The 57,671-nt window shown below is 38.9% G+C and carries 55 protein-coding genes and 1 tRNA gene (2 of these 56 only partly in view); 36 read left to right on the forward strand and 20 right to left on the reverse strand.

Features of this window, described 5'->3' with window-relative positions; translation table 11 throughout:
• Positions 1-4: the start of a CPXCG motif-containing cysteine-rich protein gene (locus HYD28_10060; GenBank protein ID QLE09264.1), read on the reverse strand. The gene continues 200 nt to the left of window position 1, outside the view; 4 of the gene's 204 nt are visible here — the first part of the coding sequence; its start codon is at positions 2-4; its stop codon lies beyond the left edge, outside the window.
• Positions 5-234: 230 nt separating this feature from the next.
• A complete protein-coding gene (locus HYD28_10065; protein QLE09265.1) occupies positions 235-1,101 on the reverse strand; it encodes a fructosamine kinase family protein in 867 nt (288 codons plus the stop codon).
• Positions 1,102-1,213: 112 nt separating this feature from the next.
• On the opposite strand from HYD28_10065, the gene HYD28_10070 reads away from it, so the two are divergent.
• A complete protein-coding gene (locus tag HYD28_10070) occupies positions 1,214-1,909 on the forward strand; it encodes a DUF445 domain-containing protein (GenBank protein QLE09266.1) in 696 nt (231 codons plus the stop codon).
• Positions 1,910-1,959: 50 nt separating this feature from the next.
• Here HYD28_10070 and HYD28_10075 read toward each other — a convergent pair whose 3' ends face one another.
• The gene (locus tag HYD28_10075) at positions 1,960-2,322 is read right to left on the reverse strand and encodes a DUF3718 domain-containing protein (GenBank protein QLE09267.1); all 363 of its coding nucleotides are present in this window, start codon (positions 2,320-2,322) and stop codon (positions 1,960-1,962) included.
• A 358-nt stretch (positions 2,323-2,680) separates the two neighbouring features.
• Between HYD28_10075 and HYD28_10080 the strand changes: the two genes are divergently transcribed.
• The 3 genes from HYD28_10080 to HYD28_10090 all read left to right on the forward strand — a co-directional run bounded on the left by HYD28_10080 (position 2,681) and on the right by HYD28_10090 (position 6,199).
• Positions 2,681-3,466, forward strand: a complete 786-nt coding sequence (locus HYD28_10080; protein QLE09268.1) for a hypothetical protein — start codon at positions 2,681-2,683, stop codon at positions 3,464-3,466.
• A 112-nt stretch (positions 3,467-3,578) separates the two neighbouring features.
• Positions 3,579-4,961, forward strand: coding sequence for an amidohydrolase (locus HYD28_10085; GenBank protein ID QLE09269.1), 1,383 nt, complete (start codon positions 3,579-3,581; stop codon positions 4,959-4,961).
• Positions 4,962-4,972: 11 nt separating this feature from the next.
• A complete protein-coding gene (locus tag HYD28_10090; protein QLE09270.1) occupies positions 4,973-6,199 on the forward strand; it encodes an amidohydrolase family protein in 1,227 nt (408 codons plus the stop codon).
• A 67-nt stretch (positions 6,200-6,266) separates the two neighbouring features.
• Here HYD28_10090 and HYD28_10095 read toward each other — a convergent pair whose 3' ends face one another.
• Positions 6,267-7,466, reverse strand: a complete 1,200-nt coding sequence (locus tag HYD28_10095) for an Nramp family divalent metal transporter (protein QLE09271.1) — start codon at positions 7,464-7,466, stop codon at positions 6,267-6,269.
• 305 nt (positions 7,467-7,771) lie between these two features.
• On the opposite strand from HYD28_10095, the gene HYD28_10100 reads away from it, so the two are divergent.
• Complete coding sequence (locus tag HYD28_10100) at positions 7,772-8,188, forward strand: MAPEG family protein (GenBank protein QLE09272.1); 417 nt, start codon at positions 7,772-7,774, stop codon at positions 8,186-8,188.
• A gap of 61 nt (positions 8,189-8,249) precedes the next feature.
• Here HYD28_10100 and HYD28_10105 read toward each other — a convergent pair whose 3' ends face one another.
• The 3 genes from HYD28_10105 to HYD28_10115 form a co-directional block, all read right to left on the reverse strand.
• Positions 8,250-9,542, reverse strand: a complete 1,293-nt coding sequence (locus HYD28_10105) for an Ig-like domain-containing protein (GenBank protein ID QLE09273.1) — start codon at positions 9,540-9,542, stop codon at positions 8,250-8,252.
• Positions 9,543-9,564: 22 nt separating this feature from the next.
• Positions 9,565-10,077: a hypothetical protein gene (locus HYD28_10110; protein ID QLE09274.1), complete on the reverse strand. Its 513-nt coding sequence runs from the start codon at positions 10,075-10,077 to the stop codon at positions 9,565-9,567.
• A 171-nt stretch (positions 10,078-10,248) separates the two neighbouring features.
• A complete protein-coding gene (locus HYD28_10115; GenBank protein QLE09275.1) occupies positions 10,249-12,096 on the reverse strand; it encodes an ABC transporter ATP-binding protein in 1,848 nt (615 codons plus the stop codon).
• A gap of 157 nt (positions 12,097-12,253) precedes the next feature.
• On the opposite strand from HYD28_10115, the gene HYD28_10120 reads away from it, so the two are divergent.
• The 5 genes from HYD28_10120 (at position 12,254) to HYD28_10140 (ending at position 15,958) form a co-directional block, all read left to right on the forward strand.
• The gene (locus tag HYD28_10120; protein ID QLE09276.1) at positions 12,254-12,613 is read left to right on the forward strand and encodes a hypothetical protein; all 360 of its coding nucleotides are present in this window, start codon (positions 12,254-12,256) and stop codon (positions 12,611-12,613) included.
• A gap of 51 nt (positions 12,614-12,664) precedes the next feature.
• A complete protein-coding gene (locus HYD28_10125) occupies positions 12,665-13,084 on the forward strand; it encodes a hypothetical protein (protein ID QLE09277.1) in 420 nt (139 codons plus the stop codon).
• 3 nt (positions 13,085-13,087) lie between these two features.
• Entirely contained in the window at positions 13,088-13,483 is a 396-nt protein-coding gene (gene vanZ / locus HYD28_10130) for a VanZ family protein (GenBank protein QLE09278.1), read from the forward strand.
• 61 nt (positions 13,484-13,544) lie between these two features.
• Complete coding sequence (locus HYD28_10135; GenBank protein QLE09279.1) at positions 13,545-14,453, forward strand: diguanylate cyclase; 909 nt, start codon at positions 13,545-13,547, stop codon at positions 14,451-14,453.
• A gap of 119 nt (positions 14,454-14,572) precedes the next feature.
• The gene (locus tag HYD28_10140; GenBank protein ID QLE09280.1) at positions 14,573-15,958 is read left to right on the forward strand and encodes a M28 family peptidase; all 1,386 of its coding nucleotides are present in this window, start codon (positions 14,573-14,575) and stop codon (positions 15,956-15,958) included.
• Here the strand turns inward: HYD28_10140 and HYD28_10145 are convergent, their stop codons facing one another.
• Positions 15,959-18,115 carry a hypothetical protein gene (locus tag HYD28_10145; protein ID QLE09281.1) on the reverse strand — a complete coding sequence of 719 codons (2,157 nt, stop codon included), beginning with the start codon at positions 18,113-18,115 and terminating at the stop codon, positions 15,959-15,961.
• 223 nt (positions 18,116-18,338) lie between these two features.
• Between HYD28_10145 and HYD28_10150 the strand changes: the two genes are divergently transcribed.
• The 3 genes from HYD28_10150 (at position 18,339) to gdhA (ending at position 22,435) form a co-directional block, all read left to right on the forward strand.
• Positions 18,339-20,525 carry an LruC domain-containing protein gene (locus tag HYD28_10150; protein QLE09282.1) on the forward strand — a complete coding sequence of 729 codons (2,187 nt, stop codon included), beginning with the start codon at positions 18,339-18,341 and terminating at the stop codon, positions 20,523-20,525.
• Between the two features lie 2 nt (positions 20,526-20,527).
• A complete protein-coding gene (locus HYD28_10155) occupies positions 20,528-21,001 on the forward strand; it encodes a hypothetical protein (GenBank protein ID QLE09283.1) in 474 nt (157 codons plus the stop codon).
• Between the two features lie 81 nt (positions 21,002-21,082).
• Positions 21,083-22,435: an NADP-specific glutamate dehydrogenase gene (gene gdhA, locus HYD28_10160; GenBank protein QLE09284.1), complete on the forward strand. Its 1,353-nt coding sequence runs from the start codon at positions 21,083-21,085 to the stop codon at positions 22,433-22,435.
• 256 nt (positions 22,436-22,691) lie between these two features.
• Here gdhA and HYD28_10165 read toward each other — a convergent pair whose 3' ends face one another.
• From HYD28_10165 to HYD28_10180, 4 genes are all read right to left on the reverse strand, one after another.
• The gene (locus HYD28_10165) at positions 22,692-23,666 is read right to left on the reverse strand and encodes a transposase (GenBank protein QLE09285.1); all 975 of its coding nucleotides are present in this window, start codon (positions 23,664-23,666) and stop codon (positions 22,692-22,694) included.
• A gap of 251 nt (positions 23,667-23,917) precedes the next feature.
• Entirely contained in the window at positions 23,918-25,633 is a 1,716-nt protein-coding gene (locus HYD28_10170) for an AMP-binding protein (GenBank protein ID QLE09286.1), read from the reverse strand.
• 222 nt (positions 25,634-25,855) lie between these two features.
• Positions 25,856-26,302 (reverse strand): DUF3010 family protein, encoded by a 447-nt coding sequence (locus HYD28_10175; protein QLE10530.1) that lies wholly within the window; start codon positions 26,300-26,302, stop codon positions 25,856-25,858.
• A 64-nt stretch (positions 26,303-26,366) separates the two neighbouring features.
• Complete coding sequence (locus HYD28_10180) at positions 26,367-27,380, reverse strand: endonuclease/exonuclease/phosphatase family protein (protein ID QLE09287.1); 1,014 nt, start codon at positions 27,378-27,380, stop codon at positions 26,367-26,369.
• Positions 27,381-27,629: 249 nt separating this feature from the next.
• Here HYD28_10180 and thrS point away from each other — a divergent pair, with 249 nt between their 5' ends.
• From thrS to HYD28_10230, 10 genes are all read left to right on the forward strand, one after another.
• The gene (thrS, locus tag HYD28_10185; protein QLE09288.1) at positions 27,630-29,540 is read left to right on the forward strand and encodes a threonine--tRNA ligase; all 1,911 of its coding nucleotides are present in this window, start codon (positions 27,630-27,632) and stop codon (positions 29,538-29,540) included.
• A 57-nt stretch (positions 29,541-29,597) separates the two neighbouring features.
• The gene (infC, locus tag HYD28_10190; GenBank protein ID QLE09289.1) at positions 29,598-30,161 is read left to right on the forward strand and encodes a translation initiation factor IF-3; all 564 of its coding nucleotides are present in this window, start codon (positions 29,598-29,600) and stop codon (positions 30,159-30,161) included.
• Positions 30,162-30,367: 206 nt separating this feature from the next.
• Positions 30,368-30,568: a 50S ribosomal protein L35 gene (gene rpmI, locus HYD28_10195; protein QLE09290.1), complete on the forward strand. Its 201-nt coding sequence runs from the start codon at positions 30,368-30,370 to the stop codon at positions 30,566-30,568.
• A 15-nt stretch (positions 30,569-30,583) separates the two neighbouring features.
• On the forward strand, positions 30,584-30,943 hold the full coding sequence (rplT, locus tag HYD28_10200) for a 50S ribosomal protein L20 (GenBank protein QLE09291.1): 360 nt from the start codon (positions 30,584-30,586) through the stop codon (positions 30,941-30,943).
• A gap of 359 nt (positions 30,944-31,302) precedes the next feature.
• Positions 31,303-33,099: a peptidase M14 gene (locus HYD28_10205; protein ID QLE09292.1), complete on the forward strand. Its 1,797-nt coding sequence runs from the start codon at positions 31,303-31,305 to the stop codon at positions 33,097-33,099.
• Position 33,100: 1 nt separating this feature from the next.
• Complete coding sequence (locus HYD28_10210) at positions 33,101-33,742, forward strand: MBL fold metallo-hydrolase (protein ID QLE09293.1); 642 nt, start codon at positions 33,101-33,103, stop codon at positions 33,740-33,742.
• Positions 33,743-33,888: 146 nt separating this feature from the next.
• Positions 33,889-34,347 carry an Lrp/AsnC family transcriptional regulator gene (locus HYD28_10215; GenBank protein QLE09294.1) on the forward strand — a complete coding sequence of 153 codons (459 nt, stop codon included), beginning with the start codon at positions 33,889-33,891 and terminating at the stop codon, positions 34,345-34,347.
• A gap of 144 nt (positions 34,348-34,491) precedes the next feature.
• Positions 34,492-36,048, forward strand: coding sequence for a SulP family inorganic anion transporter (locus HYD28_10220; GenBank protein QLE09295.1), 1,557 nt, complete (start codon positions 34,492-34,494; stop codon positions 36,046-36,048).
• A 155-nt stretch (positions 36,049-36,203) separates the two neighbouring features.
• Positions 36,204-37,277 (forward strand): histidine kinase, encoded by a 1,074-nt coding sequence (locus tag HYD28_10225; GenBank protein QLE09296.1) that lies wholly within the window; start codon positions 36,204-36,206, stop codon positions 37,275-37,277.
• Complete coding sequence (locus HYD28_10230; GenBank protein QLE09297.1) at positions 37,274-38,098, forward strand: response regulator transcription factor; 825 nt, start codon at positions 37,274-37,276, stop codon at positions 38,096-38,098. Before HYD28_10225 ends, HYD28_10230 begins: the two co-directional genes overlap by 4 nt.
• Positions 38,099-38,161: 63 nt before the next feature.
• On the opposite strand, the gene pyk is transcribed toward HYD28_10230, so the two are convergent.
• Entirely contained in the window at positions 38,162-39,595 is a 1,434-nt protein-coding gene (gene pyk, locus HYD28_10235; protein QLE09298.1) for a pyruvate kinase, read from the reverse strand.
• A gap of 423 nt (positions 39,596-40,018) precedes the next feature.
• Here pyk and gndA point away from each other — a divergent pair, with 423 nt between their 5' ends.
• Positions 40,019-41,392 (forward strand): NADP-dependent phosphogluconate dehydrogenase, encoded by a 1,374-nt coding sequence (gene gndA / locus HYD28_10240; protein QLE09299.1) that lies wholly within the window; start codon positions 40,019-40,021, stop codon positions 41,390-41,392.
• 60 nt (positions 41,393-41,452) lie between these two features.
• On the opposite strand, the gene ansA is transcribed toward gndA, so the two are convergent.
• Positions 41,453-42,463 carry an asparaginase gene (ansA, locus tag HYD28_10245; protein ID QLE09300.1) on the reverse strand — a complete coding sequence of 337 codons (1,011 nt, stop codon included), beginning with the start codon at positions 42,461-42,463 and terminating at the stop codon, positions 41,453-41,455.
• A gap of 59 nt (positions 42,464-42,522) precedes the next feature.
• A complete protein-coding gene (gene sppA, locus HYD28_10250; protein QLE09301.1) occupies positions 42,523-44,388 on the reverse strand; it encodes a signal peptide peptidase SppA in 1,866 nt (621 codons plus the stop codon).
• Positions 44,389-44,587: 199 nt separating this feature from the next.
• On the opposite strand from sppA, the gene HYD28_10255 reads away from it, so the two are divergent.
• From HYD28_10255 to HYD28_10285, 7 genes are all read left to right on the forward strand, one after another.
• A complete protein-coding gene (locus HYD28_10255; protein ID QLE09302.1) occupies positions 44,588-46,549 on the forward strand; it encodes an FAD-dependent oxidoreductase in 1,962 nt (653 codons plus the stop codon).
• Between the two features lie 61 nt (positions 46,550-46,610).
• Positions 46,611-47,321 (forward strand): DoxX family protein, encoded by a 711-nt coding sequence (locus HYD28_10260; protein QLE09303.1) that lies wholly within the window; start codon positions 46,611-46,613, stop codon positions 47,319-47,321.
• 63 nt (positions 47,322-47,384) lie between these two features.
• Positions 47,385-47,933 carry an NAD(P)H nitroreductase gene (locus tag HYD28_10265; GenBank protein QLE09304.1) on the forward strand — a complete coding sequence of 183 codons (549 nt, stop codon included), beginning with the start codon at positions 47,385-47,387 and terminating at the stop codon, positions 47,931-47,933.
• A gap of 199 nt (positions 47,934-48,132) precedes the next feature.
• Positions 48,133-48,510: a hypothetical protein gene (locus HYD28_10270; GenBank protein ID QLE09305.1), complete on the forward strand. Its 378-nt coding sequence runs from the start codon at positions 48,133-48,135 to the stop codon at positions 48,508-48,510.
• 83 nt (positions 48,511-48,593) lie between these two features.
• Positions 48,594-48,684 (forward strand) — tRNA-Ser (locus HYD28_10275).
• Positions 48,685-48,735: 51 nt separating this feature from the next.
• Positions 48,736-49,137, forward strand: coding sequence for a hypothetical protein (locus HYD28_10280; protein ID QLE09306.1), 402 nt, complete (start codon positions 48,736-48,738; stop codon positions 49,135-49,137).
• Positions 49,138-49,210: 73 nt separating this feature from the next.
• A complete protein-coding gene (locus tag HYD28_10285; protein ID QLE09307.1) occupies positions 49,211-49,828 on the forward strand; it encodes an FKBP-type peptidyl-prolyl cis-trans isomerase in 618 nt (205 codons plus the stop codon).
• Positions 49,829-50,055: 227 nt separating this feature from the next.
• Here HYD28_10285 and fur read toward each other — a convergent pair whose 3' ends face one another.
• The 5 genes from fur to HYD28_10310 all read right to left on the reverse strand — a co-directional run bounded on the left by fur (position 50,056) and on the right by HYD28_10310 (position 52,598).
• Positions 50,056-50,499 carry a ferric iron uptake transcriptional regulator gene (gene fur, locus HYD28_10290; GenBank protein QLE09308.1) on the reverse strand — a complete coding sequence of 148 codons (444 nt, stop codon included), beginning with the start codon at positions 50,497-50,499 and terminating at the stop codon, positions 50,056-50,058.
• Positions 50,500-50,689: 190 nt separating this feature from the next.
• Positions 50,690-51,217, reverse strand: coding sequence for a flavodoxin FldA (gene fldA / locus HYD28_10295; GenBank protein ID QLE09309.1), 528 nt, complete (start codon positions 51,215-51,217; stop codon positions 50,690-50,692).
• A 14-nt stretch (positions 51,218-51,231) separates the two neighbouring features.
• On the reverse strand, positions 51,232-51,510 hold the full coding sequence (gene ybfE, locus HYD28_10300; GenBank protein ID QLE09310.1) for a LexA regulated protein: 279 nt from the start codon (positions 51,508-51,510) through the stop codon (positions 51,232-51,234).
• Between the two features lie 2 nt (positions 51,511-51,512).
• Positions 51,513-51,734: a DUF2788 domain-containing protein gene (locus HYD28_10305; GenBank protein ID QLE09311.1), complete on the reverse strand. Its 222-nt coding sequence runs from the start codon at positions 51,732-51,734 to the stop codon at positions 51,513-51,515.
• Between the two features lie 99 nt (positions 51,735-51,833).
• Positions 51,834-52,598, reverse strand: a complete 765-nt coding sequence (locus HYD28_10310) for an alpha/beta fold hydrolase (GenBank protein ID QLE09312.1) — start codon at positions 52,596-52,598, stop codon at positions 51,834-51,836.
• 131 nt (positions 52,599-52,729) lie between these two features.
• On the opposite strand from HYD28_10310, the gene seqA reads away from it, so the two are divergent.
• The 5 genes from seqA to HYD28_10335 form a co-directional block, all read left to right on the forward strand.
• Positions 52,730-53,332 (forward strand): replication initiation negative regulator SeqA, encoded by a 603-nt coding sequence (gene seqA, locus HYD28_10315; protein ID QLE09313.1) that lies wholly within the window; start codon positions 52,730-52,732, stop codon positions 53,330-53,332.
• 16 nt (positions 53,333-53,348) lie between these two features.
• The gene (locus tag HYD28_10320) at positions 53,349-54,986 is read left to right on the forward strand and encodes an alpha-D-glucose phosphate-specific phosphoglucomutase (GenBank protein ID QLE09314.1); all 1,638 of its coding nucleotides are present in this window, start codon (positions 53,349-53,351) and stop codon (positions 54,984-54,986) included.
• Between the two features lie 79 nt (positions 54,987-55,065).
• Positions 55,066-56,121 (forward strand): succinylglutamate desuccinylase, encoded by a 1,056-nt coding sequence (gene astE, locus HYD28_10325; GenBank protein ID QLE09315.1) that lies wholly within the window; start codon positions 55,066-55,068, stop codon positions 56,119-56,121.
• 269 nt (positions 56,122-56,390) lie between these two features.
• Entirely contained in the window at positions 56,391-57,605 is a 1,215-nt protein-coding gene (locus HYD28_10330) for a thiamine pyrophosphate-dependent dehydrogenase E1 component subunit alpha (protein QLE09316.1), read from the forward strand.
• Positions 57,605-57,671: the beginning of an alpha-ketoacid dehydrogenase subunit beta gene (locus HYD28_10335; protein QLE09317.1), read on the forward strand. 911 nt of this gene lie beyond the right edge of the window; 67 of the gene's 978 nt are visible here — the first part of the coding sequence; it begins with the start codon at positions 57,605-57,607; its stop codon lies beyond the right edge, outside the window. The genes HYD28_10330 and HYD28_10335 overlap by 1 nt, the downstream gene beginning before the upstream one ends.

The raw sequence follows: 57,671 nt of genomic DNA on the forward strand, positions 1-57,671 counted from the left end.
TCATCAGCTTTTACCTTAATCAGGCATGCCTGAGTTCGTTAAATTGCAATCTGAATTAAACTCTAAAACATATAAAATGAATGTAGATTTAATCAGATTGGTATAACTCACTAACCGAATTGTTTATAAGCGTAGTGCTACAACAAACGGCTAGCATCTTTGTTTATACGCCTTATAAGATAAATATAGTCACGTTTAGTAGTTTATGACATCCATTTTACAGTGATTTCGCGGTTATTTTAGTAGCTGCTGAATATGTTGTTTTGCTTCAGTAAGATAGTGCCCGGCAAATATGTTGGCATTATTGAGCATTGGGTATAGTTGGTAAATAGCTCTACGATGCTCGTAACCTACCTGCAGTGGGTAGATATCGTTATAGGCATCATAAAAGCTATCGGGGAGTGGGGCATAAAGCTCGCTCGTTGCAATATCGCATTCCCGATCACCATAATAACAAGCAGGGTCAAACACACTAGGTACATTATTATAAAAGCCCATATTCCGGCGCCAAAAATCACCGTGTAATAATGAAGGCTCAACAACATGGCTATGCAGAGCATCTTTAACAAAGGCAATAAAGGTATCTTGATCGACAAGCTCTATGCCTTTTTCTTGTAATAGCTGTAATTGCCAACCTATTCGTTCTTCAGCAAAAAATACATCCCATTTTTTGTGCCAGCGATTAGGTTGTAGAGTTGGGCCAAGAAAGTTGTCGTTATCGAAGCCGAACATGGCTTGAGTATGTTTTTGGTGCAAATTGGCAAGATACTCACCCATTTCATGCCAATTAGTATTATTATGAGGCTGTTTATCAAGCTCTAACCATTCAAGCACCATAAATGAAAACTCTATGTTGCAACCTGTTGTTATGCAATCTGGGATCATAAATAGGCTTTCTTGAGTTAAAAGCTTAAGGTTCAAGGCTTCGCATTCTAAGCGCTCAAGATCACTCAAATGAGCTACTTTCACAAAGAAATGATGTAAATCATCACCAATTTGGAAGTATCTGTCGTTATTTGGCGATTTTAATTGGCGTTTAAAGGTATGCTTAAAATCAAAATGCATCGCTTGGCTAATCTGTTCATTCACTGAATTCCACATAATTTTGTTCGCCTTTTAACCATATAGTTAAACTATGGCAAAAAGACGATGAATTAACAAACCCATAGCGTTAATATTATTAAAGTTTATCGAAGTATTTATGAGGGGTCAGATGAATAAAAGTCTCATTACTAATTTAGTGGCGTTTGCATTAGTATTAGTCGGGTTTTTATTTGAACAAGCAATAGTACTTTCTGTTGGTTTATTTGCGTTATCAGGCGCAGTAACAAACTGGCTTGCTATACACATGCTATTCGAAAAAGTACCATTTTTATATGGCTCAGGGGTCATAACATTAAAGTTTGCCTCTTTTAAAGTCGCTATCCGCAACTTGGTGATGACAGAATTCTTCGCTGAAGAGAAAATCGATCAGGTGATGGCTTTAGCAAAACCAAACATTGATTTAGAGCCTGTGATTAGTGAAGTTAACCTCAGTCCGGCTTATGATTCTTTAATTGAGGTCATCGAAAACTCACAATTTGGCGGTATGCTTTCAATGTTTGGTGGGCGTGATGCGCTAGAGCCAATGCGTGAACCTTTCATTGATAAAATGAAAGCAGCGGTGATTGATATTTCAAAAAGCGACGAATTTAAAATGATTCTTGATGAAAAGCTATTTGCCAACTCTCATCTTGGTGGCTCTTTACATAGTACAGTTGAGCGTTTAGTTGATGAGCGTTTGAATGAGCTTACGCCAACAATGGTAAAAGATATCATTCAAACCATGATCAAAGAACATTTAGGTTGGTTAGTGATTTGGGGTGGGGTGTTTGGTGGCTTATTTGGCCTAATCGCTGCGCTAGTATAATGAAGAAGCTTGTAGCAGGCCTTTAAAGACCTGCTACAGTGAATTAATCATTATTTTGAACCAGCAACAACAATCACTGTGTCATCAGATACTTTAGCGATATCCTGGATAGTTGTTTTTGTAGCTGTTTCAAAATTTAAGTATTTTGCTGAGTTATGAAAACCATAAGTGCTTGCAAACTTATCTGTCGACATATCATTGCAAAGTAGCTTTTCTGTCATTACGCGTTTGCTCAAGCGTAGATCGCGCATTGTGCTTGATACGTTTAATGGTTTGTTAGAGGCAATGGCCATACAGGCTTGCGTGCCAACTGAGTCATCTGCGGCGACAAATTGTGCTGCACTTGCATCAGTTGCTGCTAGTGAAGAACCTAAAAATAATGCTGTACCTAGTGCTGTAGTTAACGTATTCATCTTTCTCTCCAGTTGTTGTCCGTATTACGTTTAGTATGTGCAACCTCGCTTTTATGGATACTTCACACTTCCTGTTTGCTGGGCACGTTTAAAGTATTACGCTAAACAAGAACAATTGCTGTTAATGAAAATCGACAAGATGTAAGTAAGTATGTAGATGTGAACAAGCAAAACTAACCGCTTGATAAGTGCTATTTTAAAGTGTGAATTTTGACACAAATAGGCTGAAATCTTTTTCATTTATTTTATTAAAACGTGTTTTAGCTCGTATTAAAGGCTTAATTTTTACGTGGCTGTTACATTTAAGTATTAACTCTACCTTTTCTTAAAAAGGCAAATCAGAGTATAAGGAGCATGAGTGACCACGAAATTAGCAGGCTATTATCAACAAGCCTATGCATCTGAATCAAAACACTTTAATCAATGTTTTTATTGTGGTTGTGAAGCAACTGAGCGAGATTTTTGTCCGCCACTACATATGCTGCAAAGCATTATAGATTTGGGCGAAGAGGCTGAATTTATATCAATTCCAACTTGTTATGAATGCTTTGCATTACTGCATAACGAGCGTGTATTGACCATTGATGGGCGAGTTACAAAACTAAAAAAGAAACTTTCAGCAAAATACGCTAAAGCATTAAGAATTTATCACATGTGGCATGAAAGCGAACTTCACGATATGAGTGATGAATTTGTGCACAGCATAAAAGCTGGTATGAAGTTAGGCGCTGAGGCTGCAGAGCGAATTGCATTCCAAGGTTATAGTTATGCAACCGAAGATGCCAACGTAACAATTCGCGAAAAGCGTGCTGAATTTGATGTGCAAGGCAAAGTCTTTTATGACTTTAAAGACGCGCTCAATTATTGCATTAATGATTTAAATGTAGATCGTACTGAATTTTATAAGCTAGTGGTTGAGGATTATAATGGTGATTTTAATCGTGCTTTAAGCCAATATCGGCATAGGCACGAAAAGGTTACAGCAGCTAATGACGCTGATTCTCTAATCAAAAGCTTTGCGAAGCAGCATAAACAAAACTCTGACTTCGTAACTCGGACTGTGAAACATTTTATCAACAAAGATCCGAGTTTAACTACTGAAGGTGCGTTAGAGCAGCTATATAACAACTACATAAAGAAATAGTGTCCTGTGAGGCTGGTTATTCGTCTTGAAAATTGGTGACTGGCCTCGTTTAGTCGCATTAAAGTTAACAATTAGTTAAAGTAATCTAATAATAAAAAAGAGGAACGTAAGAATGCAAAAATTTGCACCATCCTTGTTGGTTATGGCGCTTGGTGTCGCTTTAGCGGGCTGCCAAGACAATGGCCCACAAGATCCAAAAGTCTCAATTAATAAAAATCCATACCCTAGCACCTATCAGCCACTTGCATCACAAAGTACTTTAATCACTAATGCAACTGTTTTAACAGGCACTGGTGAACGTTTAGATAACGCAGATGTTTTCTTTGTTGATGGCAAAGTACAGCAAGTAGGTAAAGACCTTTCTGTACAAGCTGACAAAACGATTGATGCAGAAGGCAAATGGGTAACACCTGGAATTATTGATGTGCACTCACATTTAGGTGCATACCCAACCCCATCAGTGGCATCTCACCAAGACGGCAACGAAATGACCAGCCCAGTTACTGCAGAAGTATGGGTTGAGCATTCAGTATGGCCACAAGATCCTGGTTTCAACCGTGCTCGTGAAGGTGGTATTACGTCATTACAAATTCTACCTGGCTCAGCTAACCTAATTGGTGGTCGTGGTGTAACACTTAAGAATATTCCTTCGCACACAATGCAAGGTATGAAATTCCCTGATGCACCATATGGTTTAAAAATGGCGTGTGGTGAAAACCCGAAACGTGTTTATGGCCGTAAAGGCGTTTTACCATCAACGCGTATGGGTAACATGGCGGGTTATCGCACAGCGTGGATTGAAGCAACTGAGTACAAACGCGAGTGGGATAAGTACGAAAGTGATTATGCCGCGGGTAAAAACCCTGCTGCACCTCATCGTGACATCAAATTAGATACTCTGGCTGGTGTGTTAGAAGGTGACATTTTAATTCATAACCACTGTTATAAAGCAGAAGAAATGGCCATGATGATCGACCTTGGTAAAGAGTTCGGTTATCACTCAGGCACTTTCCATCACGGTGTTGAAGCATACAAAATTGCTGATTTACTTGCTGAAAATGGTAACTGTGCGGCACTTTGGCCAGATTGGTGGGGCTTTAAAATGGAAGCCTACGACATGGTTCAAGAGAACGTAGCAATTGTTGATGCAGTTAAAAATTCATGTGCAGTGGTTCACTCAGACTCAGATACAACAATCCAACGTTTAAACCAAGAAGCTGGTAAAGTTATGTACCGTGCGAATGATGTTGGTTATGACATCTCTGAGCAACACGCAATCAAATGGATCACCTCAAACGCGGCTAAATCGCTGGGTATTGATGATAAGACTGGTTCACTTGAGGCAGGTAAGCAAGCTGATGTGGTTATTTGGAACCAAAACCCTTTCAGTGTTTATGCTAAAGCAGAGCAAGTATTTATCGATGGTGCCAAAGTTTATGATCGTAACGATGATAAATACCAAGCACAAAGTGATTTCATGCTAGGTCAAAAATAGGAGTAACATTGATGACAAAATTAACTAAATCATTAAAGCTGTCACTTGTTGCTGCTGGCTTATTTTCTGCGGCAGCAAGTGCTGCATCTGTAGCGATTGTAAATGCAACACTACACACTTCAACAGAGCAAGGGGTGTTAGAAGGCGCAAGTGTTGTTATTGAAGATGGCAAAATTGTTGCTATTAACCCGGCATCTATCAACGCTGATACAACCATTGATGCAAAAGGCCAAATCGTGACCGCTGGCTTTATCGGCACTATGAACCAATTAGGTCTAGTAGAAGTGGGGGCTGTTGCAGGTTCACGTGATGGTGGTGACGACAAAGCAGGTATCGATTTTGACCCAAGCCTTGCGTTCAACCCACGCAGTAGCTTGATCCCTTATGCACGCAAAGGCGGTATTACTCAAGATGTAATTGTACCAAACGGTGGTGACAGTATCTTTGCCGGTCTTGCATCTGTTGTTGATCTATCAGGTAGCTTTGAAAGCGTAAATAAAAAGCAAGTTGCGCTTGTTGTTCACTTAGGTGAAAAGAGTAAAGGCTCACGTGCTATGTCGATGAAAACACTTATCGACAAACTTGAAGGCGAAAAGTCAGCTAAAAAAGATGACAAAAAAGAGCCATCAACAGAGCAAAAAGTCCTAGCATCTGTACTTGCTGGTGATATGCCTCTGATTGCGAGTGTTCAGCGTGCATCCGACATTTATGAGCTTGTTAAATTAAAAGAAAACTATGGCATTAACTTAGTGATTCATGGTGGTGACGATGCTGTCGTGGTTGCTGATACGCTAGCAAAAGCTGATGTACCTGTGATTATTAGCTCAATGGCAAACTTACCGGGTAGCTTTGATTCATTACATGCAAACCTTGCTAACGCAGGTAAGCTTGAAAAAGCGGGTGTAAAAGTCATTATTGGTGTTGCCGGTGACTCAAGCCATAATGTTTACCAATTACGTTTTGATGCGGGTAATGCAGTGTCTTATGGTATGAGCCAACAAGGAGCACTTAGTGCAGTAACCAGCAACATTGCTGATGTTTTTGGTTTAAACTCAGGCGCAATTGCTAAAGGTAAACGTGCAAATCTAGTTATGTGGTCGGCAGATCCATTTGAGCTTAACTCACACGTAAGCAAAATGTGGATCAACGGTGAAGAGGTTTCAACAGAAGCGCGTCAAGATAAACTACGCGATCGTTATACAACTGACTCAGCGATGCCACGCGCTTACACAAAATAAGCGCTTTAGATATCAAAAAGGCCGCACATTTGCGGCCTTTTTAATGCATATGTCTTAATAGTAAAATTTAAAAAATTAGATTGCTGAGTTTATAAAGGCTAAGGCCAAATATAAGTAGTAGTACCGGGGCGACTACAAGGTTAACAAGCAAGGAGTTGGTGTGTTCTTTCATGATAGATTTTTGATTAACTAACCAAACAAGGTAACAGGTAACGATTGGGAGTAATAAACCATTAGCCGCTTGCGCAAAGATGATGACCGCAACAGGATCAAGTCCAAGTGACGCGACAAGTGAGCCAAAAACGAGGATAATAATGGCGACAAGTTTAAACCGCATATCACTCATTTGTGTTGACCAGCCAAGCATACCGCAAACAGCATAAGCACCAGCAAGTGGGGCAGTAATTGCGCTAGTTAGGCCAGCTGCACATAAACCGATAGCAAAGAAATAATGTGCCATACCACCTAGGAGAGGCTCTAGTTGCACGGCCATATTAGCCGCTGATATTTTTCCTGCATCGCTACCATAAAACGCCACTGATGCCGTTGATAGAATGGCTAAGGTTATTATACCTCCTAAAGTAATCGAGATACTGGTATCAAGATTCGTTTCTTTAATTACTTTGTTAATGTTTTTAGAACTATCGTGTTTTTCAGCAAGTACTCCTGAATGTAAAAACAGGTTATAGGGCACAATTGTTGTGCCTATCAAGGCCAGTACCGTGGTAATTGAATCATTTGGTAAGCTCGGTATAAAGCCCTTTAATATCTGATTAAGAGGTGGAGCGGCCATAACGAGCGTTGATATAAACACTAAGCTCATCAACACCACTAAAACAATTAACGCACCTTCAATTACTTTGTGCTTGCCAGTGTACAAAAGCACTGCACTTAATACTGCAATAAGTGGTGTCCATAACATTGGGCTGACAGATGGCATAATTTCTTGCAGCCCTAAACTTGCACCAGTCAGATTGCCCGCTTCATAGGCAGCACTACCAATACCAATGGCACTGATCACTAATATCGCTGCGAGTGCTTTAAAAATAGGTGTTTGAATGGTTGTCCTAAGTGCAGACGCTAAATCTTGCCCAGTAGCTACGCCGAGACGGGCAGCCATTGATTGCAACAAAATAGTTGCTATGACAGAAAACAATAACGTCCAAATAAGAGCAAAGCCAAAATTGGCACCTGCAACACTTGCAGTAGTGATGGTTCCTGGGCCAATAAAAGCGGCGGTGACTAGAAGTCCGGGACCTAAACGCATGATAAAACCTTTTATTATTATTTGTTTAGTGTTTTAACAATAAGATGAAAAACAGCTAACGTTTTAGAAAAAGATCTTAAGGGTATAGAGACTCAAGGTTAGGGTAAAGTAAAAGAGATGATTATCTTTGTAGATATCATCAGAACATAAGAGCACTTTGAAATTGTAAAATTTATACAGTTTACGAAGTAATGGTGTAATACATTTGAAGTTGATAAAAATTGTATCTATAAATCAATAGGTTATTTTGGTCGGGTTTTTGCAAGATATAGGCTTACTTGTTGTTGAATAAAAGGATATAAGAAATGCCTGTACTTACTTTTTCAGCCTATTTTGCTGTGTATGTTTATCTAATTATGCTGACTATTCAGTGGATAATCGCGGCTGTCAGTAAAGCAAAGCAGCCAAACGCAGTGCCCGGTAAGATAGATAATTCTTTGAGTCATGATAGCTTTGTGTTTCGCTCGCATCGAACATTTATGAATACTTTAGAAAATAGTCCGTTGTTCTTAGCGACAGTATTTCTGGGTTTTTTTCTAAACTTGAATAGTAGTGCATTTGCGCTTTGTATATGGGTGTATGTGATCGCCAGAATTATCCATATGCTTTTGTATTATATGATAGCAACCGAAAAGAACCCGAGCCCACGAAGCTATTTCTTTTTAATTGCTGCAATGGCTAACATGGTGATGTTGGGGTTAATAGGCTTACGTTTACTCTAAAAGGTCGGTGAGGTATTGAGATTAAATGCCTCACCTGATGTTGTTTAAATTGAAAAAGTAACTATTCGATATTCATTAAAACACTGCTAATTTCTGTGTCATATTGAACTGTGATCAATACTGTTCCCAATGTATTTGAGGTACTTGTAACCTTGTAGGCGGCTTGAGCTGTTCCCGCATTTACTATTTTAGTCGTTACTAGGTTACTGTTATTAATACTCCAATTAGCAAACTCAGTTACATTTAAAGATGTTGGATTTGAGCTATAGTTCGCGAACAATTTGAGTTCAATAGTGCCTAAAGGAGATATTGAATACTCGCTAGCGCCATCGTTAATTTCTAAAGAATCAAGTTCAGCGTCACCTTCAATCTGTACTGTTGTAATCTTTTGCTTATTACCACATTCAGCTAATAGTTGTGTGGTCCCGGGCTTAAGGGCAAGAAAACTAGCTGTCGAATCACTATCGTCAATACTTTTTGGTGTTAAACCAATAAAGTTACTGTTGATTGCAGACCACTTGATACTTGAGCTAATGTCTTCTGTTTGCTCTGAATTACCATTTTGATATACCGCTTTGGCAGCAAGTTGGATTCGATCTCCAACGCTGATGTTTAACTCACTGTCTTGTTCCGAATTAAACGAAACATTAATTTCTTTTAAATTGCTAGGATCTGCAACAACAGATAATTGATCGGTAACATTGCCAATTGCAGCTGTAATTACAGTGCTTTCAACAGCTGCAGCAGATGTATATACAAAGCCTTGCTGATTGATTTTGGCAGTAGTATTTTCATCGACACTTAGGTTTATATCTCTCAAGCTATTTAATGCAGTATATCCATCAACGTAGGTTATATCGGCCGATACTCTCGCAGGCGTGCATGTATTGATAGAGTCTGTTGCAGGAATGACTTGTTTTAATTTAATTGATTCTGCCGCCACATCTGCAATAGATATTTGTTTTTCATCACTAATATCATTTATAGTCGTCGCGGATATAGTAATTAACCCTTGGCTAGATGGCGAATTTTTTAGAGCTGTTAACAAGCCATTACTATTGATTTTAGCAATACTCTCGTCACTTGTTTGCCAGGTTATTTCATTGGTTACGTCTCTAGACTCACCATTTGAATCTATACCCGTTACTTTCAATTGATGGGTGTCACCTTCTTTTAAACGAACTTGGTAGTTTTCAATACTAAGTGACTCAATGATAGTGCCTTCTTGGCGTAACTTTTCAAGTTCAACTTCTTTTGCTAACTGAGTTGAGTCAGTTTCAGATCCGCAACCCAAAATAGCGCTAACAATTAATGAGATACTGAAAAGTTTTGATACGTTCAACTGCGTGTTCATGAAAATCCTTTCGATTAGCTATTTAAAAATGGTAAGTAAGGCCAAGTGTTACACCACTGATTTCTACGTCGTCTCCTTTGAATAAAGATTGGTAGGCTAATCTCACTTGTGTATTTTTGATATAAGGTATCTGCTGGTGAACTGCCACTCCCCATGCAAAGCCATCATAATTATAATTTGTGGGGAGCTTTTCAGATGCTGAATTAACGATCATTTCGTTTTTTGCATAGCCTAATGAAATATCAAGCCCAAAGCCGTTAACCACATCAGATTGCATAACAAAAAAGAGGGCGGCGCTTTTTTCAAGTTCAAACTCTAAATTGTAAATGTTGTCGTCATCACTTGATATTAAGTACTGTGCCTCAAATGCCATATTATTGTTGCTGGCACCTGCTCTTAAGAAGGTAGCAGTTGGTTTGGCACTTTCACTACTAATTTCAATATCGCTGAGCATATAGTCAGCACCTAGATAGTACGTATCAGCTTTAGTCTGAAAACTAGCTGCAAATAGTAAAAGCAAAATATACTTTTTCATAATTTAATTTCTTGTGTTTATATTAGGGTCGATACTAGCGTTTAGTATTAGTGGAATCAAGCAGCGTAATTGTTAATTTACATACAACTGGTTGAATTATATTTGAAACTGTAAATAACTAGCTTGCAGATACAAGTACCAGTTAGCTAGTTAAATACAACAAAAACTTAATTACTCAACACCAATAAAACCACCGGTTTGATGTGACCACAGAGCGGCATAAATCCCACCTTGTGCAATTAACTGTTCGTGAGAACCTTGTTCAACCACGCCACCTTCATCAAGTACAATGAGTCTATCCATTTGTGCAATAGTTGATAAGCGATGCGCAATTGCTATAACCGTTTTACCCGTCATTAAATCGTCTAAGCTGGTTTGAATTGCCGCTTCTACCTCTGAATCAAGGGCACTAGTTGCTTCATCTAATATCAAAATTGGAGCATCTTTTAACAGTACACGGGCAATAGCAATACGCTGTCGCTGACCACCTGAAAGCTTCACACCTCGCTCACCGACTTGTGCAGCAAAGCCTTTATTACCTTTGCTATCTTCTAAGTCTTCGATGAACTCAAGTGCCTTAGCTTGCTTTGCAGCAGCGAGCATTTCTTCTTCCGTTGCATCTGGCCTGCCATAAAGAATGTTGTCTTTTACAGAGCGATGTAACAGCGAGGTATCTTGCGTCACCATCGCAATATGTTTACGTAAACTTTCTTGGCTTACATCAGCGATGTTTTGACCATCAATACGGATAGTGCCCGAGTCAACATCATAAAAGCGCAGTAATAAGTTCACTAGGGTCGACTTACCAGCGCCAGAACGACCAACTAAACCAATTTTTTCACCTGGTTTTATATCAAGGTTTAAGCCATTGATAACAGGGCCGCGATGGGTTTCGTTAGCCGCTTTACCATAGTTAAATTGCACATTCTCAAAGCTTATCGACCCTTTATCAACGTTAAGGGTGCTCGCATTTGTTTTATCATCTACTTCAATCGGCGTTGATAGGGTTTTCATACCATCAGCAACAGTACCAATGTTTTCAAACAGGCTACTGATCTCCCACATGATCCATTGTGCCATACCGTTTAATCTAAGAGATAAACTCACTGCAATAGCGATAGCCCCAACACTGATGGCACTAATAGACCACAGATACAATGACAAAGCGGCAATGCTAAATACCAGCAAATAATTAAGAGTATTGATAGAAAAGTTCAAGCTGGTAACTAAACGCATCTGCTTATATACCGGCTGTAAAAACACATCCATGCTGTCTTTTGCGTATTGCTCTTCACGCTGCGTATACGAGAATAATTTGATTGTTGAAATGTTAGTATAACTATCAACCACACGTCCGGTCATTTCCGAACGCGCATCTGCCTGCGAGCTGGCTACTTTTTTGAGTTTGGGCACAAAATACATCTGAATTGCAGCATAAAGAACTAACCAAACTAACAATGGCAGCATCAAACGCCAGTCAGATTCAGCGACTAAAAATACCATGGCACCAAAGTAGACTACGATATACATTAGTACATCGAGCAGTTTCATCACTGACTCACGAACAGCTAATGAGGTCTGCATGACTTTTGTCGCAATACGACCAGCAAATTCGTTTTGATAAAAGCTAACACTTTGACGAAGCAAATAACGGTGCGCTAGCCAACGGATAGACATAGGGTAGTTACCCAGTAGCGCTTGATGTAACACTGCTGAGTGAAAAAATACAACTATGGGCAATACTACCAGCAGCACAATTGCCATTTTTGTAAGCTCAGCCTGCTGCTCAATAAATAAGGTATCTGGGGGGTATTGACCGAGCCAATCAACTAATTGCCCCATATAACTAAAAAGCGAGACTTCTAGAATCGCGAGTGCAGCTGCGCTTAAAGACATTAATAGCAATGAGAGTTCCATGCCTCGCGTATAATGACGACAAAAGGCGAATAAGCTATTAGGTGGTTGAGAAGGTTGCTCTTTCGGAAACGGATTGGTCATCCGCTCAAATAAACGATACATAGACGACGCTTTTTAATAATCAAAGTAACCTTACTATACCATTTGAGTGTATTTTTAGCAGTTCATTTAATTTAAAAACTAATATTAAAATCTATCACTATTCAATTATTTACATCTAGTCGTATAAATGAAAATATAATAAGAAAAAGGAATTATGATGAAAAAGTTTCTCTGTACGTTATCGATCATTTTCAGCTTACCGCTTTATGCTTATCAAACCGACACCTATACGTTTAAAGGTAAAAAAACAGCCATAGAAAAACCTGTGACGGTGACGATACCGGATGGCTATCAAGAATCAAAAAAATACAATGTTATATATGTCTTACATGGCTACAGTGGCAATCATAGTGATTGGACAAAGCTTACAGATATAGAAAAACTAGCAGATCAATATGATGTTATCATTGTTAATCCTGATGGTAACTATGGCTCTTGGTATCTAGATTCAGATATCGACAAAAGTTCGCAATACGAGACTTACATCGCTGAAGATTTAGTCAATTATATAGACTAAACTTATTCGACCAATCGGTCTAAAAGTGGGCGTGCAATCACAGGCTTATCGATGGGAGGGTTTGGCGCGTTGCATATTGCTATCAATAACCAAGCACGGTTTGCTGCAGTATCAGGGATGTCTGCGGGGGTCGATGTTAGGCCGTTTAGTGCAGAGTTTGACCTTGCAAAAGTACTCGGCAGTTACGCTGAAAACAAAGAAAAATGGGATAGCATAGCCATTATTAATAACCTTCATAAAATTGCTGCAGGCAATACGGCATGGAAAAAGGGGGCTGATACCTTACCGATTATGCTTGATATTGGTGTAGGTGATTTTTTTATAGAGCAAAACAGAGCACTACATCAAGCTATGTTAGACCTGCGTATTCGCCATGATTATATTGAACGCCCAGGCATTCATGACTGGCACTATTGGAATAAAGTAATTGCCTATCAATTTTTATTTTTAACCTCTCATATGGCGCCATAAAGGATGTTTCAACGTATTCTTGTGTTAATTGCCATAGGCTTTTTTGGTTTTATAGGTTGGGTTATTTACCTTGCTAATACCGGACAAAAGTCGGTATTTTTTGATCTCGTTGCAGTCATTCCTTACGGTGATAAGTTGGGGCATTTTTGCTTATTTGGTCTACTCACGTTATTTATCAACCTTGCCTTTAAATTTAAGACAATGGCTGTAGGGGGACGACCTATCTATTTAGCTGTGTTGATTGTTAGTACGTTTGTGATTTTAGAAGAGCTAAGTCAGTATTTTGTCGAATCGAGAACATTAGATTTTATCGATTTAATTGCTGACTTTGCGGGTATCGCAGTATTCAGTGCTATTTCAGCTTGGCTTTGCAAAAAGTTATATCCAACTAAGAGCTAAACTTTCAGTAACTTGCTTGGTTTCGTCTATAATCAGTGTAGACCAAGCCTAAAAGTTGCGTATGAACAGAGATACCTCAGATTATTTGTCAGATATTATTGATCTATTACTCGATGCTGTATGCGTAGTTGATGCCAAAGGTACGTTATTGTTTACTAATCCAGCCTTTGAAACAATCTTCGGATACACACCAGAAGAAGCTATAGATAGGAATATGCTGGACTTTGTTTACCCAGAGGACAGGGCCAAAACTATTAATGCCATAAACCAAATTGTGGTCAATGATCAGCATCCACGATTTGAAAATCGTTGGGTAAGGAAAGATGGCAGAGTGGTTCATGTATTGTGGTCTGTCTATTGGTCAAAAGAAAAACAAGTCAGAGTGGCTATCGCTTATGACATAACAGAGCAAAAAAATCTCGAACAAAAACTGATATATATGGCGGGACACGACCCCCTCACCGATCTTCCTAATCGTAGTTATTTAACTACCCAACTTGAAGAGTCATTATCAATTGCAAATACTATTTCAACAGTGATTGCAGTACTTTTTATCGATATAGATGGTTTTAAGCAAGTTAATGATGTTCATGGCCATGGCGCTGGCGACAAACTATTAAAAACGATAGCAATGCGCATTCGTCATGTTTTGAGAAAGGAAGACAGTGTAGGGCGCTTAGGCGGCGATGAGTTTGTGGTTATTCTCAATAGCATTAAACACAAAAGTGATGTTATTAAAATCGTTGATGAGCTAATAGCGGAGATATGTCAGCCTTTAGTTTACAATGATGCGGAGCTTACCTACTCACCCAGTATTGGTGCCGTGCTGTTTCCTGAACATTATGGTGATGCTGAATATTTAATTCAGTGTGCCGATAAAGCCATGTACAAAGCAAAGAATGAAGGGGGGAATCGTATGGTTTTTTATAATGATGGAATAAAGTTACCCGGCGCTAAAAACACAGGTTAGCGTATCATAAACTACAGCAGGTATATGGTTTCAACCTAATAATTTGTTTTCTAACTCATAACTATTGCACGAAATGAAATATTAGTTAGCCTTGAATGATTCATTGAAGGAGTGAAACTATGTTTAAGCGTAAAATAATAACAAATAGTGCTTTCTTTAGCTCATCACTGTTATTGGTAGCGGCGGCTCATGCCACAACACCTCAATATAAAGAACAACAAGCTTTGCATGAAATTGCAAGTGCCGTTTCTAAAACACGTATAGAGCAAGATATTCAAACGCTGGTTGACTTTGGCACTCGCCATACTCTCTCTGAGACGAAATCAGATACGCGTGGTATTGGTGCTGCAAGACGTTGGATCAAGTCTGAGTTTGAGGCGATTTCTAAAGCTTGTGGTAACTGCCTAGAAATCATTGAAGTAAAAGACACTATTTCCGGTGAAAAGCGTATTCCAAACCCGGTTGAAGTTGTCAATATTGTGGCTATTCAGCGCGGTCAAGTTGATGCTAATCGCATGGTTATGATGTCGGGTGATATTGATTCGAGAGCCTCTGATGTAATGGACTATACCTCAGATGCGCCAGGGGCTAACGATAATGCATCTGGTGTGGCTGGCGTGCTGGAATCGGCGCGAGTTTTATCAAAGTATAAATTTAATGGCTCAATTGTTTATGCAGCTTTATCTGGTGAAGAGCAAGGCTTGTTTGGCGGCAAAATTTTAGCTAAATACGCTCAAGATCATAATTGGCGTGTTCATGGTGTTTTAAACAACGACATGATTGGTAACTCAACGGGCATTAATGGGGTAACAGATAACACAACTGCACGTATCTTCTCTGAAGGTACTCGCGTTATAGAAACAAGAGAGCAAGCCCATAAACGCCGTTTTACGGGGGGTGAAGTTGACTCTGCAAGTCGTAACCTTGCGCGTTACATAGATACAATCGCAGACCGCTACATTGAGAACCTAGATACCATGTTGATATATCGACTCGATCGTTTTGGTCGAGGAGGGCATCATCGTCCATTTAACGATGTTGGCTTTGCGGCTGTGCGTATTATGGAAACCAACGAAAACTACAACCAACAACATCAAGACTTACGTACTGAAAATGGTATTACCTATGGTGACACCATTGACCATGTTGATTTTGCCTATGCTGCGAAATTAACTTCACTAAATGCGGTGACTATGGCTTCAATGGCGTGGGCTCCAGCACCGCCAACGGGCGTTAGTATTTCAGGTGCTGTAAAGCCAAGTACAACCTTAGCGTGGGATGAAAGTGATGATCCAACGGTGGTTAGTTATAAAATCTATTGGCGTTATACCAGCGAACCACAATGGCAATTTAGCCGTGATGTTGGCAAAGTAACAGAAGCAACACTGAAAAATGTCGTGATAGATAACTACTATTTTGGTGTTGCTGCTGTGAACAAAGATGGTATTGAATCACCTGTTGTATTTCCTGGTGATGTTGGCGCATTCGAATGGCCAAACAAATAACTAAATAGGAATAGTTAAGTCATAGCGAACACCACCCAGTTCGCTATGAGCTGCCATAATACGCCAGTTATGGGCTTCGACAATTTGTTTTACAATCGCAAGCCCAATTCCTGAACCTGATTGTTTCACTGTTTTTAAGTCTGGCACTCTATAAAGATGGTCAAAAATCTTTGCTAAACTCTCGTCGCTGACGCCAGGGGCTGAATCTTCATAGCAGATTAATAACCGTGTTTGGTTTTGGCTAATCGTAAAATTAATTTTCCCAGGCTGCTGCGTGTACTTAATCGAATTACTGATTAAGTTTGCAAATAATTGTGAAAGCCTTGTTGCATCACATTCTAGTGTTAATTCATCCGTTATATTTTGTGTGAACCCAACTTCAAACTTATCAAGTTGAATAATCATATCTGCGTGTAAGCTTTGGAAATACTCTGCAGCATTAATTTTTGTTAGGTTGAGCTGAAAACTATTTTGTTCAAGTAGTGATATTTTATTTAAATCACTGACTAAAGTAGCCATGTCGGTGATTTTTTGGTTGAGCTTTTCGTAAGTGAGCTCATTAAATTGAGTTAGGCCTGCTTGAAGGGTTTCAAGGTGTAAGCGTAAACCCGTTAGTGGACCACTTAGCTCGTGAGCAACTTGTGATAATAACTTACTACGTTGACTAATTTGTTTATCTAGATGATTTCGACGCTGTTCAATGAGTTGTTTTCTCTGTCTCACTCTTAATAATGCGATGCCCATTACAGCTAAAAGCAAGCTAAATATTAAAATACTATATAGGATAGTTTGGCGCTGAGAGGCAATAGCTTGGCTTTTTTCATTATCTTGGAGCTTTAAATCTTGAATAGCCAAGTCGCGGTCGCGCATAGCAATGGAGTTTTGCAGCTCAGCTAAACGTTGATTGTAGTTGTTACGGGCAAAACCTTTTTCAAGCTCAGTAATCGTTTTTTGATATAAAAATGCCTGTTGATAATCTGTTTGTTTTTCTGCCACTGTTGTCAGATGCTCAAGGGCAATGATTTGTTTTTGTTGTTTATTCTTGGTTTTACTTAATTGGTAGGCTTGCTCTGCATAATGTTTAGCTTGTTTAAGTTCAGTAGAGCCAATATATAGTTTTGCTAATGTGAGTAACACATCTATATATAAGTGATCGTCATGTTTGAGCTCAGTGATCACTTGTTCTTCAATTGCTAATGCTTGTTCTAGGTTATCCATTTTTAGCAAATTTATAGCAATATTATGGTTTGCCCAGGCAGAATTTCGAGTGCTGTTATAACTCGCAAACACTTGTTGTGCTTGTTTAGCGTAATCCAGTGCTGAAGTGTAGTTTTTTAGCCCATATTCACATTGTGATAGCTTAACAAGACTATGTCCGATATCAGAAAGAGCTCCAGTTTGCTTATCAAAATATAAGGCTGTGTTAAATTCGCCTTTTGCTTTTTCGAATTGTTCTAAATCTAAATAACTTTGCGCAATTGAATAACTTATACCAGCTTGCAGTGAAATAGACGGCGACATTTTCTGAATTACTTCTCGACGTTTTAATTTATATTCGAGAGCAAGGGTCAAACGATCTAACTGTTCAAGGTTACGAGAGTAACCTTGGTATAGTATCTCTTTTTGTTTTAATGTTAATTCGCGTTTATCGTTGTGAATGTACGTCTCTAAAAGGGTTAAGGCTGCTTGGTACTTTCCAGAATTATGATAAGCACTAACAAGGCTCGCCACGGCATCAATCTCATAATCAGTAAATTGCAAACGCTGAAAAAGGGCAACATTTTGTTGAGACAGTTGAATAGCGGTCTCTAAGTCATTTTGTCTGTATGCCAATCGCGCTTTAGCTAGATACAACTCGCTATAAATAGGGGAGTCGTTTTTATATTGGGGCATGGATTCAAACTCATCAAAAATAGTTTGCGCTTGTTGAAACTTTCCTAAGTGTATATAAACGTGTATCAATCTAACATTAAAGCTTATTTGCTCTGCAAGGCTGGCAGTTTCGATAAGGTGCTTATCAATACTTATTAAATACTCATAACGTTTTTGATAGTCGCTGATTGTAATGGCTTCATCAATGTTGCTTTGCAGCGTTGATGCAAAAGCACTGCTGAGGTATAAGATACAAAACAGAAGGTAAGAGGTTTTAAGTTTCATAGTGCGGTTTATTATAAATTTATTCCGCATTAGTTTAGCATGCCATTCATTTAAGTGGGGATGATTCGCTTATGTGACCAAAAAGAGTTGCATTTTGCAATTATCCTTCTCGCATCTTGCAAGTAATTTGGATTGCTCGTTCATAAGGTATTGTTATAAAACTATTTATTTTTTGGAATAGTTGCTGCTTTAAATAATTACACATCCACAGGAGAGTGTCATTATGAAAAGTAACATACCCGCTTATCTACTATTCGCACTTGCAACGGGCTTCGTAAGTGCAGCACCATTTCAGCAGTGCCCAAGTAAAGCATTTTTGATTCAGGGAAAACCCGCGCAAATGTTTGGCGTTGACCTAGTATCTGCTAAATCTACAGTGCTAGCTGCAACACTCAATTTTACTTCAGAAGCTAACAACGAAAGTGTCAATGCGGTTGGCTTTAATTATAAAGACCAATATATGTATGGCTTTAGTAAACAATCCCCGAAAAGTGTTGTGCGAATTGGTGACGAATACATATTAGAGCGGTTAAATGTAAATGGACTACCAGACACCAACTTTTATGTTGGTGATATTCAGGTAAATAGTGAAACTAATCAGGCTATTTATTATCTATATCACCCAAAATTTGGCTTGTTTGGAATAGATTTAACAGAACCATCTGATGCGTATCAAGCAGAATTAGTAGCGGACTCAGCTAATTGGGGTTTAGCTATTTATGATTTTGCGTTTCATCCTCATAGCAATCTTTTATATGCGGTTGAGTCAAATGGCGACTTATATGAGATAGATTTAGATAATAAGACACCCACTTTTGTCGCAAACCTCGACATAGCCGGCGATACCGGTGCAAATGGTGCCAGTTATTTTGATGTACAAGGCCAGTTTTATTTTAGTAATAACCGCAGTGGTAAAATCCATAAAGTAGATTTAGGTAAAAGCCCTGTAGATGGTTATACACCGACCGCTTCAGTATTTACTTTGGGGCCTACTTCAAACCAAAATGATGGTGCACGCTGCGCTATCGCAGAAGTAAAAGTAACTGATAATTCAATAGACTTTGGCGATGCACCCATGCCATATAAAACAGTACTTGCTGATAGTGGTGCCCGTCATTTGTTTGACCCTAATGAAGACCAATCAAATTTGGTTTATCTAGGCGCATATGTTGATGGTGAAAATATCAACATAGAAGCAGATTTACAGGCATCTCCGGTCGATAGCTCTGATGATGGCGTTAAGTTTGTAACTGATTTCGTTGCTGGCTCTACTAGTCAGGTAATAGTAACAGCCCCTAATGATAATGGTTATTTATATGCTTGGTTTGATTGGGATCAAAACTTCCAGTTTGACTCTGATGAAATTACAGTGAGTAAATATCGCTTAAATCAAGGTGATAACAGTGTACTAGTCGATGTACCTAGTGATGCTGTAATGGGGGCTACATGGGCTCGTTTTCGTGTGACCGATGGCAGTGAGTTAAGCCCAATAACAGCCAGTGGTGGGGTAACAGGTGGCGAGGTAGAAGATTATCCAGTAACAACATATGGTAGCTTGGTATACCCAAGTGAAAATGGCTGGGTAACCCTTGCTTATGAAGATCAATGGCCATTTGCCGGTGATTATGATTTTAATGATTTAGTTGTTAATTATCGTACAAAGTTAATAGAGAAAGATGGCCAAGCGCTTGGTTATAAGATTGAAGGAGAATTAGTAGGAATAGGCGCAAGTTACCATAACGGTTTTGCTGTTAGATTAGCTCAGTCCTCAGGTGGAAGTTTAAAGCGAATATTACGAAACCAAGTAAATGAGAGCGAGATTAGTTTAATTATTAATAATGAAGTGCAGACACACACCGTGTTAGAAGAAGGTGTTGATGATGCCATTCTCATTATAATGCCAGATACTTGGTCGTATGTAAGCAGTCAAAGCGGGTGCAGTTTCTTTCGTACTGAGAATGGTTGCTATACCAGTAGTAAAGTTGGTTTTACCTTGAGCGTTTCTTTAAATACCGGTGTTTCTTCAGTAAATGCACCGAAATACACTTTAGATCCTTTTATATTTGGAGCAGCTGGTTTCAGCCATGGGCAATTTTTAAGTGGAAAAGACCCCAGAAGTTGGGAAGTTCATTTAAAAAATCAAGCACCGACAGAAAAGTTTGACCAAAGCTTTTTTAATTACCCTGAAAGTGATGATGCATCAAATAACCTATTTGGATATTACTTTCAATCACCTACCGGTTTACCTTGGGCTATTGAGGTTGGAGCTGAGTGGGCACATCCAAAAGAGAAAGTTGATATAACATTAGCTTACAGCGAATTCAAAATATTTGCAGAGTCATCTGGGCGTGAAAGCACACTTTGGTTTAATAGTGCAAAGCTGGCAAATGTTATTTTACGAGGAGAATAATCATGAAATATTATACTTTAATAACTTTTAGCCTAATGTTGTCTGCATGTGGTGGTGGCGAAAGCAACTCATCAATTAAGACTGAAAGTGCTATACAGACACCCACCACAAGTACAGCTACTGAAACAACTGGAACAGATATAAGTGTAGAAACAGAGACAATGGCGGACTTAATGATTGAACCGGAATTTGATTTAAGTAGCAAAATGGAACTAAGCGTAGATGTTGATTTAAACATGGGTGATAGCAGAGCGTATGTAAATATTTGTCTAAAAGGTGATGATAACAGAGCAGATTACAGCCAGTGCTTACTGCGTGCTCCATTAAAACAAAGCAAATTGTTATCTAGTGTGATGCTTGCAAACAATGCGATACAGCTGGTGGCTGAAGTGTGGTTTTATGACTCTCAAAATGAGCCTCTACGTTTTTATTGGCAGTATGATGATAGGCAACCATCCGTGTTTAGTATTCGCTAAAATAAGTGATCGATATTATGTTTTTTTAAGTTTAATTTTAAGAGACCGATTATTTTCAACAGCTTAAAATAGGATTTTGATATGCAATATATAGAAGAGGTACTGCAAACTGTAAAAGAGTCTAACCCAAACGAACAAGAGTTTTATCAAGCTGTTGAAGAAGTGTTGACATCAATTAGTCAGGTAGTTGAAGCTAATAGTGAATATCGAGAACATGCTATATTAGAGCGATTAGTTGAGCCTGAAAGACAGGTAGTTTTTAGGGTACCTTGGCTTGATGACAATGGCAAAGTCAACGTTAACCGTGGTTTTAGAATTGAATTTAGCTCGACCCTAGGCCCATATAAAGGTGGCTTGCGTTTCCATCCGAGTGTTAATCAAAGTGTGGTTAAATTTTTAGGCTTTGAGCAAGTTTTAAAGAATTCACTGACAGATTTACCTTTAGGAGGAGCCAAAGGTGGTGCTGACTTTGATCCAAAAGGTAAAAGTGATAATGAAATTATGCGTTTTTGCCAGTCATACATGACAGAGCTTTATCGTCACATTGGTGCAAATACAGATGTTCCTGCTGGCGATATTGGTGTTGGCACTAAAGAAATAGGTTACTTATTTGGTCAATACAAACGCATCACTAATCAATTTCAAGGTGTACTTACCGGAAAATCAGAAATTATGGGTGGTTCAGCTTTAAGAACAGAAGCAACTGGCTATGGTATCGTTTATTTCTTGAGTGCAATGCTAGATGCTAAAGGTGAGTCCTTAAGGGGTAAGAGGTGTTTAGTGTCTGGAGCTGGTAATGTTGCGCTATATCTGATGGAAAAACTCGATGAATATGATGCAATAATACTAAGTTGTAGCGATTCAAAAGGTACACTGTATTGCAAGGATGGGCTTGACGTGAAATTAGTTAAGCATTTAAAGAAAGAAAAAGGAGCTGAGCTTAGGGATTATTTGAACAAGCATAAAGATGCTGAATTTACGCCTGTTAATCAATACCCTAGTGAAGGTCATCAAGTATGGCAATATGAAGCCGACATTGCACTTCCGTGTGCAACACAAAATGAAATTACCGAAAAAGATGCTTTAACACTTGTAGAAAATAACTGTTTGATCGTGTGTGAGGGCGCAAACATGCCAACCACAGTCGATGCGCTTAAAGTATTTAAAAAGCACAATGTCTTTTTAGGACCAAGCAAAGCAGCAAATGCGGGCGGTGTTGCTACGAGCCAATTTGAGATGGCTCAAAATGCAAGTATGCAAAAATGGCGGCCGAAACAAGTTGATGAAAAGCTTCAGCAAGTTATGAAGTCAATTTTTGATACTATTTCATCGACAGCTAAACAGTATTCTAATGAATACGACCTTGTACTTGGTGCGAATATAGCGGGGTTTGAAAGAGTTGCAGATGCAATGTTAAAACAAGGTGTTGTGTAATGCTTCATAATTAAAAAACATTCTTTTTAGTAATATAAAATGAAATATAAAAAGACACCCACTTTTACTTATGTAAAAAGTAGGTTGTCACAGCCTTTGGTTGAGCACATTATATATACAAATGATATTTAGTTCTTTTTCACTATTTGAATTTAAGTTTTAGTTATTAATTTTAGCTAAAATAAAATTCAGAACGTAGACATTTACGATTTATAAAAATAGAGAAATAAAAGAAGTGATTGTATAGTTTTAGAATTTAGCAAAACAAAGCTTGGCTATTAGCTATTGAGCTTCTTCGTTTTCTTTGCATGTGTATTGCATGAGCTGTAATTGCTTGCTCTTTACCAGCTGCATTTTTAAATGAACGTGTAAATGAGGTCGTGAGTGAAAGCCAGTTGCTAGCACTTATATTTAACCTTTCTATAATTGGGGCCGCTTCATCAGGTATTTTACCTGGTTTATTATTTTGTATAGAGCGGCCAGTCCAATCAACGAGTTGCAGGTATGTTTTTAGGTCAAATGGCAGACCTTTAGGTGTACGTTTATGTTGCTCACCAGCAAAGCGCATGAGTGCTTTCGGTTGCTTACCTGTTTCAGATGATTGAATTCGCATTTTAATACTTGTGTAGTCGGACTTTTCTGGTAAATCAGCTGCTTTGGCTCTAATCGGGTTTAAGTCAACATAAGCAAGACAAGCAGCAAGCGCAGCTTCATCTAGCAAAGCTTGTGATTTGAAACGGCCTTCCCAAAATCGCCCTTTGCAACCATCTTCTTTATTGGCCTTTCGAGCAATACCTTCATTAAGAACTCGCATAAACCAACTAATACTGCTTAGCCTTTCTCGATAAATATTAATTCGAGCATTTAGAGCTGCGAGCTCCGCCTGTGTAAGTAATTCACCACTTAAATACCGCTGACATAAAAAAGAGCTTTTAAACAACTTGTGCCACCTTATAAGAATAGCTTTATTATTTAATCGCTTAGATTTTTCTAAATTAACATGGAGTACCAAATGAGTGTGATTGCTCATAACAGCATAAGCACAAATATCAATACAAAATATATTGCCAAGCTGAAGTAATTTCGTTTCAACCCAATCGCGCCGGTGCTCATAAGAGCGACCAGTAAGTGAGTCTTTTCCACATAAATAAGCGCGGCGAACGCAACGTGAAATACAGTGGTAATAAGGTGTGTTTGAAAGGCTAATTAAGTTCTTCCGTGGTGTTGCCATGCTCTTCTCCTCCATGAGTTGAACATTTTAAGTTTAGTCATAATTTTGAGAAGTGAGAAATATTAAGTTGGGTGTCTTTTTTAAATTTATTCTTTAGAAATAGAGTTGAGTTTCCTCTTTAGAATTAAAATGGGTGTCTAAATATCTTTTCATAACATGGGAGTCCTAATAAATAGGAGTCATAATAAATTTAAAAAGCTCAGGCGTTGCTGAGCTTGGTTGAAATTAGGTTGTATTTTGCAAGCAAATGATTACGAAAAAGCTTTTTCGCTGAGGAGTTCTTGCATTTGTTCGCGCATTTTGAATTTTTGTAGTTTACCAGTCACTGTCATTGGGTATTCTTCAACAAAGCGAATGTATTTTGGTACTTTGAAATAGGCAAGTTTGTCTTTTAAAAATTCGCGAATGGCATTTTCATCAAGCACTGCATCATCTTTGGGTTGTATCCAAGCGCAGACTTCTTCACCATATTTTTCATCGCTAATACCAAAAATTGCTGCATCTTGAATGCCGGGGTAGGTATACAGAACCTCTTCAATTTCTCTTGGGTATATGTTTTCGCCACCGCGGATAATCATGTCTTTGATACGACCAACTATTGCAACAAATCCATCTTTATCCATTACACCTAGATCACCAGAATGTAACCAGCCTTCTTTATCGATAGTTGCGTTAGTTTTTTCTTCGTCGTTCCAATAACAACGCATAATGCCTGCGCCACGGCTACATACTTCACCGGGTATACCTACTTTTTGTACGTCGCCTGATTCGTCGATGATTTTAACTTCAGTATGTGCTAATGCACGGCCTACCGTGGTCACTTGTTTTTCTAGCGGTGAATCGGTTTCTGTAACATTATTGATAGGGCTACATTCAGTTTGACCATAGCCAATTACCACTTCTGTCATATGCATCAAAGTATGAACTTTACGCATTACTTGTTCAGGACACGTAGAACCGGCCATAACACCTGTACGTAGGCTAGATAAATCGTAGTTTGCGAATTCTTTGAGTTCTAACTCGGCAATAAACATGGTCGGTACACCATGTAAACCAGTGCAACGTTCTTTTTCAACCACTTCAAGGGTTGTTTTAGGATCAAATGAATCACCAGGAAAAACCGCAGTGGCACCTTTACTTATACATACTAAATTACCAAGCACCATACCAAAGCAATGATAAAGGGGCACAGGTATACAAAGTTTATCCATATGAGTAAGTTTCATCGCTTGTGCCATTAAAAAACCATTATTCAAGATGTTTTTATGCGATAAAGTAGCTCCTTTTGGATTACCTGTGGTACCAGAAGTAAATTGAATATTGATATCTTGGTCACAATGCAAAGTGGCAGCAATTGCATCAAGCTCTAGCTTATGGGCATCTGTAGCGCGTTGCATAATATCGCTAAAACTAAACATCCCAAGTGCTGGCTCGTTACCAATTCGAATTATGTTTTTTAAATGTGGTAGAGCGCTTAAATTTAATTCACCAGGTTCTGAATTACTAAGCTCAGGCGCTAGTGCATTGAGCATGCTAATATAATTACTCGCTTTAAACTCACTTGCTGTGATAAGTGTTGAACATTCAACACTGTTCAGAGCGTATTTTAACTCGTTTGGTCGGTATGCAGGGTTAATGCATACCATTATTGCCCCAATCTTGGCTGTGGCAAATTGGGTTAAGCACCATTCAATATTATTAGGTGACCAAATGCCTACACGGTCACCAGGTTTAACACCGATAGCTAACAACCCCATGGCAAGCTGATTAATCTGATGTTGATATTGTTTATAAGTTAAACGGATCTGTTGATGATGAACCACTATAGCGGGGTGTTCTGGGTAATTGTCGACAATATCATCAAGATACTGCCCGATTGTTTTATCTATCAAAGGACTGTCTGTGCAACCTTTATAATAACTATGAGAAAGTGGAAGCGCATTACTTTGTGTGTTCTTTGTCTGCATTGTTATCTCCGTGTCCGGTTAATTTGTTGTCGTGGACTTGATGCAAAAGAATTGAAAAACATTGTGGGTGATTTTCAAAACATGCGTACCTAATTAACTAAACATAGATTGTCGACAAATAAAAGCTATATAAGACTAATGTACAGAGGGATTTTGAGATTACAGAAAAGTAAATGGAATCGTGGGTATAAAAAACGTGCCGAAGCACGTTTTATTGTTAGGTTATTGTTCGTCTTGCTTATATGTCTTACGCATTAGGTATACATAGGCACTGATAAAGGCATTTTCCTGGAACTTCTTAAGGCCTGTATCTTCGAAATCGATAGGTAAGGGGTTACGTTTTAGCTGCTCTTTAATTGTCGTTGCAGAAAAAATCTGTACATCCAATTCGTCAATCAGCTGAATAGCTGTTTCCATTTTAAAGCCTTTCGCGCTTCCGGCGAACTTACCTTTTGGCTGACGCTCTTTAATCGCAACAGAGTCAATTTGATAATCTTGCATTAGCTTTCTAAAATCAAACTGAAACTTACGCATAACCTCAGTGTCATTACCATTTGCTAAAGTAAAGCGTGTTTGTCTGATGTCACGGATATCAAATACATCATTGTCTTTGGTTAAAATACAAAGTAGTACGTCACTACCTGTGATTTCTACACCGCATGTTCTCATGGTCATTCTCTAAATAACTTAATTTGCGCAATTATAGCAAGTAACGTTATGAAAAACAGTTGCTTTAAAAATGAATTTTTATAGCAATAATACTGTGGTCACTGACACTGATATCTTCGATTAATTGTGTCGGTGAAATATGTTTGTCATAACTTTCATAGTCGAGCGTTTTAACCTTAGAAACTTGGCACTCAGGGTTAAAATGCGCTGAGGCGAGAATGTAATCAAGCACATTACCTTTCCCTTGGTAATAATGGCTGAAGGGTTTTGATTTATTCTCATTAAAACAGCGGCTAAACTCAAAGCTGTCTGTTAAACCAACAACGGGTTCGTTATGTTCTATGCAGGGTTCACAACGAGTTGGGTGAAAACCTTGAGTCATAAATGACAATGTCGGACTGGTAAGTACATCATTAAAATCACCCATAACTAATGTTGCACACTGTTTTTCTCGCTGGGTTTTAAGGGCGTCATAATAAACAATCGATGCTTCTAGTGATCGTGAAATTTGTGATTGCATGGTGCCAACTGTCTGGTGTAGCAACTGCAAAAGTGGATCTTCAAGGTTATGTATATTAAGTATGTGCGCCATTGACTGCACTCGTTGTGATTTAAAATGAACCACATAAAAGCAAACTTCACCAAATTCAGGAAGGTCAATTAAACACTTAATAGGTGTGCGATTAAATTTGAACTCGTTTTGATTATTTAAATACTCAAGTAATTCGGGGCAAGGTGCTAGTGCCTCAACTGATTTAAATGGGTATTTACTTGCAATTGCAACCACAGGGTTGAACAATACTTGCGGGTACAACGCATCATGAGATGGGTTATCGACTGTTTTAAAGTAGTCATAGCCAGCTTCTTTACATTGAACTTCTAAGGCATGTTGACTAAACACTTCTTGAAATGCCACCACATCCGGGCTTGATTCACTCAAAAAATTAGCAACAAACAATTGTTTTTGTTGCCACTGAGTTTTGTTATACCGCTCATGCAATTGATAAAACGAGTAGGGGGGCGCGGTATAATTTAATAAGTTAAACGTTGCAAACTTGAAAGAACGCGAGTTTGACATCTTGATTACCTTAAAAGTATTAACTCATTAAGTATGAAATGAGTTAACTAATTGTCAATTTAGTCTTCTAATTACTTGTATTTGAGTACGTGAGCGGCGACAATGGTCGCTTGTATTTGCGAAGACTCAGTAAATACGAGCTTAATTAGCAATGCTTATTCGTAAAAGCGTTGCAGAGTTACTTAAAATTAATTTTAAAATATTACATGTGATGCATTGTAGGCATCACCACTGTATTAAGGATGTATAATGCCAGTTATTACCCTCCCTGACGGCAGTCAGCGTAGTTTTGAAAACCCAGTAAGCACATATGACGTAGCAAGCGATATCGGTCCCGGACTTGCCAAAGCAACCATTGCCGGTCGAGTTAATGGTAGCCGTGTTGATGCATGTGACTTAATCACCGACGATGCGCGATTAGAAATTATCACAGCAAAAGATGATGATGGTTTAGAGATCATCCGTCACTCGTGTGCGCACCTTATTGGTCATGCGGTTAAGCAGCTTTTCCCTGAAGCAAAAATGGCAATCGGTCCGACCATCGATAATGGTTTTTATTACGATATCGATATGGAACATTCTTTAAGCCAAGATGATTTAGATGCTATCGAAAAGCGTATGCTTGAGCTTGCAAAAACAAACTACGACGTTGTTAAAAAGACCGTAAGCTGGCAAGAAGCACGCGATACTTTTGAAGCGCGTGGTGAAACATATAAGATGGAAATCTTAGACGAGAACATCGCAAAAGATGACCGTCCGGGTTTATACCATCACGAAGAATACATCGACATGTGTCGTGGTCCACACGTACCAAATATGAAATTCTGCCAACACTTTAAAATTATGAAAGTGGCAGGTGCTTATTGGCGTGGTGATTCAGAAAACAAAATGCTCCAACGTATCTACGGCACAGCATGGGCAGATAAAAAGCAACTTAAAGCATATTTAAAACGCTTAGAAGAAGCTGAAAAGCGTGACCACCGTCGTATTGGTAAAGCACTTGATTTATGGCACTGGCAAGAAGAAGCTCCAGGTATGGTGTTTTGGCACAATGATGGCTGGAGTATTTACCGTGAACTAGAAGACTTCGTTCGTGAAAAGCTACGTGAGTACGATTACGAAGAAGTAAAAGGCCCGTTAATGATGGACCGTGGTTTATGGGAAAAATCAGGTCATTGGGACAAATACGCAGATGCGATGTTCACAACTGAATCTGAAAAGCGTGAGTATGCAATCAAACCTATGAACTGCCCAGGTCACGTACAAATCTTTAATCAAGGTTTAAAATCATACCGTGATTTACCATTACGTATGGCTGAGTTTGGTTGTTGTCACCGTAACGAACCATCAGGAGCACTTCACGGCTTAATGCGTGTGCGAGGGTTTACACAAGATGATGCGCATATCTTCTGTACAGAAGAGCAAATCATGGATGAAGTTTCTGCATGTATTAAAATGGTTTATGACACATACGAAACGTTTGGCTTTGAGAAGATTGTTGTAAAACTTTCTACTCGTCCAGAAAAGCGTATCGGTGAAGACGAAATGTGGGATAAAGCAGAGCTTGCGCTTGCTGAAGCACTTAAAGTAAACGACATTGAGTTTGATTACCTACCAGGTGAAGGTGCATTCTACGGTCCTAAGATTGAATTTACACTTTATGACTGTTTAGATCGTGCTTGGCAATGTGGTACAGTGCAGCTAGACTTTGCATTACCGGGTCGTTTAGGTGCAACTTATGTTGCAGAAAACAATGAACGTCGTACACCTGTAATGATCCACCGTGCTATTTTAGGTTCAATTGAGCGTTTCATCGGTATTTTAACTGAAGAATATGCTGGATTGTTCCCAACATGGCTTGCTCCTAAGCAAGTAGTGATCATGAATATCACGGATAAACAAGCTGATTATGTGCAAGAAATTGTACAAAAATTAAATAAACTTGGAATTAGAGCCGCTGCTGACTTGAGAAATGAGAAGATTGGCTTTAAAATCCGTGAACATACGTTAAAGCGTATTCCTTACTTACTTGTTGTTGGCGATAAAGAAGTTGAACAGCAAGAGGTGGCAGTACGTACTCGCACAGGTGAAGACCTAGGCAAATTTAGTGTTGATGATTTTATCGCTAAAGTAAGCGAAGAAATTAAAAATCGACAATAAATCATGAGCGTGTAGGGCATAACAAACAGCCAACTACACGCTTTTTATTTTATATTCTTGGAGGATCGTACCATTAGAGGCGGCAAGAAAGGGCAACAAACAGCTCAAAAAAATCGTATCAACGAAGATATTACAGCTAAAGAAGTTCGTTTAATTGGCATTGACGGTGAACAAGCTGGCATCGTGTCATTAAAAGAAGCACAAGCTATGGCTGATGATGCGGGTGTAGATCTTGTAGAAATCAGTCCTAATGCTGAGCCACCTGTTTGTAAGGTTATGGACTACGGTAAGTTCATCTTTGAAAAAAGCAAAGAACTAAAAGAACAAAAGAAAAAGCAAAAGCAGATCCAGGTTAAAGAAATCAAATTCCGTCCGGGTACGGATGAAGGTGATTACCAGGTTAAGCTTCGCAACTTACGCAAGTTCTTAGAAGCGGGTGACAAAGCTAAAATTACTATCCGTTTCCGTGGTCGTGAAATGGCTCACCAAGAAATTGGTATTGAATTATTAAACCGTGTTAAAGCTGATTTGGAAGATGTTGCACAAGTAGAGTCTTTCCCAAATCGTGTTGAAGGTCGCCAGATGGTTATGATGATGGCGCCTGTTGCTAAAAAGCAATAAACGCGGTATATTACGCACCGATTTTATTTCAGGTCTGCAAGTAACAGTTTTCTGTTCACCTGAAATAACCGGTTTAAGTAAGGTTGCACTGCTTTTGTAGTGAACCTTCACCGGACTATGGCAGTAAGTTAGGCCTTTAAAGAAGAGCTATTTTATATCTCTCGCCTGCTTGCTAATGTTTAAGCAATACATTTGGAGTTATTGCAATGGCTTATAAGCTAAAAACTCACAGAGGCGCTGCTAAGCGTTTCAAGAAAACTGCTTCTGGCGGTTTCAAGCGTAAACAAGCGCATCTTCGTCACATTCTGACTAAGAAAACTTCTAAGCGTAAATTACACTTACGTCCTAAGATGATGGTTCATAAGAATGACCATGGTCTAGTTTCACGTATGTTACCATTCGCTTAATAGGAGTCTTCAGAAATGGCAAGAGTTAAACGCGGTGTTATCGCACGTGCACGTCACAAAAAAGTTTTAAAGCAAGCTAAAGGTTACTACGGAGCACGTTCACGTGTTTACCGCGTAGCTTTCCAGGCAGTTACTAAAGCGGGTCAATACGCTTACCGTGACCGTCGTGCTAAGAAACGTACTTTCCGTCAACTTTGGATTGCACGTATCAATGCAGCTGCTCGTCAAAACGGTCTTTCATACAGCCGTTTTATCAATGGTCTTAAAAAGACTTCTGTAGAAATCGATCGTAAGATTCTTGCAGATATCGCTGTTTATGACCAAGTTGCATTCGCAGCGCTTGTTGCAAAAGCAAAAGAAGGCCTAGCGGCTTAATTTCGCTTTTCATAAAGTTTAAAAAGGAGCCTAGTGCTCCTTTTTTTGATCTTATTCCAATCCGCTTAATTAAGTAGTCTATTTTGAGGCAATAAAACCTCGTTGATAACAAGGCGAAAATTTCGTTATTTAGTTGTTCTAAATGAGAAATTTTTAACGCAGTTAGCGACAGGTTTAATCCCTCAAAATGATTAAGTATTATTGCGGGTTGGTATTAAATAATATTCATAAGTAACATCGATTCTGCATAGCGTATGTCGTTTGCTCCATTTTTTTGTTGAATCACCGCAGTTTACGCAATCCCTTCAGATTAGTTGTTATAATTTCCACAAAGAATAAGTACCGCACTTGAGAGTGATATGTTTGCGAGTTTAGTGTTTTTATCTGCTGCAGTAACTTTAGACAGCCACTTACCCCCATTGTTACCATGGCAAGGTGACAGTGTGTCTTTGATGCAAGAAAAAGGGCCATTGACCACAGATTTTGAATTAAGTGAAGGCACTTTATCACCAAATTATGCTGACACTATGGCATTTGTTGATCGCCTTGTTGCGGCAAATCCAACACAGTTCAAAGTCACGACTATTGCAAAGAGTAGCTCTAACCGTGCGGTCAAGATGTTAGTGGCGAATGAGCAAGGCTTATTTGATGCGAAACAACTCGTAGCAGATACAAAACCAACCATTTTGATTCAAGCAGGTATTCACAGCGGTGAAATTGATGGCAAAGATGCCATGTTTATGCTTTTACGCGATATTGCGACAGGTAAACGCCGCGATATTTTGAGCAAAGTAAATATTCTGTTTATCCCTATTTTAAACGTTGACGGTCATGAACGTAGAAGCAAATATAACCGTATAAATCAGCGTGGTCCTATAGAAATGGGTTTTCGGACAAATGCTCTAAATTTAAACTTGAATCGAGATTACACAAAGCTTGATACGCCAGAAGTACGTGGCGTGATGAAAGCTATTAATCAATTTAAACCCGATTTATATGTGGATATCCATGTAACCGACGGCGCTGATTATCAATATGATGTGACCTACGGTTACAACCCCGTTTTTTCCAGTGAGTCACCAAGCGTTTCTGAAGCGTTAGATAACCTTTTTAAACCAGTAATAGACGCAAAGCTTGAAAAAGCAGGCCATATTCCAGGTCCGCTAGTTTTCGTTATGGATAAGCGTGAGTTTAAAAAAGGCTTAGCTGGTTGGGTCGCTACTCCGCGTTTTTCAAATGGCTGGGGGGATTTACGTTCACTGCCAACCATCTTAGTTGAAAATCATTCATTAAAACCCTACAAGCAACGTGTTTTAGGTACCTATGTTTTTATTGACGGTACGATTGATGCTTTAGCAGCAAACGATAAAGCGCTTAATGAAGCTGTTAAAAAAGAGCTAGATTTTAAGCCAACGCAATTAGTCGTTGAGCGTGGTTATGCGAAAGAGCCAGATACTATCGAATTTAAAGGTATCGCTTATTCAAGAACAGAAAGTGCATTGTCAGGGCAGCCTGAAGTTAAATATTTAGGTGAAGCTAAAAACTATGACGCACTACCAATTTTTTGGCAAAAAGACGTTAAAAAGACCGTTAATGTTCCTACAGCGTTTTATATTCCGCCTGCATACAGTCAATTGGTTGCAAAGCTTAAACTTCATGGTATCGACGTAACGACACTGAATGAAGCTATTTCTGAACCATTAACGCAAGCAAGCGTTGCTGATTATTCATTTGCAAAAACGCCTTTTGAAGGACGTTTTCGCGTAGAGGCAACATTTGATTACAATACAGTTGAAAATATCGATATAACAGGCTGGTATAAAGTCTCAACGGATCAGTCCTATTCTGAACTGGCAACGCACTTGTTACATCCTGAAGCGCCTGATTCATTTTTTGCGTGGGGTGAGTTCAATACTATTTTTCAGCGTACCGAGTATGTGGAAAATTACGCTTTAATGCCGTATGCACGACAAATGTTAAAAGATAAGCCAGCACTAGCTTTAGAGTTTGACAAAAAAATTCGTGAAGATAAAAACTTTGCAAAAGATGCAGATGCTCGTTTGCATTGGCTTTATGAGCGTACACCATTTTATGATCAAGGCTATTTAAAATATCCAATTTTAATGACGTTTGAGCAGTTACAAAAAGGACAATAACATGAAAGTTATAACTGTTCCTGTCACTGGTTTTGCCCAAAACTGTCGAATTATTATTTGTAAGCAGACAAATAAAGCAGCTTTAGTTGACCCAGGTGGTGATGCAGAAAAGCTACAAGCTGAACTTGCAGCTTTAAATTGTCAATTAGAGGCAATTTATTTAACACATGGTCACTTAGACCATGTGGGTGCTGCAAAGCAACTCGCAGAGCACTTCAGTGTTGATATCATTGGCCCACATTTAGATGATAAATTTTGGTTTGATGCCTTACCCATGCAAGCACAAATGTTTGGTTTTACGGCGATTTCGCCATTTTATCCAACGAAGTGGCTAAATCATGGTGATACAATCACAGTGGGTGAACTTGAATTATCAGTACGCCATTGCCCAGGGCATACGCCTGGTCATGTTGTTTTTTATCACCAAGGTTCAGAACAAGTGATAGTGGGTGATGTGATTTTCCAAGGCTCTGTTGGTCGTACTGATTTTCCGAAAGGGGATAGTGCGCAATTAATCGAATCAATTAATTCTGAGATCTTATCATTCTCAGATGAGGTTGCTATTTTGCCAGGCCACGGTCCGAATACCACCGTAGGGCATGAGCGAAAAACAAATCCATTTATTAGTGGACGTTTTGGTTAATGCCAACTCGTAATATTTGCTAAGTACTTTATTAAATGGATTGGTATAAAATTGCAATTTTTTTGCATAAATAGTAGAAAATAGGCAGACTGATTTTTAAATCAGTTATATAATTTAACCAGTATTTTTACAGAAAAAGAAATAAAATGTCTCTGAACCAAGTAGATCGCCAAATTTTGGCATTATTACAGCAGGATGCTAGCTTATCTACGGCAGAAATTGCCGATAAAGTTGGTTTATCTCAATCTCCATGTTGGCGTCGTATTGCTAAGCTTGAGCAAGATGGCTATATCAAAGGTAAAGTTGCTTTGCTTGACGAGAAAAAGCTTGGCTTTGATATGTTGGTTTACGCCCATGTTCGTTTATCTAACCACGGTAGAACAAATCTAGCAGAATTTGAGCGTTTAATTATGAGCTATGATGAAGTAACTGAGTGCTACAGCATGGCAGGTACTATGGACTTTATGCTTCGAATTATTTCGAAAGGCATAGAGGGTTACGAGCAGTTCGTACGTGATAACTTATTAAACCTTGAATTTGTACAAGAGGTTCACTCGAACGTAACAATGACTTGTGTTAAGCGTAGTACGTCTCTACCTCTTTAGTCTTTTTCTACTACGTTTTATTTTTTCGAAAACGGTTAGTGCTTTTAGGCACTAGCCGTTTTGTTGTTAATAATTGTTAACTTTTGCAGATTTTGCTAGAATTCTGCGCCTTGCCGAAATGCATTCACTATAAAGAGGATCTTAATGTTTAACTTACTCAGCAAAGCGCCAAGCTCTGCTAAAAACGATATTCTATCAGGCCTGACAGTTGCGTTGGCGTTAGTACCAGAAGCGGTTGCGTTTGCTTTTGTTGCTAATGTAGAACCATTAGTTGGTTTATATGCCGCATTTATTGTTGGCTTAATTACGGCTATTTTTGGTGGTCGTCCAGGTATGATTTCTGGTGCTACCGGTGCACTAGCCGTTGTAATGGTAAGTTTAGTATTAGATCATGGCGTAGAGTATTTATTTGCAACCGTCTTATTGATGGGAATACTGCAAGTGCTCGCGGGTATTTTTAAGCTTGGAAAGTTTATTCGAATGGTCCCGCATCCAGTAATGCTGGGCTTTGTAAACGGTCTTGCTATTGTGATTTTCTTAGCCCAACTAGGTCAATTTAAAGTACCCGATGGTATGGGTGGTCAACAGTGGATGGAAGGGCAAGCACTATATATTATGCTTGGTTTAGTAGCGTTAACTATGGCTATCATTCACTTCTTGCCTAAGTTAACCACTGCAGTTCCTTCATCGTTAGCTGCGATTGTAACCGTGACCGCGATTGTGATTGGCTTTGATTTAGAAGCACGTACAGTTCTTGATTTCTTAAAAGGGATGACTGGCAACGAGCAAGCTACTATTGCCGGAGGTTTACCTGAGTTCCATATTCCTATGGTGCCATTTAACCTTGAAACATTAAAAATTATCTTCCCTTATGCGTTAGTTTTAGCGGCAATTGGTTTAATTGAGTCATTATTAACATTAACTTTGATTGATGAAATTACTGAAACTCGTGGCCACAGTAATAAAGAGTGTATTGGTCAAGGTGCAGCAAATATTACTTGTGGATTCTTCGGAGCGATGGGTGGCTGTGCGATGATTGGTCAATCTATGATCAATATTAATTCGGGTGGTCGCTCACGTTTATCTGGCATTAGTGCAGCATTAATACTGCTAGCATTCATCATTTTTGCAGCCAGTTTAATTGAAATGATCCCACTTGCTGCGCTTGTTGGTGTTATGTTTATGGTTGTTTTAGGTACTTTCGAGTGGGCAAGCTTCAAAATGATGAAGCGTGTGCCTAAGTCTGATGCCTTTGTGATTGTACTTGTATCAGGTGTAACCGTAGTAACAGACCTTGCAATTGCAGTATGTGTGGGTGTCATTGTATCGGCTTTAGTATTTGCCTGGCAGCATGCGAAACACATTTACACGAGTAACTACATCGATGAACAAGGCTCTAAAGTGTATGAGCTTCATGGTCCATTATTCTTTGGCTCGGTTAAGAACTTTGCTGAGTTATTTGATGTTAAAAATGACCCTGATGATGTGATCATTGAATTCAAACACAGCCGTGTAGCTGATCACAGTGCAATTGAAGCAATTGATAGTCTTGCTGATAAATACGCTAAAGCAGGCAAACAATTACACTTGCGTCACTTAAGCCCAGACTGTATTCAGTTATTACATAAAGCACGTGACTTAGTTGAAGTTAATGTAATTGAAGATCCAAACTATAAAGTTGCTTCAGATAAATTAGCTTAAAAATAAAGCGTTTAAAAAGCGAAGGCTCACAAGGTCTTCGCTTTTTTAATGTCTGAATAATGCGGTAAGGCTATAAAAAATTAAGATAGGCGGCAGTGCTTTGTTCTCGTGACTATCGGTATAATAAAAATAATTATGAAAGGTAATCTTATATTTTGAATTGGCAATCATTAGTTGATAATCGACAACGCTTTTTCTGGGTTTTGCAAATTGCAGGCTGGATAGGGTATGCGTTAGTTAATTATATCGGCTCAAAAGTCTTTGAAATGCGTGATATTTACGTATTTGTTATTGTGTTAAACGCCTATGCAGGCTGTTTAATGACAGTACCTTTGCGTTATATGTACCGTAAAGTGTGGAATGCTTCACCTTGGGTATTGATGCTCGTGGTTTTTGGTGCTTCATATGTTACTGGGACACTTTGGGCTGTAGTACAAAAATTCAATTTATGGGAAATCTACCGTCACGGTTACCGCCCAAATGAGTGGTTTTATTACTTTCAGCAAGGTTTAGATTCGGTTTATATCATTCTTTGTTGGAGTGGTTTGTATTTTGGGATTAAGTATTATCAGCTATTGCAAAGTGAGCGTCAAAAAGCTTTAAAAGCAACCACTATGGCTCATGAAGCACAGCTTAAAATGCTGCGTTATCAACTTAACCCGCATTTTTTATTTAATACCTTAAATGCAATCTCCACGTTGATTTTGGTAAAAGAGAATAAAGATGCGAATTTAATGGTGTCTAAATTGAGTGATTTCTTACGTTATACACTTAATACCGACCCCATTAAAAAGGTGCCGTTAGAACAAGAAATTCATGCATTGATGCTGTACCTTGAAATCGAAAAAGTTCGCTTCGATGAGCGCTTACAAGTAAATGTTGATGTAAGCGAGCAAGCAAAAGAAGCCTTGGTACCAAGCTTAATCCTTCAGCCTATAATCGAAAACTCGATTAAGTATGCGATAGCGCAATTAAATGAAGGCGGTGTGATTGATATTAAAGCACAAGTTTTTGCAAATGAACTATTATTGGAAGTAGGCGATAATGGTCCTGGCACTGAGCTAAAAAATGGTCAACTAGTTAATTCACATGGCGTTGGCATAGCAAATACACAGGACCGCTTAAAAACACTTTATGAGAACAACTACTCGTTTGTTCTCTCTGACAATACGCCAAGTGGATTAAAAGTTAATCTGCGCGTTCCGTTTGAAAAGGCTGTTAAGAAATGAGCAAAATTAGAACTTTGATCGTTGATGATGAACCGTTAGCAAGAAAAGGCCTAGCTGTTCGACTTTCTGAGTTTGACGATTTAGAAGTCATTCGTTTATGTAGCAATGGTCAAGAAGCAATTGAAGAATGCTTATCAGGCAACATTCAATTGGTTTTCTTAGATATTCAAATGCCAAATATGAACGGTTTTGAAGTAGCAAGAGCACTTAGCGAGAGCGTAAATCCATTACCAGCTATTGTGTTTGTAACAGCTTTTGACCAGTTTGCAGTAAAAGCATTCGAGATTCATGCGTTGGATTATATTCTTAAACCAGTCGATGACAACAGACTAAAACAGGCGGTAGAAAAAGTGCATACCTATTTAAAAACGCAACAAGATAACGCCCATAAGAAAAAACTAGCGAGCTTTGTTGCAGGTATTACAGGCAATAATTGCGAAGAAATTCTAAAGAAGTTAGCAACGGGCGATAGCCTTGCTGATCGTCGTTATCCAGAATCATTAGCTGTAAAAGAGCAGGGCGAAATTGTCCGTGTGCCAGTAATTACAATTCAATGGGTTGATGCAGCAGGCGATTATATGTGCTTACATTGCCAAGATGGACAAACTCACATACTGCGCAAAACAATGAAAGAGCTTGAACAAGAGCTTGATCCGCAATTATTTGTCCGTGTTCATCGCAGTGCAATAGTGAATACAAAGCAAATTAGCAAGCTTGTTACTCAAGTAAGTGGAGAATACCTTTTAGTGTTAGATAACGGTCAAGAATTAAAAGTAAGCCGCAGCTACCGCGACAAAGTTAAAGCAGCACTTGCTAGTTAACTAATTAAATACAAACAAAAAAGGCGCAATCTATTGCGCCTTTTTTAATGAACATTAAAAAGTTTAAACTGTTACAATCTTCATTGTGTTGGTAGCACCAATTGTTTCCATCGCATCACCGTGAGTTAAAATCACAGTATCACCTGCTACAAGAGCACCTTGCTCAACAAGCGTATTTAGTGCGTCACGAACCATACTGTCATCTTCACATTTTGTTGAATCGAAGAATACAGGGTAAACACCACGGTAAAGCGCTGTCTGACCAAGTGTGTTAGCATGACGTGATAGTGAATAAATTGGTAAACCAGAGCTAATACGCGACATTAGTTTAGCTGTGCTACCTGATTCAGTTAGTGTCACAATCGCTTTTACAGAATCTAGGTGGTTAGCTGCATACATAGCAGATAACGCAATTGATTCAGCATTTGATGAAAAACGGCTGTCTAAACGGTGCTTAGAAACGTGAGTTTCTTTTTGTGATTCTGCGCCTAAACAAACACGAGCCATTGTAGCTACTGTTTCTTCAGGGTAGTCACCAGCCGCTGTTTCTGCAGATAACATAACTGCATCAGTGCCATCTAAAACTGCGTTTGCAACATCCATAACCTCAGCACGTGTTGGCATTGGGTTATCGATCATTGATTCCATCATTTGAGTTGCTGTAACCACAGTACGGTTTAGTGAACGCGCACGGCTAATAATTAGCTTTTGTTTACCAACAAGGGCTGCATCACCAATTTCTACACCTAAATCACCACGAGCAACCATAACTGCGTCTGAAGCAAGTACGATATCGTCGATTGCTTCAACGGTTTCAACCGCTTCTGCACGCTCGATTTTTGCAAGTAGTTGTGCGTTTGAGCCTGCAGCTTCTGCCAAAGAGCGAACATAACGCATATCATCGCCACTACGCGGAAATGAAACAGCAATATAATCAACACCAATTTCAGTCGCTGTGATTAAATCTTCTTTGTCTTTCTCGGTAAAAGCTGGGGCTGTTAAACCACCACCTAGACGGTTGATACCTTTATTGTTTGAAAGTACGCCACCTACAGTAACAGTCGTGTGAACTAGGTCACCATCAACGCTATCAACAGTTAATTGAATTAAACCGTCGTTTAATAACAATAAATCGCCTGTTTTAACATCGTTAGGTAACTCTTTATAGTCGATACCTACTGCATTAACGTCGCCTTGGCCCTTTTCCATTTTTGCATCAAGGGTAAATTTTGCGCCAACTTCTAGGTTTACTTTGCCGTCTTTAAACGTAGATACACGAATCTTAGGGCCTTGTAAGTCAGCAAGGATAGCAACGTGTTTGCCTAAACGCTTAGCAATGCTGCGTACCGCTTCTGCGCGGTCTTTATGATCTTGTGCAACGCCATGTGAGAAGTTCAAACGAACCACATTTGCACCTGCACGAATAATTTTTTCTAGGTTGTTATCGCGATCAGTTGCCGGTCCAAGGGTCGCAACAATTTTTGTGCGTCTTAGCATCAAATTCTCCTGTGCGCTCAAATATATTAAGCGAATTGATGGTTATCTATTAAAATGTCGTGCTATAAACCTTAATTATAGGCTTATACATAAGCACAATGTAGAACTCATAAGTAAAAAATGATTGTTTTTACTTATGAGAATCTGGCTCTTTGTATGAATTTTAAAGTTTACAAAGTATGAATGACGTTATTATGACACCGGTGTCAGGTAGCGTCAATACACATACCTTTTTAAAGGGTATTATAAAAATCTGGTCCGATGCCTTAGTAATTTTGATATACTGAGCGAAACGTCGCTTCATGATTTCTTAGATTTCTCTCAAGTTGGCTCTCAAGCTCGCATTTTTGGGCTGCTTGGGTATAATGCGCGCGTAATTATTTTGATTAACTAACCAATAGTTGTTACCGAGGAGGACACTAAATGCAAGTTGCATTAGTAGGGTTAGGCGTTATGGGTAAAAATCTTGCCCTCAACCTGATTGAAAAAGGGCTGACTTTAGTAGCTTATGATAAAAACCCAGATGCGGGTGCCGAGTTACTAAGCTGTGCAAAAACACTCGGTTTAGCAGACCGTTTACACATTGTGTCAGATTTAAATGATATGGTAAGACGCTTAGAGCCACCTCGTTCAATTCTACTTTTAGTTCCTGCTGGTGAATTGGTTGATAAAGTATGTACAGAGCTTGCAGAGGCAGGTGTTGACTGTGATGACATTATCGTAGATTGCGGCAACAGTAACTATAAAGATGGTATTAGCCGTAAGCTTAAATATCAAAACAAATTTGAATTTGCCACTATGGGGATTTCTGGTGGTGCTGAGGGCGCACGTCATGGTCCAGCTATGATGGCAAGTGGTTCAGAAGGCGGCTGGGAGCGTGTTGAGCCGTGGTTTGAAAAAGTAGCTGCAAGCTACAAAGGTGAGTCATGCTTTGCGCGAGTAGGCCAATCTGCAAGTGGCCACTTTGTGAAAATGGTACATAACGGTATCGAATATGCGTTAATGCAATTAATCGCTGAAATGTATCAACTACTTCGCTTAGGTACTAATCGTTCACCAAAAGAAGTTGCTGATATTTTCAATGAATGGTCAGAGGGAACTTTAAATAGCTACTTGCTGTCAATCTCTAGCCATATCTTAAGCCTTGAAACAACTGAAGGTGAACCTCTAGTTGATTTAATCGACAATAAGGTTGGCGCTAAAGGCACAGGCCTATGGACTGCACAAAATGCTTTAGAACTGGGTATTGCAGTACCATCATTAGTCGCAGCTGTGCAAGCTCGTCACTTAACAAATACTTGTGATACACATGCAGCTAAAGAAATGACTTACGCTGCTAAATCAACTGACTCAGTTGACTTAGATTTGGATGAGTTAAAAGATGCATTCACACTGGCAAGTTTACTTGCTTATCGTCAAGGCTTAGCACTTATCAAAGGTGCATCACGTGCTCATCAATGGAAAGTTGACCTTTCGAAAACGCTACAAACATGGCGTGCAGGTTGTATCATCCGTGCTGATTACTTAGATAATGTAGCTGATGGTGTAGAGTTTATCGATTCTATGCAGCGTGAATCAGCAGCATTACGAAAAGTAACAGGTGCTGCAGTTGCTTCGGGTCTTGCTTTCCCTGTGTTAACAGCAACGCAAACTTACATCGCGACGTTAACTACACCAAGTAATGGTCATCTTGTACAAGCACAACGTGACTATTTTGGCGAACATGGTATTAAAACGCATAGTGGTGAGATATGCCATTTAACAGACTTAGTTGAGATTGACGAAAAAGTTCGTTAATTATCAAAAAGCGTAAAAAAGGCACCAATTGGTGCCTTTTTTGTATTTGATGATTTTATTTTAACGGCTTAACTCACCACGTAAGTTGTCTTGCATCAAGTGACGAATAGTTTCAACCTCGAGCTTTTGGCTGAATAAGTAATGTAATTTAGTCAAACAGGCTTCTAATGTCATATCGTAGCCACTGATGACACCACAATTTAATAATGCATTACCTGTTGCATAACCACCCATATTTACTTGGCCTTTTAAACACTGTGTTAAATTAACTATTACCATACCGCGTTTACTTGCGTCATTAAGTATATCTAAAAACGCTGGATCTTGTGGGGCATTGCCCACACCAAAACTTAATAAAACAAGTGCTTTAATGTCGTCATTAACTAAACTTTTCACGACTTTTGGACTGATCCCGGGATATAGATAAAGCACACCAATTGGCTGAGGTGTGATATTTGATACCTGTAGTTCATTATCTACGTATGGGCTAAGTTGACCTTTGATCAGTTGAATATTGATTCCTGAAAGTGCTAGTGGTTCAAGATTAGGTGAAGCAAATGCATCAAAGCCATCGGCATGCGCTTTTGTAGCACGGTTACCACGAAACAATTGGTTATTGAAAAATAGGCTTACTTCTGCAATAGGGTAATTAGCTGCTAAGTACATCGCATTTAGTAAGTTCACTTGGCCATCAGAACGCAGTTGAGAGAGCGGTATTTGCGAGCCAGTCACAATTACAGGTTTCGTTAAGTTTTCGAACATAAAAGACAGGGCCGAAGCTGTGTATGCCATGGTATCGGTACCATGTAGCACTACAAAACCATCATAGTCTTGGTATTTACTTTTGATATCGTCAGCGATTAATTGCCAGTGGGCAGGGGACATATCAGAAGAATCAATAAGCGGGCAATATTCGTGAATATCAAACAAAGGCATTTCATCACGATTAAACTCTGCATTATTGACCACTGTTTCTGTTAAAAAACCTTCTGCCGGAACATAGCCTCGGCTCGATTTTTTCATACCAATAGTACCACCTGTATAGGCGATATATATACGTTTACGTTTCATAAAAAAAGCCCAGTTAAACAACTGGGCTTAGTATACCTAAAATTGCTTTGCTAAGTAACTTATTGAATTACGTTACATACTAAACAACGAGCGTAAACGCCTTGAGGATCGTTATAATCTTTTAGGTTATCAATTTCACTACTTAACTGATTTATTAGGCTTTGTAAGTTAGCTTGCGTAGCCAATACTGATGTAGATGAATCAGATTTAGCAAAGAAACTCTGAATAGCCGCTGTGCCTAAGATATCTTGTAGCATCTGCTCTTGAGGTGTTAATGACTGTTTGATGGTTTTAACATCATAATGCTTAAGCTTAGCAAGCTCGGCTGCTGCTTTAATTGCATCTTGTTTATCACCTAACTTATCAACTAAACCAAGGTCTTTTGCTTGAGTTGCAATCCATACACGGCCTTGGGCAATTTTATCAACTTGTTCAGGGGTCATGTTACGTGCTTCAGCCACCACATTTAAAAAGCGTTTGTATGCATTTTCAACGCTCATTTGAATGATATCTGACATTTTCTCATCAAGAGGGCGAGCTATAGAAAAACCAGCAAGGTCCGTTGTTGCAACGCCGTCTGAATAAATACCCAATTCAGCCATGGTGTTTTCAAAAGTCATGAAAGTACCGAATACACCGATTGAACCTGTGATTGTGCTAGGAGCAGCCCAAATTTCATTGGCTGCTGATGCAATCCAGTACCCACCTGATGCTGCCACTGAGCTCATTGATGCAATTACTGGTTTACCTGCTGCTTTTAGAGCTAATACTTCAGCGCGGATCACTTCAGAGGCGAACATGCTACCACCACCTGAGTCAATACGAAGTACAACAGCTTTTACTTTGTCATCTAGGCGTGCTTTACGAAGTAGGGCAGCTGTCGAATCACCGCCAATTTCACCGGCTTTGCGCTCGCCATCTACAATCGTTCCTTTAGCAACAACAACGGCAACTTTTTCAGTGATTGGGTTATCGAACTCAACGGGTGGTTTTACAAGTGATAAATACTCACGAAAGCTAACCTGTTTAAAAGTTTTACCCGTTTCTTCTGCACCCACTAACTCAATAAGTTGCTGGCGAATTTGTTGTGATGTTTTTAAAGAATCAACCCATTGATTATTTAACGCATACTGACCTGAGTTACCGTCAACTGCTTGCATTTTTGTTAGATATACTTCCATATCCTCATCAAAATTGCTTTCATCGAATGGACGACTCGCTGCAACATCAGTTTTATACTCGTTCCAAAGAGCTGTTAACCAGACACGGTTAGCTTCTTTTGCTGCATCTGACATGTCATTACGAATAAACGGTTCTACAGCTGATTTATAAGTACCAACACGGAAGATATGTTGAGTTACTTTTAATTTCTCAAGGGCATCTTTGAAGTAAAGCGGGAACATGCCGTAACCTTCAATGCTAACACCGCCATATGGGTGCATTGATACTTCATTAGCATGGGCAGCAATATAATATTGTGCTTGTGTGTAGTAGTAACCTGTAGCAATAACTTGTTTTCCAGCAGCTTTAAATGCATCAATTGCTTTGGTTATCTGTTTTAGCTTATTGATGTGCGCGCTAGGCATTTTTTGCAGGTCAAGTAGCATTACAGTGATGCGATCATCTTTGGTCGCTTCGTTGATCACTTCAACAACATCATCAAGAAGGATCTCTGATGGTGCTTCTTTGCCCATTGTTGCATCGTTGATAGCTGCTTCTACAGGATCAACATAGGTTTTTTCTTCAACAATTGGGCCGTTTAAGTTTAGGCGTAGCACGGTTCCATCTGCTACCTTTACTTGGTCTTCTTCACCAGTGATGGCAACAAAGAAGAAAATTACTAGTAATAAAAATAATATGTTTAGGACCAAACGGCGGGAAAAATTAATCCCGGTCCAAATGCCTTTAAATATCTTTGCTAGCAAAATAAATCCTTAATTCAGTACAGCTTAGTAGTGAACTTATCTTAGCTTAGAATAACTTTAAAATTAACTGTTAAATAGTAACAGAGTGTTTAAAACCACAATTTGCTACAGATTAATTAATAGCGAAAAGTTGATTATTCTAAGTTATTGCCGCAGAATCTATTTCTAATAGAGGTTCGACCAGTTAACGGGGCACACAATGTTAGAACAAAAATTACAATTACCGCATACCGAACTTCGTAATCGTTTGGTTATGGGCTCAATGCACACTGGCTTAGAAGAAGGCTGGCATAACCGTAAACGCTTACGTGCATTTTACGAAGCACGTGCCAAAGGTGGCACGGGTTTGATAATTACAGGGGGCTATAGCCCTAATTTACGCGGTAAGCTCTCACCATTCGCATCAACATTTAATTCATTTTATGATGTGATTAAACACAAAGCTTATACAGAAGCCGTACATCAACATGGCGGTAAAATTTGCTTACAATTATTGCATGCAGGTCGCTACGCATATCATCCATTTAATCAAGCGCCAAGTGCAATTCAAGCTCCTATTAATCCTTATAAACCTAAAGAGATGTCGTTAGGGTCAATTAAAAAGACCATAAAAGACTTTGCACATTCAGCAAAACTAGCTGAAAAAGCAGGCTATGATGGTGTTGAAATCATGGGCTCTGAAGGTTATTTAATTAATGAGTTTATGGCTAACCACACCAATAAAAGAACAGACAAGTATGGTGGTAGTTTAGAAAATCGAATGCGCTTAGCTTTGGATATAGTTAAAGCGGTGCGCGCTAAAGTGAGTCAAAAATTCATTATAGTATTTCGCTTGTCAGTGATGGATTTAATTCCCAATGGATCAACGCCCGATGAAGTAAAACAACAGGCTTTAGCTCTTGAACAAGCAGGTGTCGATATTTTTAATACCGGTATAGGTTGGCATGAAGCCCGTGTACCAACCATCGCAAGTATGGTACCACCGGGGGCATTTAAAGAAGCATCAAAACGCTTAAAAGATACGGTATCAGTGCCTGTTATCGCGGTTAACCGCATTAATACACCAGAAATTGCTAATGGTATTTTAGCGGCGGGTGAGTCAGATTTAATTTCGATGGCACGTCCTTTATTAGCGGACCCTGATTTTTTTAATAAGTACGTTAATAATAAAGCTGAGCAAATCAATATTTGTATCGGTTGTAATCAGGGCTGTTTAGACCATGTGTTTAAAAACAAACGTGCAACTTGTTTGGTTAATCCACAAGCGGCTTTTGAATTAGATTACAGTTTAGAAAAAACAAAATTTTCACGATTAGTCCTGGTTGTTGGTGCAGGCCCCGCTGGCCTTGCTGCAAGTTGTTACCTAGCAGAGAAAGGTCACAAGGTGACCTTAATTGAACGTAAAGAGCAAATGGGTGGTCAGTTTAACTTAGCAATGCAAGTGCCAGGTAAAGAAGACTTTAACCATACACTCAATTATTTCACTAATGAATTAAAGCGGTTGAATGTAGATTTGCAGCTTGGTACTGACTTTACTGATGATATGCTTAATCAATACGATGATGTGGTGTTTGCAACGGGCGTACGTCCGCGTGAAGCCAAAATCGAATGTGGAGATGGGAAACGCGTATTTGCTTATGATGAAGTTATTCGTGGTGAAGTCGAACTTGGTGAGAAAATTGCTATTCTTGGTGCCGGAGGTATAGGCTTTGATATGGTTGCCTTTTTAAGTGAGCATAAAGGGCAAACTATAGAGCAGTTCAAAGCTCAATGGGGCATTGAATGTGAACCTGCACCTGATAAAGACAACCGCCAAATATACATGCTTAAGCGCAGTGCAGGGCGTTTTGGTAGTGAACTTGGTAAAACGACAGGTTGGATCCATCGTCAAGTTGCTAAACAGCACGATGTAAAACAAATTGCTGAGTGTCAGTATATAAGCTTTGATGAAAAAGGTTTAAAAATTACTGTTAAAGGTGAAGAACAAATCTTAGATGTAGATACCGTGATTGCTTGTATTGGTCAGGTTTCAAATACTGAAACTTTTGAAAAAGAAACTGAAAACGCCAAAGTACACGTAATTGGAGGAGCCAAGCTTGCTGCAGCCATTGATGCAAAACGTGCAATTTTTGAAGCATTACAAGTTGCTCGTAAAATATAATTGAAAGTAAACTAGAAAACTCGCGGTCTGTGTGATTAATAAAATTAGTCACGAGACCGCTATGTTGAACACACACCTTCGACCTTTATACAACCGCATCTTAAACAACTTTCAGTTTTTAGATGGACTACCCAGCCTTTTAATTCGCTTAATTTTAGCTCCAGTGATGATAATTGCAGGTTTTAATAAACTTGCCTTAAGTGGTGATGTCACTCACTTCCACCAATACTTTTTAGCATCCAATGATATTGTTGCATGGTTTGGCAATAACGAATGGGGCTTAGGCCTGCCAATGCCCTCCGTACTAGCATTTTTAGCGGCATGGACAGAATTTTTAGGGGGGATATTTCTTTTATTAGGTTTATTTACCCGCTTAACCGCAATTCCTTTGATGATCACTATGGTTGTTGCAGCGACTACAGTACACGCTAGTAATGGCTGGTTTGCTGTAACCCCCACAGATGCAAGCACTAGCCCAGCAAGAGTTCTCAATTGGCTTTCAATACCAGGTAGTGAAGCCAGTTTGGTTAATTCAGATGAAGCAAGTGAGAGATTGACTAAAATGCGCGAGTTGCTAGAGACTCATGGTTATACAGAATACCTTTATGAAAAAGGTAAACCTGTGATCTTAAATAATGGGATTGAATTTTCCGCAATTTACTTTGTTATGCTGTTAAGCTTATTTTTTGTAGGTGGCGGTCGTTACGTTAGTTTAGATTATTGGTTAACTAGAAAAGTACCGAATAGCTTTATTGCTAATAAAGATAAATGATAAGCTAGAGTTATATTGCCTCTACTTGATAGGGGCCTTGTCTTAAGCTTTTACGGAACATTCATGGACGCTTTAACGCTATTACAAACTCGACAATCAGACCCTCGCCTTGTAGCACCAGGGCCTACGGCAGAACAACTTGAAATCATTAAGCGCGCAGCTATCAAAGTACCAGATCATGGCTGTATTGCTCCTTGGCGGTTTATTGTTGTAGAGGGGGATGCTCGGAATAAATTGGGTGAAATCTATCACCAAGCTGCTGTTGCTGAAAAACAGGATCAAAGAACGATTGATCGAGCAAAAGAATTACCGCTGCGTTCACCTATGATGATAATTGCTATTGCAGATGTAGCAGAAAACCCAAAAGTGCCTCGGATTGAGCAAGTGCAAAGTGCAGGATGTAGTGTTCTTGCAATGCAACAAGCTGCGTTTGCACAAGGTTTAGGAGGTATTTGGCGCACAGGCTATTTTGCACAGAGTCCAGCAGTGAAAGCAGCACTTGGCTGTAAAGAAGAAGATGAAATTGTTGGTTACCTATATTTGGGCACGCCAGAAGTAGATATCAAAAAGCCAATTAGACACAAGCCAGAGACGTTTTTTGAGAATTTATAAATAGTAGGAACTTTTATACAGTTAAGCAGTCAGACACTATTAAGCTTACTTATGTTAGTTTTTTCAGATTTAGCTTAGCTGTAAGAAGCGCACGGATGCAAAAAACGAAATAATTCTTCTTCAGTGTGTTTTTTAATCGGTTATTTTTTGTTAACGTATGGATGGTCTTAAAAAAATAACGATAAAGAAGACGAGAACAATGGGAAACTTATTTTTACGTGAAAAAGAAAATTGGTTCGCTTGGTCAATTTGGGGCATAATTGGTGCTGTAGTCACTTTCTTTGTTGCTATGGCGACTAATCAACCTCATTATCTAGGCTTGTCTGCAGTAGTTGTATTACTCTTCCTTACATGGTGGATGCAAAGCACTAAACGTTTCGATTTTGGTCGCGCCTTTAAAATATGTTGTTATGTTTTAACGCTCACTTGTTTACCGGCATTCGTGTTAGTCATCATACCTAGTTATAACCTCAATAAAATTGATGTGATTGTTCAAGGCTCTGGCTTTGCACTTGTCAGCCTGATTGTTTGTCTGGTGTGTTCTTTAATTGCAAAACGCCCGAAGCAGTATTATTGATAGTTATAGATTTTAGTTTTTTAAAGTTTTTTACAATTAAGGCTTTACAACGTACGCAGTAAACACTATTATGCGCGCCGTACGGAGAGATGGCAGAGTGGTCGAATGCACCGGTCTTGAAAACCGGCAGGGGTTTGTAGCCCCTCTAGGGTTCAAATCCCTATCTCTCCACCATTATTTAAAAAACCGCCTACAGGGCGGTTTTTTGCTATCTGGAGATAAGTAATGTCAACAAGCGAGTCTTCTTTTACACCAATACGTTTTGTAAAACATGTTTTACTTTGGTGTATCTTTTCTTATTTTTATCACAGCGGAATCAACGTACTCGTTGCCATGGCCCATGATGCACAACCTGATTACGGATTATTATCTTCAATAGCTTATGGAATAGGCTTTAATGTATTAGTTGGTCATCTCATTGGTAAATACGACAAACACTGGCCTACTATCGCAGCCTTTGTAATTTCTTCGATAGGGCTTATTGTTGTGCCTTTAATCATGTTAGGCAAAGAGGGCTTAATGAGTGGCTTTTTTATTGCATCGATGATCGCCACTTTACCAGTTGCGACTTTCGTTATTGATAAAATAAAGCTGCGAATTAGTGCAAACACTGAGCAAACGCAGTAAAACTAGGCGATATTCGTTGTTTTTTTATGTTAGTATGACCACGTCTTTTAACTAAATAAACGTGAATTAAAACATGTCAGATAATTTTACAACAGACGCTGAAAAAGCAAGTTACGGTATTGGTTTACAAATGGGTGAGCAATTAAAGGCGAATCCATTTGAAGGTTTAAACTTAAACTCTGTATTTGAAGGTATGAAAGACGCATACACTGGTAACGATTTCCAAGTTGAAATCCCAGCAATTCAAGCAGCATTTGAGAAAATCAACGCTGAGATCCAAGCTCGTCGTGAAGAAGAAGCTAAAGTTCTTGCAGCTGAAGGTATTGCATTCTTAGAAGAAAATGCAAAACGTCCTGAAGTAACAGTAACTGAGTCAGGTCTTCAATATGAAGTACTTACTGCAGGCGACGGTGAAAAGCCAACTGCAGATTCAACTATCCGTGCACATTACCACGGTACACTAATCAATGGTACAGTATTTGATAGCTCATATGAGCGTGGTCAACCAGCTGAGTTCCCTGTGGGCGGTGTAATCAAAGGTTGGACTGAAGCGGTACAAATGATGGGTACTGGTTCTAAGTGGCGTTTATACGTACCACACGAACTTGCTTACGGTGAGCGCGGTGCTGGTGCAGCAATCGCTCCTTTCTCAACGCTAATCTTTGACGTTGAGCTATTAGATATCATCTAATTGATTTCTAATACTACTCGTAATAATACTTGGTCATTTTAAGGGTTAAATCTATCGCTAACTGCGTTAAAATTTCTCATTTAGAACTACTAAATAATGATTTTTTGCCTTTTATCAACGATGTTTTTATTGCCTCAAAATAGATTACTTAATTAAACGAGTTGCTATTCAGACATAAAAAAACCTGCTTCTAAGCAGGTTTTTTTATGTCTGAATTTAATACTCAATTAGCTATTTGATTCAGCGAATTCTTTACACGCAGCAGTGTCTTCACATTCACCGTATAGGTAAAGAGAATGGTTTGTTAGTTTGATGCCATTCTCTTTGGCGATCTCTTCTTGACGACGTTCGATAGTGTCGTCTTCAAACTCAACAACCTTACCACATTTAAGGCAAACTAAATGATCATGGTGAGTGCTACCCGATAATTCAAATACTGATTTTCCGCCTTCGAAGTGGTGGCGAGATACAATACCTGCATCATCAAATTGATTTAGAACACGGTAGACAGTTGCAAGACCAATCTCTTCGCCTTTGTCTAAAAGAATTTTATAGACATCTTCAGCGCTGATGTGTTGGTTGTCTGGAGATTGTAAAATCTCTAAAATTTTAATACGAGGCAGTGTTACTTTTAACCCTGCTTTTTTTAATTCCAAGTTGTGATCAGTCATTCAATCTGTCTCAATTTTATTTAGTTATACTAGGCATCATTAAGATGCACACGACACATTAGCAACTGTTAGAATAACGTGCCTAGTTACTAAGTGCAAAGAACAATTCGTCTTGTTGCTGTTTTTTTGAACAAAAATGAACTGGTTGTGCATCTTTACATCAGCTAGTAAATGCGAGTAGTACTTGTTATTAATCAGCAAGTTCTGCTAAACACATTTCTTCATAAACCTGAGCACACCAGTCTTTAACACGCTTTTCTGTAAGTTCTGGTTGACGGTCTTCATCAATACCTAAGCCAACAAAATTGCTGTCATCTATAAGAGCTTTTGATGCTTCAAAGTCATAACCTTCTGTAGACCAATGACCAACAACGATTGCACCACGCTCAGTTACGATATCGTTGATCATACCCATTGCATCTAAGAAGTATTCAGCATAGTCTTCTTGGTCACCGCAGCCGAAGATAGCTACTAGTTTACCTTCAAAGTCAACTTCTTCTAATTCAGGGAAGAAGTCATCCCAGTCACATTGAGCTTCACCGTAGTACCAAGTTGGAATACCGAATAACAATAAATCGAATTCAGCAATCTCTTCTTTTGAACTTTTTGCAATGTCATGAACTGCAACTAGCTTTTTACCTAATTCCTTTTGAATCATTTTAGCTACATGTTCAGTATTGCCTGTGTCACTTCCGAAAAAAATACCTACGCTTGACATGGATTTAAAACCTTCTATCTATCAATAGCCAATCTTTCTTGTAAAATTGTTTCAATCAACGCGCTACGGCTAATATTCTGCGCATCTGCCATATCGCTTAATGCTTGATATAACTGTGATGAAACCTTAAATTCTACACGCTTTAAACCACGTGCTTTATCTCGCTTTATTTGATTACGTTTATTTACTTTTAATTGCATGTCACGAGGTAGGGGATTCGTTTTAGGTCTACCTGGACGTTTTTCGTATTCAAATAAATCGGGTGTTGTTCTATCTGTTTCTGACTTTGCCATGTCTAGCCCACACCTGCGCCTTGCCAGAAGACTTGAATAAGCCCTTTCGCTATAAACCCAGAACAGCCTAAAAATAGCACTAACCAAACGATGTATCGGCCAAATCGTGGTACATCACCTTTTTTAAGGACATCTTGAATTGCCATTCCAATAAAAAAGAAAATACCAGCTAAGCCAAAATACAACCCTAAGGTATCAAATTCGTTAATTAACTGACTGACCATCAACGTATAAACCTTTAAATTAAACGGCGCGTACTATAGCACAAAAATTTGTAATAATTTAGTGCGCACGATCAAAAACAGCGAATTTTATCAGCGCAATTATTGTGCTAAAAAATCGCTGATTGCTTTATTAACGGCAAGTGGTTTTTGCGCATGTAGCCAATGACCTGCACCATGAATAATTTTTGCTTTAGCATTAGGAAATAAAGCCATAATTGCGGGTCGATGCTCAGCTAAAATGTAATCTGAATCATTACCTTTGATGAACAAAGTATCACATAAACAAGAATCATTTTCACCAACTCGCGCTAAAATATTTTCATACTGCTGATATAAAACCGCTAAATTAAAGCGCCATTGGTATTTGCCTTCGTCATTCTTAGCAAAACTTTTCAATAAAAACTGACGGACACCCATCTCATCAATGTGTTTTGCAAGAATCTCATCAGCGGTTTTTCTATCAGTTACATTTGACTCTGCCACCTCATTGAGGCCTGAAAAAATAGCGCTATGACGGGGGGCATTGGCAACAGGAGAAATGTCTAACACCACAAGTTTATCGATGAGCGACGGATGATTAAGTGCTAATTGCATGGCAACTTTACCACCCATTGAATGCCCAATGATGTGAGCCTTACTTATATTTAAATGTTTTAGTAATTCACTAACATCATTAGCCATTGCGTGATAATTCATTGTATCACTGTGAAAAGATCTACCGTGGTTACGTAAATCAATATTGGTAACCCGGTAATTTTCAGCTAAGGCTTTTGCAATTACATTGAGGTTTTCAAGCGAGCCAAACAAACCATGGATCAATACAACGTCTGAACCTTGACCCAATTGTTGGTAGTTTAATAGCATTTTCAACTCCTAATTTTAATGGCAGTATTTTGCCTAGTGAAATTACAAAATGCAAAACATAGAGAATTGCTGCGAGCTTAGGTATAATCATTGAGAACTTTTAAAATGTGACCCGTAAAGACAGGAATAACATGAAAAAAATCGACATAGACGACGAGTTATATCAATACATTGCAAGCAACACGCAAAGTATTGGTGAAAGTGCATCAACCATTTTACGTCGTTTATTAAACCTCTCTGATGGCGCCAATGCCCCAGTTGAAACAACTACTAAAACTGAACAAGAACACCCAGTTGTTGAAGTAAAAGAAGAAGCAAAACAAGAATCAAGTCTCGAACCAAGCGACGAAAATGTTGACGAGGCTGCTGAAACTGTCACAGCATCGACACAAGTGAAAGGTAATGTGTTTAATGTATTAAACAAAGAAGAGCTAGCAATGCAAAAAGGTGTTGTTGGTCGATTCTTATTTATACTTGCTGCTTTATACAGAACACATAAGAAAGATTTTGCTAACGTACTTGAAATTAAAGGCCGTGACCGTGTTTATTTTGCTACAAGCAAAGAAGCACTTCTTGAAAGCGGTAGCAGCATGAATCCAAAAAATATCACTGATACTGAGTATTGGGTGATGACAAATTCAAATACAACCAGAAAAAAAATGATGCTTCACGAAGTGGCACTGTGCTTAGGCTATAGCGCGGATGAAGCAGAAAAAATTCGTGATTACTTATAATCCATAAGGAAATAATATGGCGATTCATCCTGATGCAGGTAAACCTGCACCGCAATCAAGCTTAGTGAATGTACCAAAACTGATCTCGGCTTATTACTTAAATGAACCTGATCTGGAACAAAACCCAGAGCACTGTGTTGCTTTTGGTACTTCTGGCCATCGTGGTTGTTCGTTCGATGTAAAATTTAATGAATCGCATATTTTAGCGATCACACAAGCAATTTGTGATTACCGTAAAGAAAATAACATTTTTGGCCCACTATTCCTTGGTAAAGATACCCATGCATTGAGTGAAGCCGCTTTTAACTCTGCAATTGAAGTACTTGTTGCAAACGAAGTACAAGTCATCGCACAAGAAAATGATGATTACACACCAACTCCTGTAATCAGTCATGCTGTTGTTTGTCATAATAAAGAAAACCCAAATGAATTAGCAGATGGGATTGTTGTAACACCTTCACATAACCCGCCAGAAGACGGTGGCTTTAAATACAACCCACCAAACGGTGGCCCTGCTGACACTGATGTGACTAAATGGATTGAAGACAGAGCGAATCAATTACTTTTAGAAGATTTAGTTGAAGTAGAGTTATTCCCTTATGCTAAAGCATCACGCTCGGGCTTTATTAAGTACCAAGATTTAATTACACCATATGTAGATGATTTAGTTAACATCGTTAATTTAAAAGCAATCAGCGATGCAAAAATCAAAATAGGTGTTGACCCACTTGGTGGTTCAGGTATCAACTTTTGGCCAGTCATTGCAGAAAAATATAATTTAGACTTAACGGTCGTAAATGAGTCTGTTGACCCTACGTTCTCATTCATGCCTTTAGATAAAGACGGCAAAATCCGTATGGATTGTTCATCTCCTTATGCAATGACAAACCTTATTGCATTAAAAGATGATTATGATATCGGTATTGGTAACGACCCTGATTATGACCGCCATGGTATTGTTACGCCTGACGGTTTAATGAATCCAAATCACTTTTTAGCTGTTGCGATTGACTATTTATTAAATAACCGTAACTGGTCAAAAGATGTCGCAATTGGTAAAACACTGGTATCAAGCGGCATGATTGATAAAGTAGTTGCACGTAATAACCGTGAAGTAAAAGAAGTACCGGTAGGCTTTAAATGGTTTGTAGAAGGCCTAAGCAAAGGTACCCTTGCTTTTGGTGGTGAAGAAAGTGCAGGGGCGTCATTCTTACGTTTTGATGGAACAGTTTGGAACACTGATAAAGATGGCTTTATTTTAGGCTTACTAGCTGCTGAGATTTTAGCGGTAACGGGTAAAACACCGTCACAGCTTTATAAAGAGCTTGAACAAGAGTTCGGTGCACCTATTTACAAGCGTATTGATGCTCCCGCTGATGCGCAGCAAAAATCACGTTTAAAAGCGTTATCAGCAGACGATGTAAAAGCAAACACCTTAGCAGGCGATGCAATTACACAGAAGCTAACCCATGCACCGGGTAATAATGCGGCTATTGGTGGTTTGAAGGTTGTTACCGAAAACGGTTGGTTCGCTGCTCGTCCATCGGGCACTGAAGACATTTATAAAATTTACCTTGAATCATTCAAAGGTGAAGAGCATCTAGCATTATTAGAAAAAGAAGCGAAAAAGCTGGTTGATTCAGTAATTAGCTAAATTCTTTTTTACCCTTTAAAACGGCTGAGATTCTCAGCCGTTTTTGTATTCTACTCTCACGTATTTTTAGGATAGAACTATGAGCTATTCAACTCCTTCATATCTCCAAAAATTAAAAAGTACTGGCGACTTTTTAACACTAACCCGAAACAATGAATTTTCACTAGATTCTTGTGCTTTTAAGCTTGAAAACGGCACTGATGTCACAGTTCACGATACTGGCATCATAGAGTTTCAACCAAAAGAGCAAACAAACAAAGATATTGTACTTTCGAGTGCGGTGCACGGTAACGAAACAGCACCAATTGAAATCTGTGACCAATTAATCAAGGCAATCATTACACAAGAACTTGTACTTAAACAGCGTGTATTGTTTATTTTTGGTAATCCAAAATCGATAAATATCGGTAAACGCTTTGTTGATGAAAACTTAAATCGTTTATTTAATGGTCATCACACTGTTGAGGGGGTTGATTCAAATCCTGAGCGAGTTCGTGCAAAGCTACTTGAAGATGTAGTTTCTGACTTCTTTGCAAGAGGCAACCAAGGTAGTGAACGTTTTCATTATGACCTACATACTGCAATTCGAGGTTCTAAAAATGAAAAGTTCGCTGTGTATCCATTCTTACATGGTAAACCGTGGAAAAAATCACAGCTGCAATTCTTACTTAGCTGTGGTGTAAACACTGTATTAATGATGAAATCAGCGGCAACAACTTTTAGCTACTACTCATCGTTTGTACATGGTGCTGATTCATTTACCGTAGAGCTTGGTCAAGTAAAGCCATTTGGCGAAAATGATATGTCACGATTTGAGAAAACCAAACAAACATTAATTGCATTAATTAGTCAGGAAACTGTTAATTACAAAGAATTTAATGCAGGGGATTTTGAGTTGTTTTCAGTTTATAGAACAATAAACCGTACTTGCGAAGATTTTAGTTTCCCATTTGCTGATGATGTCGAAAATTTCACCGGTTTTGCAAAGGGGGATTTATTAGCAACTGATGGTCAGACCAGATATGAAGCGGAAGTGGACGGCGAAGCTATTATCTTCCCAAATGCTGATGTAGCCTTAGGTCAACGTGCTTTACTTACAGTTGTACCAATGCAAGTTGATAGCAACTTTATTTAAAATCTCTGCATTATCACCCACCGATTTTTGGTTAACTATATGACAATAAAGAATTTATTTCGTTGTATAGTTAACTTTCCATGCGTTTTTAGCCATTTATCACCTATTCGTCTATGATTAGTTGAATAACAACTTACGTTAACGTAAAGTGACGGCAGTTTAATTTAATTAGATTGAATATTACGCAAACTTTATCCTTACAGCTCATGCTGATAAAAATAGTAATAAGGGCAGTGGCGTAGGTTTCTGACAACGAAAGAAGGTAGGTTATGAGTAATCCAAATAACGTATCGCTAAACATTAATCATGAACTGTCATTTATTGATGGTCACGCATTAACGATCCCTACATTAAGCATTCTTAATGAGGAAGGCGACATCCACGAAGGTGCAACCGCACCTGATATCGACAAAGCAACAGCAATCCGTTTATACGAGACAATGCGTTTTATTAGAGCGCTTGATGAGCGTATGCAAGCAGCACAGCGTCAAGGTCGAGTTAGCTTTTACATGCAATGTTTAGGTGAAGAGGCTGCTGTAACGGCATCGGCTGCAGCGCTTGACCAAAATGACATGATCATGGCCCAGTACCGTGAACAAGCCGCTTTACGCTATCGTGGTTTTAGCCTAGACCAATTCATGAACCAAATGTTTTCAAACGAAAAAGATTTGGGTAAAGGTCGCCAAATGCCAATTCACTACGGCTCACGCGAACTCAACTATATGACCATTTCATCTCCGCTTGGTACGCAAATTCCGCAAGCAACAGGTTATGCGTATGGTCAAAAAGTTCGTCACATTGATGCCCAAACAGGTGAGTTGAACAGTACGATTGATAACATCACCATTTGTTATTTTGGCGAAGGTGCGGCATCTGAAGGTGATTTTCATGCTGGTTTAAATATGGCTGCAGTTCATGAAGCACCGGTTATCTTCTTTGCGCGTAATAATGGCTATGCGATATCAACACCTGCAGATGAACAATTTAAAGGTGATGGTATTGCATCACGCGGTGTTGGCTATGGCATTAAAACAATTCGTGTTGACGGTGCTGATGCGCTTGCAGTTTATGCTGCAACGAAAAAAGCCCGTGAAATTGCTACTACCAAAGGTGAACCAGTTTTAATTGAATCGATTGCCTATCGTTTAGGTGCTCACTCAACTAGTGACGATCCTAGCGGCTACCGTACAAAAGACGAAGAAGCAAAACATAAAGGCTGTCCAATTGAGCGTTTCCGTAAGTGGTTATTAAAACAAGGTTGGTTAGACGTAGCGCAAGACGCAAAAGATAAAGAAACAATTCGTGAAGAAATCTTAGCGGCTCTTAAACGCGCTGAAAAAGTTGCAAAACCAGCATTAGAAGATCTTATTTCTGATGTTTATGATAAGCCAATTCCATCACTGCAAAAACAATACGAAGAATTAAAAGAGCACATTTTGCAGCATCCTGATGCTTATCCAACAACTGCAGGGAGATTAAAGTAATGGCTAAAATGAACATGCTTCATGCAATTAACTCTGCCCTTGATATCACCATGGCAGAGCATCCAA

The sequence above is a fragment of the Pseudoalteromonas shioyasakiensis genome (genome assembly GCA_013391845.1).
In the GTDB taxonomy this organism is placed as follows: Bacteria; Pseudomonadota; Gammaproteobacteria; order Enterobacterales; family Alteromonadaceae; genus Pseudoalteromonas; species Pseudoalteromonas apostichopi.

Excerpts from the sequence above, each read along its gene's own strand:
- seqA (QLE09313.1), top strand. The coding sequence starts at position 52,730 with ATGAAAAAAATCGACATAGACGACGAGTTATATCAATACATTGCAAGC.
- HYD28_10070 (QLE09266.1), top strand. The coding sequence starts at position 1,214 with ATGAATAAAAGTCTCATTACTAATTTAGTGGCGTTTGCATTAGTATTA.
- gdhA (QLE09284.1), top strand. The coding sequence starts at position 21,083 with ATGCAATATATAGAAGAGGTACTGCAAACTGTAAAAGAGTCTAACCCA.
- HYD28_10095 (QLE09271.1), bottom strand. The coding sequence starts at position 7,466 with ATGCGTTTAGGTCCCGGACTTCTAGTCACCGCCGCTTTTATTGGCCCA.
- HYD28_10165 (QLE09285.1), bottom strand. The coding sequence starts at position 23,666 with ATGGCAACACCACGGAAGAACTTAATTAGCCTTTCAAACACACCTTAT.
- HYD28_10140 (QLE09280.1), top strand. The coding sequence starts at position 14,573 with ATGTTTAAGCGTAAAATAATAACAAATAGTGCTTTCTTTAGCTCATCA.
- fldA (QLE09309.1), bottom strand. The coding sequence starts at position 51,217 with ATGTCAAGCGTAGGTATTTTTTTCGGAAGTGACACAGGCAATACTGAA.
- HYD28_10110 (QLE09274.1), bottom strand. The coding sequence starts at position 10,077 with ATGAAAAAGTATATTTTGCTTTTACTATTTGCAGCTAGTTTTCAGACT.
- HYD28_10120 (QLE09276.1), top strand. The coding sequence starts at position 12,254 with ATGAAAAAGTTTCTCTGTACGTTATCGATCATTTTCAGCTTACCGCTT.
- HYD28_10075 (QLE09267.1), bottom strand. The coding sequence starts at position 2,322 with ATGAATACGTTAACTACAGCACTAGGTACAGCATTATTTTTAGGTTCT.
- HYD28_10285 (QLE09307.1), top strand. The coding sequence starts at position 49,211 with ATGTCAGATAATTTTACAACAGACGCTGAAAAAGCAAGTTACGGTATT.
- HYD28_10305 (QLE09311.1), bottom strand. The coding sequence starts at position 51,734 with ATGGTCAGTCAGTTAATTAACGAATTTGATACCTTAGGGTTGTATTTT.
- fur (QLE09308.1), bottom strand. The coding sequence starts at position 50,499 with ATGACTGATCACAACTTGGAATTAAAAAAAGCAGGGTTAAAAGTAACA.
- HYD28_10105 (QLE09273.1), bottom strand. The coding sequence starts at position 9,542 with ATGAACACGCAGTTGAACGTATCAAAACTTTTCAGTATCTCATTAATT.
- ansA (QLE09300.1), bottom strand. The coding sequence starts at position 42,463 with ATGAAACGTAAACGTATATATATCGCCTATACAGGTGGTACTATTGGT.
- HYD28_10175 (QLE10530.1), bottom strand. The coding sequence starts at position 26,302 with ATGAGAACATGCGGTGTAGAAATCACAGGTAGTGACGTACTACTTTGT.
- HYD28_10265 (QLE09304.1), top strand. The coding sequence starts at position 47,385 with ATGGACGCTTTAACGCTATTACAAACTCGACAATCAGACCCTCGCCTT.
- HYD28_10065 (QLE09265.1), bottom strand. The coding sequence starts at position 1,101 with ATGTGGAATTCAGTGAATGAACAGATTAGCCAAGCGATGCATTTTGAT.
- rplT (QLE09291.1), top strand. The coding sequence starts at position 30,584 with ATGGCAAGAGTTAAACGCGGTGTTATCGCACGTGCACGTCACAAAAAA.
- HYD28_10270 (QLE09305.1), top strand. The coding sequence starts at position 48,133 with ATGGGAAACTTATTTTTACGTGAAAAAGAAAATTGGTTCGCTTGGTCA.
- HYD28_10135 (QLE09279.1), top strand. The coding sequence starts at position 13,545 with ATGAACAGAGATACCTCAGATTATTTGTCAGATATTATTGATCTATTA.
- HYD28_10090 (QLE09270.1), top strand. The coding sequence starts at position 4,973 with ATGACAAAATTAACTAAATCATTAAAGCTGTCACTTGTTGCTGCTGGC.
- HYD28_10085 (QLE09269.1), top strand. The coding sequence starts at position 3,579 with ATGCAAAAATTTGCACCATCCTTGTTGGTTATGGCGCTTGGTGTCGCT.
- astE (QLE09315.1), top strand. The coding sequence starts at position 55,066 with ATGAGCTATTCAACTCCTTCATATCTCCAAAAATTAAAAAGTACTGGC.
- HYD28_10145 (QLE09281.1), bottom strand. The coding sequence starts at position 18,115 with ATGAAACTTAAAACCTCTTACCTTCTGTTTTGTATCTTATACCTCAGC.
- HYD28_10230 (QLE09297.1), top strand. The coding sequence starts at position 37,274 with ATGAGCAAAATTAGAACTTTGATCGTTGATGATGAACCGTTAGCAAGA.
- vanZ (QLE09278.1), top strand. The coding sequence starts at position 13,088 with ATGTTTCAACGTATTCTTGTGTTAATTGCCATAGGCTTTTTTGGTTTT.
- HYD28_10210 (QLE09293.1), top strand. The coding sequence starts at position 33,101 with ATGAAAGTTATAACTGTTCCTGTCACTGGTTTTGCCCAAAACTGTCGA.
- HYD28_10215 (QLE09294.1), top strand. The coding sequence starts at position 33,889 with ATGTCTCTGAACCAAGTAGATCGCCAAATTTTGGCATTATTACAGCAG.
- HYD28_10180 (QLE09287.1), bottom strand. The coding sequence starts at position 27,380 with ATGTCAAACTCGCGTTCTTTCAAGTTTGCAACGTTTAACTTATTAAAT.
- gndA (QLE09299.1), top strand. The coding sequence starts at position 40,019 with ATGCAAGTTGCATTAGTAGGGTTAGGCGTTATGGGTAAAAATCTTGCC.
- HYD28_10310 (QLE09312.1), bottom strand. The coding sequence starts at position 52,598 with ATGCTATTAAACTACCAACAATTGGGTCAAGGTTCAGACGTTGTATTG.
- ybfE (QLE09310.1), bottom strand. The coding sequence starts at position 51,510 with ATGGCAAAGTCAGAAACAGATAGAACAACACCCGATTTATTTGAATAC.
- HYD28_10255 (QLE09302.1), top strand. The coding sequence starts at position 44,588 with ATGTTAGAACAAAAATTACAATTACCGCATACCGAACTTCGTAATCGT.
- HYD28_10155 (QLE09283.1), top strand. The coding sequence starts at position 20,528 with ATGAAATATTATACTTTAATAACTTTTAGCCTAATGTTGTCTGCATGT.
- HYD28_10115 (QLE09275.1), bottom strand. The coding sequence starts at position 12,096 with ATGTATCGTTTATTTGAGCGGATGACCAATCCGTTTCCGAAAGAGCAA.
- pyk (QLE09298.1), bottom strand. The coding sequence starts at position 39,595 with ATGCTAAGACGCACAAAAATTGTTGCGACCCTTGGACCGGCAACTGAT.
- HYD28_10100 (QLE09272.1), top strand. The coding sequence starts at position 7,772 with ATGCCTGTACTTACTTTTTCAGCCTATTTTGCTGTGTATGTTTATCTA.
- rpmI (QLE09290.1), top strand. The coding sequence starts at position 30,368 with ATGGCTTATAAGCTAAAAACTCACAGAGGCGCTGCTAAGCGTTTCAAG.
- HYD28_10170 (QLE09286.1), bottom strand. The coding sequence starts at position 25,633 with ATGCAGACAAAGAACACACAAAGTAATGCGCTTCCACTTTCTCATAGT.
- HYD28_10150 (QLE09282.1), top strand. The coding sequence starts at position 18,339 with ATGAAAAGTAACATACCCGCTTATCTACTATTCGCACTTGCAACGGGC.
- HYD28_10205 (QLE09292.1), top strand. The coding sequence starts at position 31,303 with ATGTTTGCGAGTTTAGTGTTTTTATCTGCTGCAGTAACTTTAGACAGC.
- HYD28_10320 (QLE09314.1), top strand. The coding sequence starts at position 53,349 with ATGGCGATTCATCCTGATGCAGGTAAACCTGCACCGCAATCAAGCTTA.
- HYD28_10260 (QLE09303.1), top strand. The coding sequence starts at position 46,611 with ATGTTGAACACACACCTTCGACCTTTATACAACCGCATCTTAAACAAC.
- HYD28_10330 (QLE09316.1), top strand. The coding sequence starts at position 56,391 with ATGAGTAATCCAAATAACGTATCGCTAAACATTAATCATGAACTGTCA.
- HYD28_10280 (QLE09306.1), top strand. The coding sequence starts at position 48,736 with ATGTCAACAAGCGAGTCTTCTTTTACACCAATACGTTTTGTAAAACAT.
- HYD28_10220 (QLE09295.1), top strand. The coding sequence starts at position 34,492 with ATGTTTAACTTACTCAGCAAAGCGCCAAGCTCTGCTAAAAACGATATT.
- HYD28_10125 (QLE09277.1), top strand. The coding sequence starts at position 12,665 with ATGGGAGGGTTTGGCGCGTTGCATATTGCTATCAATAACCAAGCACGG.
- thrS (QLE09288.1), top strand. The coding sequence starts at position 27,630 with ATGCCAGTTATTACCCTCCCTGACGGCAGTCAGCGTAGTTTTGAAAAC.